Annotated in this window: 35 protein-coding genes and 12 pseudogenes; 23 read left to right on the forward strand and 24 right to left on the reverse strand. The window is 69.4% G+C overall.

Features of this window, described 5'->3' with window-relative positions; genetic code table 11:
• The first annotated feature begins 141 nt into the window (after positions 1-141).
• Positions 142-675 (forward strand): annotated as a pseudogene (locus tag ABZ079_RS34940) (VOC family protein).
• Here the strand turns inward: ABZ079_RS34940 and ABZ079_RS34945 are convergent.
• Together ABZ079_RS34945 and ABZ079_RS34950 are read right to left on the reverse strand one after the other, a co-directional pair.
• A complete protein-coding gene (locus tag ABZ079_RS34945; protein ID WP_356943516.1) occupies positions 659-814 on the reverse strand; it encodes a hypothetical protein in 156 nt (51 codons plus the stop codon). The pseudogene ABZ079_RS34940 and the gene ABZ079_RS34945 sit on opposite strands and share 17 nt — an antisense overlap.
• A 212-nt stretch (positions 815-1,026) precedes the next feature.
• Positions 1,027-2,235: a DUF2235 domain-containing protein gene (locus tag ABZ079_RS34950; RefSeq protein WP_356943482.1), complete on the reverse strand. Its 1,209-nt coding sequence runs from the start codon at positions 2,233-2,235 to the stop codon at positions 1,027-1,029.
• Positions 2,236-2,970: 735 nt separating this feature from the next.
• On the opposite strand from ABZ079_RS34950, the gene ABZ079_RS34955 reads away from it, so the two are divergent.
• The 3 genes from ABZ079_RS34955 to ABZ079_RS34965 all read left to right on the forward strand — a co-directional run bounded on the left by ABZ079_RS34955 (position 2,971) and on the right by ABZ079_RS34965 (position 7,578).
• On the forward strand, positions 2,971-5,040 hold the full coding sequence (locus ABZ079_RS34955) for an amino acid transporter (protein WP_356943483.1): 2,070 nt from the start codon (positions 2,971-2,973) through the stop codon (positions 5,038-5,040).
• 513 nt (positions 5,041-5,553) lie between these two features.
• Positions 5,554-7,026: a protein kinase gene (locus ABZ079_RS34960; protein ID WP_356943484.1), complete on the forward strand. Its 1,473-nt coding sequence runs from the start codon at positions 5,554-5,556 to the stop codon at positions 7,024-7,026.
• Positions 7,027-7,335: 309 nt separating this feature from the next.
• Positions 7,336-7,578: an acyl carrier protein gene (locus tag ABZ079_RS34965; RefSeq protein WP_356943485.1), complete on the forward strand. Its 243-nt coding sequence runs from the start codon at positions 7,336-7,338 to the stop codon at positions 7,576-7,578.
• A gap of 563 nt (positions 7,579-8,141) precedes the next feature.
• On the opposite strand, the gene ABZ079_RS34970 is transcribed toward ABZ079_RS34965, so the two are convergent.
• Entirely contained in the window at positions 8,142-9,062 is a 921-nt protein-coding gene (locus tag ABZ079_RS34970) for an SDR family oxidoreductase (protein ID WP_356943486.1), read from the reverse strand.
• 441 nt (positions 9,063-9,503) lie between these two features.
• Here ABZ079_RS34970 and ABZ079_RS34975 point away from each other — a divergent pair, with 441 nt between their 5' ends.
• Entirely contained in the window at positions 9,504-10,451 is a 948-nt protein-coding gene (locus ABZ079_RS34975) for a hypothetical protein (RefSeq protein WP_356943487.1), read from the forward strand.
• Between the two features lie 213 nt (positions 10,452-10,664).
• Here ABZ079_RS34975 and ABZ079_RS34980 read toward each other — a convergent pair whose 3' ends face one another.
• The 4 genes and pseudogenes from ABZ079_RS34980 to ABZ079_RS34995 all read right to left on the reverse strand — a co-directional run bounded on the left by ABZ079_RS34980 (position 10,665) and on the right by ABZ079_RS34995 (position 12,819).
• The gene (locus ABZ079_RS34980; protein ID WP_356943488.1) at positions 10,665-10,907 is read right to left on the reverse strand and encodes a hypothetical protein; all 243 of its coding nucleotides are present in this window, start codon (positions 10,905-10,907) and stop codon (positions 10,665-10,667) included.
• A 181-nt stretch (positions 10,908-11,088) separates the two neighbouring features.
• Positions 11,089-11,850, reverse strand: a complete 762-nt coding sequence (locus ABZ079_RS34985) for a ZIP family zinc transporter (RefSeq protein WP_356943489.1) — start codon at positions 11,848-11,850, stop codon at positions 11,089-11,091.
• Between the two features lie 163 nt (positions 11,851-12,013).
• Positions 12,014-12,409, reverse strand: a pseudogene (locus tag ABZ079_RS34990) (IS5/IS1182 family transposase); the annotation flags it as partial.
• Positions 12,376-12,819 carry a WhiB family transcriptional regulator gene (locus tag ABZ079_RS34995; RefSeq protein WP_356943490.1) on the reverse strand — a complete coding sequence of 148 codons (444 nt, stop codon included), beginning with the start codon at positions 12,817-12,819 and terminating at the stop codon, positions 12,376-12,378. The gene ABZ079_RS34995 and the pseudogene ABZ079_RS34990, both read right to left, overlap by 34 nt.
• Before the next feature lie 462 nt (positions 12,820-13,281).
• On the opposite strand from ABZ079_RS34995, the gene ABZ079_RS35000 reads away from it, so the two are divergent.
• From ABZ079_RS35000 to ABZ079_RS35010, 3 genes are all read left to right on the forward strand, one after another.
• Positions 13,282-13,698 carry a CBS domain-containing protein gene (locus tag ABZ079_RS35000; protein ID WP_356943491.1) on the forward strand — a complete coding sequence of 139 codons (417 nt, stop codon included), beginning with the start codon at positions 13,282-13,284 and terminating at the stop codon, positions 13,696-13,698.
• 243 nt (positions 13,699-13,941) lie between these two features.
• Complete coding sequence (locus tag ABZ079_RS35005) at positions 13,942-14,391, forward strand: DUF6098 family protein (protein WP_356943492.1); 450 nt, start codon at positions 13,942-13,944, stop codon at positions 14,389-14,391.
• Between the two features lie 546 nt (positions 14,392-14,937).
• Positions 14,938-16,128: a PP2C family protein-serine/threonine phosphatase gene (locus tag ABZ079_RS35010; RefSeq protein ID WP_356943493.1), complete on the forward strand. Its 1,191-nt coding sequence runs from the start codon at positions 14,938-14,940 to the stop codon at positions 16,126-16,128.
• Between the two features lie 846 nt (positions 16,129-16,974).
• Here the strand turns inward: ABZ079_RS35010 and ABZ079_RS35015 are convergent.
• The 3 genes and pseudogenes from ABZ079_RS35015 to ABZ079_RS35025 all read right to left on the reverse strand — a co-directional run bounded on the left by ABZ079_RS35015 (position 16,975) and on the right by ABZ079_RS35025 (position 18,866).
• Complete coding sequence (locus ABZ079_RS35015) at positions 16,975-17,952, reverse strand: XRE family transcriptional regulator (RefSeq protein ID WP_356943494.1); 978 nt, start codon at positions 17,950-17,952, stop codon at positions 16,975-16,977.
• A 236-nt stretch (positions 17,953-18,188) separates the two neighbouring features.
• Positions 18,189-18,332 (reverse strand): annotated as a pseudogene (locus ABZ079_RS35020) (IS481 family transposase); the annotation flags it as partial.
• A gap of 12 nt (positions 18,333-18,344) precedes the next feature.
• Complete coding sequence (locus ABZ079_RS35025) at positions 18,345-18,866, reverse strand: DUF6174 domain-containing protein (protein WP_356943495.1); 522 nt, start codon at positions 18,864-18,866, stop codon at positions 18,345-18,347.
• Positions 18,867-19,310: 444 nt separating this feature from the next.
• Here ABZ079_RS35025 and ABZ079_RS35030 point away from each other — a divergent pair, with 444 nt between their 5' ends.
• Together ABZ079_RS35030 and ABZ079_RS35035 are read left to right on the forward strand one after the other, a co-directional pair.
• Positions 19,311-21,620 (forward strand): helix-turn-helix transcriptional regulator, encoded by a 2,310-nt coding sequence (locus ABZ079_RS35030; RefSeq protein ID WP_356943496.1) that lies wholly within the window; start codon positions 19,311-19,313, stop codon positions 21,618-21,620.
• A 13-nt stretch (positions 21,621-21,633) separates the two neighbouring features.
• Positions 21,634-22,188, forward strand: a complete 555-nt coding sequence (locus tag ABZ079_RS35035; RefSeq protein ID WP_356943497.1) for an XRE family transcriptional regulator — start codon at positions 21,634-21,636, stop codon at positions 22,186-22,188.
• Positions 22,189-22,485: 297 nt separating this feature from the next.
• Here the strand turns inward: ABZ079_RS35035 and ABZ079_RS35040 are convergent, their stop codons facing one another.
• The gene (locus tag ABZ079_RS35040; RefSeq protein WP_356943498.1) at positions 22,486-23,427 is read right to left on the reverse strand and encodes a hypothetical protein; all 942 of its coding nucleotides are present in this window, start codon (positions 23,425-23,427) and stop codon (positions 22,486-22,488) included.
• Positions 23,428-24,225: 798 nt separating this feature from the next.
• A complete protein-coding gene (locus ABZ079_RS35045) occupies positions 24,226-24,435 on the reverse strand; it encodes a hypothetical protein (protein ID WP_356943499.1) in 210 nt (69 codons plus the stop codon).
• A 149-nt stretch (positions 24,436-24,584) separates the two neighbouring features.
• On the opposite strand from ABZ079_RS35045, the pseudogene ABZ079_RS35050 reads away from it, so the two are divergent.
• A pseudogene (locus tag ABZ079_RS35050) lies at positions 24,585-24,869 on the forward strand (acyl-CoA desaturase); the annotation flags it as partial.
• 469 nt (positions 24,870-25,338) lie between these two features.
• Here the strand turns inward: ABZ079_RS35050 and ABZ079_RS35055 are convergent.
• From ABZ079_RS35055 to ABZ079_RS35085, 7 genes and pseudogenes are all read right to left on the reverse strand, one after another.
• Positions 25,339-25,512 (reverse strand): hypothetical protein, encoded by a 174-nt coding sequence (locus ABZ079_RS35055; RefSeq protein ID WP_356943500.1) that lies wholly within the window; start codon positions 25,510-25,512, stop codon positions 25,339-25,341.
• Between the two features lie 101 nt (positions 25,513-25,613).
• Positions 25,614-26,081, reverse strand: coding sequence for a DUF3618 domain-containing protein (locus tag ABZ079_RS35060; RefSeq protein WP_356943501.1), 468 nt, complete (start codon positions 26,079-26,081; stop codon positions 25,614-25,616).
• A complete protein-coding gene (locus ABZ079_RS35065) occupies positions 26,078-26,515 on the reverse strand; it encodes a phage holin family protein (RefSeq protein WP_356943502.1) in 438 nt (145 codons plus the stop codon). The genes ABZ079_RS35060 and ABZ079_RS35065 overlap by 4 nt, the downstream gene beginning before the upstream one ends.
• Positions 26,516-26,541: 26 nt before the next feature.
• A pseudogene (locus tag ABZ079_RS35070) lies at positions 26,542-26,670 on the reverse strand (YegP family protein); the annotation flags it as partial.
• A gap of 191 nt (positions 26,671-26,861) precedes the next feature.
• Positions 26,862-27,905, reverse strand: a complete 1,044-nt coding sequence (locus ABZ079_RS35075; RefSeq protein WP_356943503.1) for a YihY/virulence factor BrkB family protein — start codon at positions 27,903-27,905, stop codon at positions 26,862-26,864.
• Positions 27,906-29,194: 1,289 nt separating this feature from the next.
• Positions 29,195-29,291: pseudogene (locus ABZ079_RS35080) on the reverse strand (IS5/IS1182 family transposase); the annotation flags it as partial.
• Between the two features lie 261 nt (positions 29,292-29,552).
• On the reverse strand, positions 29,553-30,170 hold the full coding sequence (locus tag ABZ079_RS35085; RefSeq protein WP_356943504.1) for a GNAT family protein: 618 nt from the start codon (positions 30,168-30,170) through the stop codon (positions 29,553-29,555).
• A 110-nt stretch (positions 30,171-30,280) separates the two neighbouring features.
• On the opposite strand from ABZ079_RS35085, the pseudogene ABZ079_RS35090 reads away from it, so the two are divergent.
• From ABZ079_RS35090 to ABZ079_RS35100, 3 genes and pseudogenes are all read left to right on the forward strand, one after another.
• Positions 30,281-30,659: pseudogene (locus ABZ079_RS35090) on the forward strand (CatB-related O-acetyltransferase); the annotation flags it as partial.
• Positions 30,660-30,672: 13 nt separating this feature from the next.
• Positions 30,673-30,923, forward strand: a pseudogene (locus ABZ079_RS35095) (glycosyl transferase); the annotation flags it as partial.
• A 104-nt stretch (positions 30,924-31,027) separates the two neighbouring features.
• Positions 31,028-31,615: a hypothetical protein gene (locus tag ABZ079_RS35100; RefSeq protein ID WP_356943505.1), complete on the forward strand. Its 588-nt coding sequence runs from the start codon at positions 31,028-31,030 to the stop codon at positions 31,613-31,615.
• Between the two features lie 597 nt (positions 31,616-32,212).
• Here the strand turns inward: ABZ079_RS35100 and ABZ079_RS35105 are convergent.
• Positions 32,213-32,776 (reverse strand): hypothetical protein, encoded by a 564-nt coding sequence (locus ABZ079_RS35105; RefSeq protein WP_356943506.1) that lies wholly within the window; start codon positions 32,774-32,776, stop codon positions 32,213-32,215.
• Between the two features lie 264 nt (positions 32,777-33,040).
• On the opposite strand from ABZ079_RS35105, the gene ABZ079_RS35110 reads away from it, so the two are divergent.
• Positions 33,041-36,898 (forward strand): DNA-binding protein, encoded by a 3,858-nt coding sequence (locus ABZ079_RS35110; protein WP_356943507.1) that lies wholly within the window; start codon positions 33,041-33,043, stop codon positions 36,896-36,898.
• Between the two features lie 394 nt (positions 36,899-37,292).
• Positions 37,293-38,378, forward strand: coding sequence for a pentapeptide repeat-containing protein (locus ABZ079_RS35115; RefSeq protein WP_356943508.1), 1,086 nt, complete (start codon positions 37,293-37,295; stop codon positions 38,376-38,378).
• Positions 38,379-38,433: 55 nt separating this feature from the next.
• On the opposite strand, the pseudogene ABZ079_RS35120 reads toward ABZ079_RS35115, so the two are convergent.
• Positions 38,434-38,937: pseudogene (locus ABZ079_RS35120) on the reverse strand (helix-turn-helix domain-containing protein); the annotation flags it as partial.
• Positions 38,938-39,367: 430 nt separating this feature from the next.
• On the opposite strand from ABZ079_RS35120, the gene ABZ079_RS35125 reads away from it, so the two are divergent.
• Positions 39,368-39,562: an antitoxin gene (locus ABZ079_RS35125; protein WP_356943509.1), complete on the forward strand. Its 195-nt coding sequence runs from the start codon at positions 39,368-39,370 to the stop codon at positions 39,560-39,562.
• 131 nt (positions 39,563-39,693) lie between these two features.
• Here the strand turns inward: ABZ079_RS35125 and ABZ079_RS35130 are convergent, their stop codons facing one another.
• Positions 39,694-40,116 carry a hypothetical protein gene (locus ABZ079_RS35130; RefSeq protein ID WP_356943510.1) on the reverse strand — a complete coding sequence of 141 codons (423 nt, stop codon included), beginning with the start codon at positions 40,114-40,116 and terminating at the stop codon, positions 39,694-39,696.
• 183 nt (positions 40,117-40,299) lie between these two features.
• Between ABZ079_RS35130 and ABZ079_RS35135 the strand changes: the two are divergent.
• Positions 40,300-40,687 (forward strand): annotated as a pseudogene (locus ABZ079_RS35135) (restriction endonuclease); the annotation flags it as partial.
• Between the two features lie 176 nt (positions 40,688-40,863).
• Positions 40,864-40,974 (forward strand): annotated as a pseudogene (locus ABZ079_RS35140) (phosphatase); the annotation flags it as partial.
• A 558-nt stretch (positions 40,975-41,532) separates the two neighbouring features.
• Here the strand turns inward: ABZ079_RS35140 and ABZ079_RS35145 are convergent.
• On the reverse strand, positions 41,533-42,258 hold the full coding sequence (locus tag ABZ079_RS35145) for a carbon-nitrogen hydrolase family protein (protein WP_356943511.1): 726 nt from the start codon (positions 42,256-42,258) through the stop codon (positions 41,533-41,535).
• A 100-nt stretch (positions 42,259-42,358) separates the two neighbouring features.
• On the opposite strand from ABZ079_RS35145, the gene ABZ079_RS35150 reads away from it, so the two are divergent.
• From ABZ079_RS35150 to ABZ079_RS35165, 4 genes and pseudogenes are all read left to right on the forward strand, one after another.
• On the forward strand, positions 42,359-43,525 hold the full coding sequence (locus tag ABZ079_RS35150; protein WP_356943512.1) for an IS630 family transposase: 1,167 nt from the start codon (positions 42,359-42,361) through the stop codon (positions 43,523-43,525).
• Positions 43,526-43,807: 282 nt separating this feature from the next.
• Positions 43,808-44,446 carry a flavin reductase family protein gene (locus ABZ079_RS35155; RefSeq protein WP_356943513.1) on the forward strand — a complete coding sequence of 213 codons (639 nt, stop codon included), beginning with the start codon at positions 43,808-43,810 and terminating at the stop codon, positions 44,444-44,446.
• Between the two features lie 656 nt (positions 44,447-45,102).
• Positions 45,103-45,483: pseudogene (locus tag ABZ079_RS35160) on the forward strand (maleylpyruvate isomerase N-terminal domain-containing protein); the annotation flags it as partial.
• A gap of 127 nt (positions 45,484-45,610) precedes the next feature.
• On the forward strand, positions 45,611-45,814 hold the full coding sequence (locus ABZ079_RS35165; protein ID WP_356943514.1) for a cold-shock protein: 204 nt from the start codon (positions 45,611-45,613) through the stop codon (positions 45,812-45,814).
• 190 nt (positions 45,815-46,004) lie between these two features.
• Here the strand turns inward: ABZ079_RS35165 and ABZ079_RS35170 are convergent, their stop codons facing one another.
• Positions 46,005-46,181, reverse strand: a complete 177-nt coding sequence (locus ABZ079_RS35170) for a hypothetical protein (RefSeq protein WP_356943515.1) — start codon at positions 46,179-46,181, stop codon at positions 46,005-46,007.
• Between the last annotated feature and the right edge of the window lie 212 nt (positions 46,182-46,393).

Here is a 46,393-nt window from a genome sequence, read left to right on the forward strand (position 1 = left end):
CTGGAGACAACGGGCGAAGGCTTGAAAGACACAACATCAGGCTCCCACCAGCTAGCCCGTCATACCCACTGAACTAACGAAAAGATCAGTAGTTGGCGCCTATCGTCGCCACTGGCGACCCACATCAGCGAAAGGACCGCGATGCCCGAGCAGACCAGTTCCGCGCCGGAGGGCTACACCACCGTTGCCCCCTGGGTCGTCACCGAGGACACGGGGGCTTGGCTCGACTTCGTCGCCCAGGCGTTCGGGGGCGAGGAGCTCGGGAGGGTGCCGACCGAGGACGGTTTGATCGGGCATGGTGAGATCCGGGTCGGCGACACCGTTGTGTTGGCCTTCGACCGACACGCGGACTGGCCCGCCATGCCGAGCCTGTTGCGCGTGTTCGTCGCCGACGTGGACCAGACGTTCTCGCAAGCTGTCGCGGCCGGCGGCCGGGTCGTCACTTCTCCGGCCGATGACGCCTTCGGGCAGCGCGGAGGGCGTATCAAGGATCCCTTCGGCAACATCTGGTGGGTGGTCAGCCGCGTTGAGGACGTCTCTGAAGGCGAGATGTGGAAGCGGCTGCAGGACCCGGTGTAAGCCGACGCCATGCGCGTGGCCCAGGAGACACTCGACGCCGAGCTCGGCGGTCGAGACCGCGGACGCAGCAGTGCACCCGTCAGGGCAACCAGCTGACCCGCGACCGCTCCATGGCGGCCGCGGGCACGGGCAGCCCCTCGGCACCATGGCCGGGGCCGGCCCGGCGCGCACTCGCCCGGGAGCACACCAGGGCGACACGGCGCTTCTGGTTCGCATGTTCGGGACCGGTAGCCATGAGCGTTTCCGGACCGTGTCGGAGGCTTGCCAGTGGGCCTGGCACAGGGGTGGGGCCGTTGGCGGACGGATGGCGGATACGCCGCGCTCCAGACCAGGGTCGGCCGGTCCCCTCCTCGTCGCCTTCGACGATCACCAGGGCCCGGGCGTCCAAGTCGTCGGGCGCCCGCACGTTGAGGAGGAACCCCGGCTTGGGCGGCCGAGGCCGCGGTGTCACGTGGCGCGGTCGAGTCCGTCCGGCGTACCGGGCGACGCCCCCGGGCCGGTTGCCGCGGGCGGCATGGGCGGCAGGCCCGCGGCGATGCCCGGCAGCAGGACGGGCTCCAGCCGGACCCGCTCCTGACCGCCCAGATACCGCTCCAGCTCCGGCGGCCGGTAGCCCGCGTGGCGGTCGTAGCGCTCCTTGGCGGGCACCGCCAGGAACTCGTTGCCGTTGGGCTCGCCGTCGTCGTTCACCGCCTTTCCGAGCGGCCGGTGCAGCGGCTTGGCCAGTCGGTACATTCCCGCCCGTGAGGAGTGCAGTTCGCCCGCGCCGTCCGGCCGCACACGGAAATCGATGCTCTCGTCCGGCTTCATCTCGCTCGGCCCGGCCTCACTGAGCGCATCGACATCGAACTGCAGCCCGAATCTGCTGGCCTGGCCGACCATCCACAGCAGGGTGATGTCGGACAGCCCCGTCTCCTTGTAGCCGCCACCGACATCGCAGTGCACGCCGGCGAACCACACCTGCTTCAGCTCCTGGCCCCGCTCGGCGGCGCCGGGCTGCTGGTGCCACAGAGCCGGCCGGAACGCCGAGCGCTGCTCGTCGATGGCCAGTGCGTGGAAGGCCCCCCTGACCCAGCGGCTCAGTTCGGTGTTGTGGAACGCCCAGCGGCGGTTGAACCGGTTCGCCGCCGGCTGGAACCAAGGGGCGTCCGGGGCAGGGATGCCCAGGGCGCCCACGGTGTCCCACACCCCGATGAAGTGGATCTCCGTCTCACGCGCGTACGAGCGGCGGAACAACGTGGCGGCCGAGCCGTTCGGTTGCTCGATCCGGTCGCGGTACAGAGCCCAGGCGTCCGGGATCCGGTCGGCGTGGTCCCGGCGCAGGATGCCGCAGTTGCGCAGCAGCCCCGCCAGGCTGCGCGCGGTGAACGCGCCCCGGCTGAAGCCGAAGAGGAACAACTCGTCGTCGGGCTCGTACGTCTCGACGAGGAAGCGGTAGGCGTCGACGACGTTCCGGGACAAACCCACGCCGAACGCGCCGCCGCGCAGGCGATCGAGCCGCTGGGTGCCGACGCCGCTGTGGTAGTAGACGCGCTGTTCCTTCCCGGCCGCGGACCCGGGGCGGACGGACAGGGCGACCTTGGCGACGTTGGTCTTGCTCGGTTGGTCGGCGAAATTCCACGTGCCGTCGCAGCAGACGACCAGACGCTTGGCCATGACGATCCCTCCTCGCGCGTGCGCGGAGCGGCGCCTAGCACCACCTCCATGCTTGCACCACTCGGCGGGCCGCGCCATGCGACTGCCACCAACGCCCATGGCAGTGCGTGACGTACGGGTCGCAGCTGTCATCACCGGTGTCCGGGCGGATGTGGCAAATGTCGACATCTGGCCAGGCTGGTGAGGTGCGGCACGCACACACAGGCGGACGAGACCGCGCCGCAGGGACCGCACCACGCGTTCGCCACAACCCGTCCTGGTCGATGTTCACCCCGCACAGCCCCGGCCTGGACCACCCGGCGGCCTCCGGGTTGTTGATCCTGCCCACCGAGCGAGGCCGGGCGGGACCGTCCGTCGAGTGTGACCCATGGAAACGTGGCCCTGACCACGACCAGGCCGTGCAACACGTGGGCCTGATGCAGCCGCAACGCGGGAGCAGGCTCAATTCACTGGACAGGGGACCGGCGGGCGCCTGGGAGGCGGGCACTCCGAAAGTGTCCCGCGCGCAACCCGCGGCCATGGTGCCGGCCGGCACTGCGGGGCGTCAGCTGCAGGGGGGTGCGTCGCCGGAGCTGTCGGTTCGTCATGGCTGGCCGGTTCCGCACAGGCGTCCAGCGCGTACAGGCGACCGCCGGCGCCCTGGCCCGCAGATGCCACACCCCCTGTCGAGGGAGATGGAGTGCAGGGATCGGGGAACAAGAGGGAGGCGCCCAGAAACGCCTGCGCGGGGCAGCGGTGGAGGGCCGCGTGCTCGGTGACCGTCGCTGCCGTCGCGTAGGTGACCCGGGCACGAGGCGGGCAAGAAGGTTGATGGGGGTTATGAAGGACACGAACGGACAATCAGCGGTGCCGGAAGTGGTGGACAGTCCTGCCCTGTCGCCGCAACCGAAGAGCACGTTGGCGCGGTGGTTGCTTCGCCACCGAGTGCAGCCGGTCGGGCGGGCGGCCGGTGAGAGGCACAGCGAGCAGCACGCCTGGTGGAAGGTGATGTGCCTGACCGGCGTCGACTACTTCTCCAGTCTGGCGTATGTGCCGGCGATCGCCGCGCTCGCGGCCGGGGCGGTCTCGCCCCTGGCGACGCTGTTGATCGTGGCGCTGACTCTGCTGGGGATGCTGCCGATGTACCGGCGGGTGGCCAAGGCGAGTCCGCGCGGCGCCGGGTCTGTGGCGATGCTGGAGGATCTGCTTCCGTTCTGGTGGGGCAAACTCTTCGTTCTGGTCCTGCTCGGCTTTGTGGCCACGTCGTGGCTCATCACGATCACTTTGTCCACCGCGGACGCGTCCGTGCACGTGGTGGAGGACCCCTTCTTCCCGGCCGCGCTGCATGGCCACGAAGTGGCCCTCACTGTGGTGTTGCTGCTGGTCCTGGGAGGTGTCTTCCTGCTCGGGTTCAGTGAGGCGGTCAGCGTGGCCATCCCGCTGGTGATGCTCTTCCTGGTACTCAACGCGGTGGTCATCGCCGTTGGCTTGGTGGATGTGTTCACCGCACCTGGGGCGTTCACGGACTGGACGGACAAGCTCGTCAAGGGCGGAGGCGGCTTCGGTGAGCTGGTGACTCCCGCGCTCTTGGCGTTCCCGTTGCTGGTCCTGGGCCTGTCGGGCTTCGAGACGGGAGTGAGCATGATGCCTCTCATCGCCGCCGGCGGCGCCGATGACGAGCAGCGGCTGCGCTCGCGGATCCGCAATACCCGCAGGCTGCTGACCACTGCAGCGCTCATCATGAGCGTCTACCTGCTGTCCTCGAGCTTCGTGACCACCGTGCTGATTCCGCACGAGGAGTTCGAACCCGGTGGTGGCGCCAACGGCCGGGCTCTGGCCTGGCTTGCCCACGAACGCGTCGGGGAAGCTTTCGGAACGGTGTACGACATCAGCACCATCCTGATTCTCTGGTTCGCCGGCGCGTCCGCGATGGCAGGGCTGGTCAACATCGTGCCCCGCTACCTGCCCGACTACGGCATGGCCCCCGAGTGGGGGCGTGCGGTACGGCCCGTCGTCCTGGTCTACACCGCCCTGTGCGTTGTCATCACCCTCGCGTTCGGTGCCGACGTCGATGCCCAGGCCGGCGCCTACGCCACCGGAATCCTGGCCATGATGGTCTCGGGGGCCTTCGCCGTCACCGTCTCCGTCACGCGCCATGGCCGCCGGCCAGTGGCAGTCGGGTTCGGCGTCCTGACCCTGGTCCTTCTCTACGCCCTCGCGTACAACATCTTCGACAAGCCCGACGGCATCGCCATCTCCGGGTTCTTCATCGCCGGGATCATCCTGGTGTCGCTGATTTCCCGCGTCGCGCGCACCACCGAACTGCGTGCGGACCGCATCGTCTTCGACGAATCCGCCCGGCAGTTCATCACCGACACCCTCGCCCACGACAACGCGATCAACATCATCGCCAACCGGCGCGAAGCGGGGGACGACGCCGAATACAGCGCCAAAGAGCGAGAACAGCGCGGGACCAACCCCGTGCCCGGTCCGGCCGACGTACTGTTCCTGGAGATCGACGTGGTCGACCCCTCCGACTTCAGTGACACCCTCACCGTGCACGGAGTCACAGTCGACAGCCACCGCATCCTGCGCGCCGAGGCTCCAGCCGCGCCGAACGCCATAGCCGCCATCCTGCTGGCCCTGCGGGAGGTGACCGGAGTGCGCCCGCACTGCTATTTCGCCTGGGCCGAGGGCAGCCCGCTGAGGCACATGTTCCGCTACTTCCTGCTCGGCCGCGGCGACACCGCACCGGTCACCCGCGAAATCATCCGCAGCAACGAATCCGACCCCGACCGGCGCCCCGGCATCCACGTCGGCGGCTGACTTTTGCGGCAGAGTAAGCGCGCCGAGCGGTTCGTCCGGGCGCCCTTCGCCAGAGCGTGGTCCCGGCCACAACCACCGGAACCGCCGACGTTCCCTACCGAGTGACCTGTTGTTGCCGGCATGGCGCGGCTGACTACGCGGACGAGGGAACTGCATCCGCGAACCCCCTTGGGGGAAAGCCGGACCCCCGTCCGTATGGCTCGGGATCCGGACGCCCCAGCCGGCCGTGCGCGCGCCGGCTCGGGGGACTTCCGTCACCAGCCTGCCCGGTCTCCGTCCCGATGCGTTGGGCGGCCGGTGGAGGCCACGTGCCACGCGAAGGGGCGACCTGCTGTGAGAATGGCCGGCGGGACGTTCCGCGTACCTTCGCTTGGCACCTCGCCTGGAGCACGCCCCCTGTCAGGACTGGTCCGGGGGTAGTCCGGCATCTCGCGGGTACCTGCATGCGGCACGCCCTTTCATTTCGGCAACGGGCGCCCGCAGGAATCGTCCTTCGAAGCATGGGGAGATGGAATGAGGCTCCGCGAGTCGGCTCAGGCGCTGGCCGCCCGGTGTTCCGCCGAGATACTGGCCGGCCGCTACCGTCTGGACGTTCTCATCGGTTCGGGCGGCGCCGCGGATGTCCACCGTGGCTTCGACCTGCGTTTGAGGCGACCGGTGGCAGTGAAGGTCTTCCGGCCCGGCATCGGCGTCGAAACGGAGAACGGCTCCGGGAGCGAGGCGGTGATCCTGGCGCGGCTGCACCATCCCGGGCTGGTCACCGCCTACGATGCCGGATGGCACGACGGCCGCGCCTATTTGGTCATGCAACTGATCGAAGGGCCCACGCTGAAAGGCCGCATCGCCGAAGGCCCCCTGCTCCCCGAAGACACCGCCGCACTCGGCGCCGCCCTCGCCCAGGCGCTGGCTCACGCGCACGAGTCGGGGATCGTCCACCGTGACGTCAAGCCGTCCAACATCCTCCTCGACGCGTCGGGCCACCCCTACCTGACCGACTTCGGTATCTCCCGGCTGGTCGACGCCACCACCCGCACCGCCACCGGCACACTCATCGGCACCGCCGCGTACCTGTCCCCCGAGCAGGTGCTCGGCCAGCCCGTCGGCCGGCCCGCCGACATCTACGCCCTCGGTCTCGTGCTCCTCGAATGCCTCACGGGCAGGCTCGAATACGACGGCGGCCCCCTCGAAGCGGCGATAGCGCGGCTCCACCGCCAACCCGTACTGCCAAGCTCCGTGCCGGAAGAGTTCGCCGTCCTGCTGCGGAACATGACCGCCCTTGACGAGAACATCCGCCCGTCGGCACTCGACTGCGCCCGGACACTGACCGCCCTGGCCGGCGCGGCGCTCTCCAGGCCCACCGTCCCCGTGGCCAACGCCACGGGCGTCGTTCGGAGTCGGGAACGGGCGCAGGACGACAACCCGACACACATGAACCCGCTGCCCGCCCCGGACCTGGCCGCTGCGAAGACCGCGCCCGCACGTAGCCGCGTTCTGGTGGCCGGCGGAACCGTCGCGCTGGCCACTGTCGTGGCCGCCACTCTCGCCGTCACCGACGTCCATCAAGGAAGCGACGGGAAAGCGACTCGGACTGTCAGCCGGACTGCTGAGAAAGCCGGCCCCGAAAGCCCCGCCGCAGGAAGGAACGACTCCGCCGCAGGAAGGAACGACTCCTCCGCGACACCTGTGGCTCCGCCGTCCTCCACCCACGACGTTTCCGCCGGGCTGCTCAGCGCTGCTGCCGCCCCCGGGCGGAGCGACCGTCCTGCTCATGACGGCCCGAGTCGACAACCAGTCGGTTCAACCGGCATCTCTCTCAACGGTACGCCCGACAGGGGAGGGCAGGCCGAGACGAAGCCGGAGGCGTCCAAGGAACCGCAGGTGTCCAAGGAACAGCCCGGCGAGGCTAAGGCAGTCGAAAAGGCCCGGAAGAAGGCGCACAAGAAGTCCGAGAAGCACGCGGCCAAAACCGGGGCCGGGCTCGAATAGGCCCTGACGCTCGACGGGCGCTGAAGTGCTGGGCGGCCGGGGTGTGGGCCGGTCCGGCTCTGCCGGACGACCGGACTCGGCGCCCTGCTGGCTCTCACGAGTTGCCGGACGGCATGGCGTCCTGCTGTGGGGGCTACGGGCGGGGGTGCCCAGGGGGAGTGCGCGCGGTGTCCCGGGTGGGCCCTGAGGGGCGTCGCCCGGTGCGCGTCGTACTCATGCAACGCAGCGCGGTGGTCGCCCCCGAGTTTGGGCCGACGAGGAAGTGATACTCGGCGTTTGCCCTACTTTCCGCACATCGTGGGAGAAACCATGGCGACAGGCGAAACCGGCTTCAGCGATATCGTGTACGACCTCATTTCCGTTCAGTACCACTCACTGAAGGCCGGACACGACTACGGCCAGTACGTGCGGGACGCCGAGAACGCGAACAAGAAGGAGATCGCTGACTTCTTCCGAGCGATCATGGAGCAGGACTCCGAGCGCGCAGCCCGCTGCCACCGATTCCTGGCAGAACTGTCCGGCACGGAGGAGGCAGGTCCGGCTGTCGACTGACGATTGCGAGGGTGGGTCCCCGGGCCCTCCTCCAGGCACTGGCGCAGCCCTCGGGCCCAGAGCGTGCCGACACGGCGACGGCGCTTGCCGGGGCCGAGCTTCCACGGGCCGGAGCACGTGCTCCGGTGACTGGCTCGTGCGCCCACGCCCCACCGCGTCGAACCCGTGGCGCCCTGGGGCCGCAGCCGCTGTCGATGACGGCGGGGAGACCGACTGGTCTGGGCGCCGACGACGAGCAGCTCTGCGCTGCCGGGGTCGTGACCGCGCCGGTGACACCCGGGGCCGCGCCGGGTCAGCGCTACCTGGAACGGCCGGCCGTTGGACGGGCGGCTGCGCGACATCACCGGATGGAGGAGGGACGACGTTGACGCCGACGTCGCCCTCCAGAGAGAACTGGGGCGCCTCGACTGGTCCCGTGACATCCGTGAACGCTGTCGGCCTGCGCTACTCGGACCGGTGAACCTTCGGATACCTGGTGAGCCGGACGGCAGCCTGCCGCTCATCCCGGAACGCGATCGACGTGGCGGCCGGCACCCCGGGAGCCGCCACCGAAGCAGGCGCTCCTACGGGCGTGCGGACCGGTAGGAGTTCCAGTCGGCGCGACCGCCGGCGCCCAGGACCTCGACATCGGCTGCCAGTTCGGCGCGTGAACGCTTCCGCAGTTCGCGGCGCGTGATCCGGGCGACGACCGCCGGGAAGAGCGGCCGCAGAGGCTGGCACCAGCGTAGCCACGGCGGTGCGTAGATGTGGTGGGTGCGCTCGGTGATGCCGGTGGCGAGCCAGTCGGCGACCTGGGCTGGGCTGTGGACTCGGCGCGCGAAACGTGGCTGGTGCCTTCGCAGGGCTTGCAGGACGGGGTGCTCGTCGATGCCGGCGATCATGTCGGTGCCGGTCCAGTGGAGGTAGGCGATGCCAACGGTGATCCCGTCGGGTTCGACCTCGCCACGCAACGCCTGGGCGAAGGACTCCGCGCCGGCCTTGGAGGCGCAGTAGGCGCTCATCATGGGGGCGGCGCCGAAGGCGGCCGTAGACGCGATCTGGAGGAAGTAGCCCCGGGTGTGGGCCAGCTGCGGGAGGAATGCTCTGGCGGTGTTGGCGGATCCTACGAGGTTGACGTCGACGACCCGCTGCCACAGGTCGGTCGCGGTGTGGATGAACGGACCGCCGGCGGCGATGCCGGCGTTGGCCACGACCACGCTCGCCGGGCCCAGTGCGTTCTCCACCTGCCGGGCGGCGCCCTCGAGGGCGGTGTGGTCGGTGACATCGGCCTCGACGCAGATGCTCGGGTTCGGCAAGGAGGCGGCCGCACGGCGAAGGGTTTCCTCCTCGCGCCCGAGGAGGGCGACGAGCATACCGGCGTCGGACAGGCGCCTGGCCAGGGCTTCACCGACTCCGCGTGCGGCGCCGGTCACGACCGCGACCCGCCCGCACAGAGGTGCGCCGGTAGCGGAGCGGCGTCCGCTTACATCGAAGATGTCGCGCATTTCCATCCTCATTCGTCGTCGGCCACCGACGGCGGCACCCCTGTCCCCGTACCCGGAAACAGTAGTCTTGTCCGCCTTGCCTGAAGTGGCTCGGTGACATCTGAAGCGCCCCCGGTGACGCCCGCGAGGCATGCGGGGGCCCGTAGGAGAGCGAGCCCCTGGAACGCCGCGACAGCCATCTACGCCGTCGTGGCGAACCCCCCGCCGGGGTCGGTGGCCGGCCTGGGCCGCGGGTCGGGAACGGCCGGGCCGCCATGCCGGTGCCCGGAGGACAGGCACTGGCAAGGCCTCTGTGCGCCGTCTTGATGTCTCAACTCCTGTGAGGAGCAAGGGATTCCAGTGGTTTGAGGTATGGGTTTGGGGAGAGTTCTCTGTCAGTCGTTACGACACTTGTTCGGGATCCTCGGAGAGGGCCCCGACCGACGGAGGGGGAATGCACCCGTGCGTACCCGCACAGGATGGCGGCGCGGCCTGCTCGGCGCGCTGACGGGCCTGACGGCGACGATCGGCCTGACGGCCGGGCTGGCCTCGCCCGCTGAGGCGGCCACTACGACGCCCGTCGCCGTGACGAAGTACAGCCACACCAGCCAGAGCGGGGACTGGGTCGGCCAGGGCGGCAGCGTGGCGTACACCTCGAAGACGGCGACGATCACCGTCGAAGGGGCGCTGGAGACGCTGACCGTGCGGATCGAGAACGACACCGACTGGTGGACCGTTCAACTCGAAGCCCCGGCGGGGGAGAAGCTCCACCCCGGCGTCTACCGGGACGCCGAACGGGCCGGCTTCGCCACCGGCCGCGCCCCCGGCCTGGATGTCGGTGGTCAGTCACGCGGCTGCAACAAGGTCTACGGCCAGTTCTCGGTCAACCAGATCGAGGCGGACGGCTCCGGCGCGATCACCACCCTGGACGCCACCTACACACAGCGCTGTGAGTCCGCCGGCGCGCCTGTGCTCAAGGGTGTGATCAAGTACCGGGCGTACCCGCTGTCCTTCTCCTACGCCAGCGAGCCGGGCGACTACGTCGGCCAGGGCCGCACCGGCACCCACACCGGTGCCACCAGCCTCTTCTCCCTCCGCTCCTGGGGAGCGGGAGGCCTGTCCTACGAGGCCTCCGGCAAGCGGGAGAAGTGGTCGGCTCTACTGGTCCCGCCCAGCGGCGAGACCTTCGAGGCGGGCCGTACCTACACGGCCGAACGCGGCAACGGCCCCGGCACGGCTGGTCTCGACGTCTCCGGCTTCGGCGGCTGCAATGCCAGTAACGGCTCGCTGACCATCACCAAGCTGGCCCGCGACACCGACGGCGAGGTCACGGCGCTGGCGGCCACGTTCGTCCAGCACTGCGAGGGGGCCGAGCCGGCCCTGCGCGGGACGATCCACTACTACGCCTAGGCGACGACGTTCCCCCACCGGATCGAACGCTTCCGCGCCCCATCTCCTCATGCCCCCACCAGCCGTGTCGCATCGGCCGGCCGTCGCGGGAACAAGTTCCGGCGACGGGTCGGCGGGCACGGCGGCATGCCGGGCGTCCACGTCACGCTCACCGACGGGGGCGCCGGTGACGTGCCGGCCATCTGGCTCGACCAGTGGTGGATCCTGCGCCGGCTACTCGACGGCCGGGTCCTCCTGGGCATGCTGCACGGCTTTCCTCACCGCCTGTTCCACCTCGTATCGGCTGGCGCCGGTAGCTTCGGCGTGCGCGGTGATGCCCGCCTCCACCGCCTCGGACGCCTCGCGCCAGCGGCGCCACTGCGCGTCGTACTCGTCACCGGTGAGCCCGGCGAGCTTCGCGCGCTCTTCCTCAGTGGATCGTTCCAGCTTGATCAACTCATCGGGAACCTTTGTCACGGTCATGGATCTTAGGCGGCCGGGTCCGTGCGTCGGCGACCGGACTTACCGTCCGGTCGGGTAGAGGTGCGGTCGATCGCCGGACGGGCCGCCTGCTGCCACCGGGGCCGCGCCGAGGTGCTGAAGCCGGGCGTGGGGCGTTCTTCACGGCCATTGGCTCGAGTCCTTGGGGGACGGGAGGTCAGGCGTGGGACAGCGCGAAGGAGACCAGGAAGCCGCTGACGGTGACCAGCCCGATGGCCAGGTGGGCCTCCTGGAAGGCTTCGGGGATCATTGTGTCGGCGATCATGGCCAGGATGGCGCCGGCGGCTACGGCCGTCACAGCGGCGATCACAGCTGTCGAAAGGCCGCCGACCACGGAATAGCCGAGCACCGCGGAGAGGGCGCTGGCCGCGGCGATCGCTCCCCACACACCGAAGATGTAGCTCTTGCTGCGCCCGGCTTCTTTCATCCCGGCGGAACTGGAGAGTCCCTCGGGAACGTTGCTGATGAACACCGCCGCCACCGTCACCAAGCTGACGGCACCGCCGTCGAGCAGGCTGACGCCGATCACCGCCGACTCCGGGATGCCGTCCAGTAGCGCACCCAGCGCCAGCGCCGTGCCCGAGCCGCTCTGCTGCTCCTCAGAGGGCTGCACCTGCTCCTTGTGGTGACCCGACCGTTTGCGATGGCGGGCGCCACGGCGGGCCAGCCACAGGTTGCCGACCGTGTATGCCGCTGCCCCGGCCAGTGTTCCGACGGCTGCCGGGCCCAGCCCACCCTTTTCGTAGGCTTCGCCGATCAGCTCAAAGGAGACGGCCGAGAGCAGCACCCCGGCACCGAAGGCCATCACCAGCGCGATGACTTTCTGCGGCACGCGCAGCGCGTAGCCGCATGCTGCACCCAGCAGCAGGGCGCACCCTGCCAGCAATCCCCAACCACCTGCTTGAAGCACCTCCGGCATGCGCCCCATGTACCCGTTCGTGCAGTGATCAACGCCCGAACTCCGCGCCCGCCTCGACGACGATCGCGACGCGACCGAGCCGCGGTGTCCGCGCTGGCTGCCTGCCGCAGGCGCCGGCGGCCAGGGAAGTCGGGCACCGGCACCACACACATCGGCGACGACTTCCGCGCCACCGCTCGAGGCGCTTGATGCACCGCTCCACGGTATTGCGCCGCTTACAAGTCCTGCGGTCGAAGGCGGGCGGCCTGCCGTCCGGCTGCCGCGCCGCAGCCGGTGGGCCTGCAGGTCGGCCGGGACGGGAATGACCGCACGGATACCGCGCCTGCGCGGGTGCTTGCGGATGGCGCGAGAGGAGTACACCTTGGCGGCCGGGATCACGTCCGGTGTGGTGCGAGGCCGACCACGCCACCGGGGGACCCGCAGGCGGGGAGATCCTCGAAAGCGGGTGCGTCACCGGCCTGGCCAGCGGTCAGTACGAAGGCCGGAGGTCGGCAGCGTCCGTCAGCCACCGGATGGATTTTCGGGTCACCCCGCCGCGGGACCGGCAGATGGCATGGTCGCCCAGCTCGCCTGCCGGGGCCCCTTTCTGCGGGCTCCGGCCACTTTCAAGGTGTCTCTCCGAGTGCCTGCCCCGCTCGGTAACTCCCCGTCCAGTTCGTCGCAGTGACGGTCACCTTCTGTTCCTGTCACGGGTCGGCCGTACGCATCTGTCGCTGCACGCCGGATGGCCCGTCGTTGAGCGGCGGTGGTGGCGCCCCAGATGCCATCGTCCTCACCGTGCCGAATCGCCCAGGTGCGGCACGGGAGGAGTACGGGGCATCGCCGGCATATGGCCCGGGCGAGGGAGGCTTCCGAGCCGGGAGCGGCAGAGTCGGACAGGGGGAAGAAGATCTCGGGATCTTCACCGGCGCATGCGGCCTGATCGCGCCAGTCGTATGCCGGTGGATGTTCGCGGGTTGGGCCGGTCATCGAAACACCTCTGCTAGCCCTTGTTGCACGTGTCTCGGAAGGCTGCAGCACACAGCGCCGCAGACCCGGCAGAGGCTGCGCATCATCTTAGACATGCGTGTCCGGTTTGGCTATGTTTCACGTGGTTCCAAGGGGCCGTGGCTGGTCGTGGTGCCCTGCGGGGGATGGCCGCGCCAAGGCCATCTCCCTTCGGGCCGCACATAACCCGTCCGATCGGCGCGGACCCTGTTGCACCTGCGCCGGACCACCGTGTGCACCGACTGCTGACTGTCGACTGCTGGGGCAAGGCAGGAACGCCTGGCGCGGTCACTCGTCGCCGGGCAGGCAGTGACATGCGCAGATCAGACGCCTTGGGCGTCGAGTACGAGCTGTTACCTCTCGTGACGTCTGGGAACACATGCCACATCCGCCGAGACCGCGGCCGTCGCCGATGGGGATGGGCCGCCCGACAGGAAGGGTTTGATGATGAAGGCGCGGGAGATCATGACCGGCGGGGCCGAGTGCATCGGCGCCGAGGAGACGGTGCTGGACGCGGCACGGAAGATGAAGGACCTCGGGGTGGGGGCCCTGCCGATCTGCGGCACCGACAACAGGCTCAAGGGCATGCTGACCGACCGGGACATCGTCGTGAAGGTCCTCGGTGCGGGCAAGGATCCCGCCACCTGTCCGGCCGGCGACCTGGCCCAGGGCGAGGTCGTCACTATCGGTGCCGACGACGACGTGGAGGAGATTCTGCGCACGATGACCGAGCACAAGGTGCGCCGCCTGCCGGTCATCGACGGGCACGACCTGGTCGGCATGGTCGCCCAGGCCGATGTCGCCCGTTCCCTGCCCGACCCCAAGGTGGGCGAGCTGCTTGAGGCTCTGTCCACCGACTGAGGCCCTGCCGCTGACAGGCCCTGGCGGTTGCCCGGAAATTTTTCCGACTCGCGGCCAGGGCTTGGGGCAGGGGCCGGTGTACGACGTATGCGAACAGCGTGCGACGGGGCACGCGCGGCCGGGCTGGTAAAACGCCGCGGCGATCCCGCCCCATGACGAGTCGGCCACACCGTGCCCCCCATCTGGGCGGGGAAGTGCCAACGCATGACTGGTCGAGTCGGCGGTGCCCCTACCGGGAGAACCATGACAAGTGAAACCATGCCACTGACCACCCTGCATACCCTCGACGAGGTCACCGACTGGGTGCGTCGGCAACAACACCTCTACGTCCGCTGGTCCCTCGGACCGGAAAAGGACCTGCACGAGACGTCCAGCCGTGACGAACTCACCGGTGTGCCCCTGCCCGGTCTGTCCGTCAGCTCACTGGATGTCGAACCTTGGTGGGAGGACCGGCCGATGCGGATCTGGGTCGCTCGCCGCCTCTACGACTACTGCCACCTGCCCCGCCACCGGGGCGACGGCGTGCGCCCCTGGCTGCTGCGCGGCCGAGAGAGCGGACGCGGACCCGACAACGAACCGCTGGTCGACGACATCGTGCCACTGGCCTGGATCGCCCCGGCGGTCATCGAGGAGGCGGTGAAGGAGGTCGACAACCAACCCGGCCCCTGGGGCCCGGTTGAGCGCGACAGCTGATCCGGCGGGAACCGGTCGACGGCGCGAAACGGCGTGGACCACCGGGCTGCCCCGGAAGTGCCCCCGAGGTACTGGAGGGCAGGACGGCGATCCTGATCGCGCCCCGGCTGTCCACGGTCGCACCGCGGACCCCGTCACGGTCGTCGAGGCAGGTCCGATCCTGAACGTGGCACAAGGAACTGCTCGCGGCCGACGGACGCTACGCCGACCCGCACCGGACCCAGTTCGAACAGTGGGCTGCCGAGGCGACCGGGATCACGGCGGCGTAGCGAAAGCGGCGGCGGTCCGGCAACCACCGCGCACCGCAGCGGCATCGGCCCGTTCCCGGACCGCTCGCCATACGTCGGCATGCTGCTTCCCTTGTGTGGCACGGTCGGCGCGCGGGCAGCCCGACACACTGGCCGCCCGGCCGCCCACGGACGCCGACTGACGGACTGGGACTACTGGCACCGATCTGGCATGCCGCCCTGACCAGCGAAGATGAGCACGTTGGGTGATGTGGCGGAGTCTCGGGGAAGAAGTTGCGGCAGCCGATGGGAGGGTGCCGTGAAGGGTGGAGATCTGGAACTGGGCGAGTTGCTGGCCGCTGCGGAGGCGGCTCCGCCCGGTGAGTCCGTCGACGTGATAGCACACGACCTGCAAAAGCGATTCGGTGCGGAGCATGTGTCCTTCCTGTTCGCCGACCTCATCGGCCAGCGGCTGGTACGGCTCGCCGCGGCCGGCGGTGATGCCGCGGATCATGCCGAGCCGATCGACCTGCACGGCAGCGTCTACGACAGCGTTCTGCAGAGCCAGCACCAGCATGTGGAACCGGACGGCCAGGGCGGACGGCGCGTCATCACGCCGGTCACCAACCGCGGCGACTGCATCGGCGTCCTGGAGGTGACCCTGCAGTCCGCCGACGACACCGTGCTCCGTCAGGTCCGCGACGCGGCACACGCTCTGGCCTACATCATCGTCACGGACCGCCGCTTCACCGATCTGTACCACCTGGGACGGCGCACCACCGAGACCAGTCTGGCCGCGGAGATCCAGCACCAACTGCTTCCCTCGGCCCCCTGCTGCGAGGCGGCCCAGTTCACCCTCGCCGCCGGGCTGATCCCGGCCGACGACATCGGAGGCGACACCTACGACTACACCCTCGACCGCGACACCCTGCACCTGTCCATCACCGACGCCATGGGCCACGACACGAACTCCGCTCTGCTGGCCACCTTGCTGGTCGGCGCACTGCGGCGGGCACGCCGCAGCGGCTGTGACGCCCTCAAGCAAGCCCACCACGCCCACCAGGCCCTGCTGAGCCACAGCCGCGGCCTGGCCACCGGACAGTTGCTGTGCGTCGACCTCGAAACAGGCCTCTGTGAACTGGTCAACGCCGGCCACCCCTGGCCACTGCGGCTGCGCGACGGAACCGTCGAAGAGGTCAAGCTCGCCGTCAACCTGCCGTTCGGTGTGGCGGCACCCACCTCCTACCGCGTACAGGAACTGCAACTGAATCCCGGGGACCGCCTGATCCTGATCACCGACGGAATGCAGGAGCGCGGTGCCGCAGCCGTCGACCTGGCCTCGGTCGTTCACGACACCCGCCTGCTGCATCCAAGAGAAGCCGTCCGAAGCCTGACCGCCGCGGTGCTCGATGCCTGCCATGGCAACCTCAAGGACGACGCCACGGTCCTGATACTGGACTGGCACGGCAATCGCCGCCGATCGGCCGCAACCAGACCGGGCCCGCAGTGATGATCCGCAGCGGCCCACTCCTGAGTCCTTACCGAGGGCGGCGCCCCGTGATGTCTTCACCACCCGGCGGATACTGCGACGAGCCTGCCGGCCAGCGTTGGGCCGGCCCCGGGACGGGTGGACGACGAAGCTCCATCTGGCGTAGGCGGGGGAGTGGCCGAGGCGGTCGACCACCGCGTACACCGTCGTGCTGTCCAGCGAGGCCAGCAGCATCCGCCGTACCGCCCGCGCCCACCAGCGGGCGCAGCCCGGGTGTCGCCACAGGTGCCGTACGCCAGCGGCGGTCTCCTCCCACCACCCGGTCCCGGACCGCGCGGGCCGCTCCTCGCGCACCCGCAGCGCCGCGCACAGTCCGGCCACGAGCACGAAGGTGACCGCGTCCAGGCAGGCCACGGCCGGGGCCGCCGCGGGCCGTGTGGAGTCCCGCGCCGGTCAGCGGCGCAATCAGCTCCATGCCCTCTGTGACGGTCATCCGCAGGTCGGCTGACACCCCAGACCGGTACGCCTCCCGCTCCCCCTGCGTGAGGGCCGCGAGGCCGCGCTGTTCGCGTCCCTGCTGGAGACCGATGATTGGCGCCGCCGGGGCGTGCTGGCGCCTCAAGCGCCAGCACGCCCAACGCAGGCCGTAGATGGAGACCGTCCCCGCAGGCGTGGGGCCGGCCAGCCCGCGGCGGCCTGTGCGCCGATGGCGTCCACGACCCCGACAGCAGCGACGACATAGGCCACCGCTCCCACGGGACCGCCAGCCCTTTGCCCGAGTAGCGAAAAACACCGCCCTCAAGATCGGTACCACAACAGCCATGGAGATTTGCGGAACCCCGTGGCCCCCGACCGTGGTGGGAGTGTTCAGCTCGTCCGGATGATGAATCGCTGATCGGCTGCGCCGGTGCATTGTTCTTCGATTGCTTCGGCCCCCGACTTGGTGTCGTTGTCACTGATGCCGACGCACTGGCTGCTGGTGGCCGGGCGGAGCCGGAAACCGTTGTTGCCGTCTGGGGTGGGTTCCAGGCGGAAGAGGGTGCCCTGGGTGCAGTCGATGCGGGGTTCGAGCATGCCTTTGACCGGGCCGGTGCTCATGATGGTCAGGCACCCCTTCCCCTCCTGGGGATGGTGCCACTGGATCCGGTACAGGCCCTCGCCGGCGGGTTCGAGATAGGTGCGCGGCACGGTGGCGTGGATGCAGGGGAGTTGGACGGCGACGGCGTTGGCGTAGGCGCCGTCGCGGTCGCGTCCGTCGGTCAGACAGAGATCGGGGGTTCGGGCGGGGCGGATGGTGACCCAGCCGTCGGCTGGAGCCCGGGACGCGGTGGCCGCAGCCCCCGGTGCGCCAGGATTGTCTGAGCCGTCGGAGAGTAGCCGCCAGGCGATCACGGCGAGCAGCGGGATGACGAGCGCCGCCGCGAGCGCGACCATGCGGCCCTTGAGCCGGCGCTGCCACGGCACCGCGGGTTCTTCGATCTCCGCTTGAGCGCCGGCTTCCACCTCGGCCGCACTCTCACCCCTGGCCCCGGGCGCCGTGTCGGCCGCGGCCACGGTTTGTGCGGCGATCCGGTCCCGGGCGTCCACCCAGTCGCCCACCCGCTGCCCGTCCCCGCAGGCGCGGACGAACGCGGCCAGTACGTCGGGCCGCGGCAGGCTGGTGCGCCTCAGCATGTCGGCCAGTGTGCTGCGCGCCAGCACGTCGCCGTTTCGGGCGGCCTGCTCCTCCAGTTCCCGGTACGTCAGCCCCGATTGCTCCTTGAGCCGCTTCATCGTCTCGACGAATCCGGCAGCCTCTCGCGCTGCGTACGGCGACAACTCCTCCAGTTCCCCCACGAACGTCATACTGCTGTGCCCCTTACACATCGGGCAACGATGGTTTCCGCCATGCCTCGCTGCGGTCCAGGGCCACCGCCGAAGTGGAGGCAGCGGACACAAACCTGTCCCGGACAGGTCCCTGATCACGGCCGCTGGCCGGCTTCGGCCGAATGCGTCTTGTCATTCTCAGAGGGCTGGACGACCGGCGCGGACGGCGAATGGACCGCGACCGAGTCACGCCGTTCGTTCGACCTCACTCCTGTGTGTTGCCCTGTGAGGGGGACGCGGCTGGCGGGGGGTGGTTTGCCTGCGAGTGCGGTGTGTCCGCGGTGGTGATTGTAGGTGTGCAGCCACTGCGGGAAGGCGTCGCGTCGTTCGGCTTCTGAGCGGTAGGGGCGGGCGTAGGCCCGCGTCCGGCCTCAGTTCTCCTTCTTTCCGTCATGAACCCGCCCGGCAGAGGCCGGTTGGTAGGCGCTGATGACGTAGAGAGACTCATCGTCGATGGCGTTCTCGTCCCAGTCCAGTGAGATCCGCACGGGGTGCCCGTCGGCCGCGTACGTCGCCTCCGCTGTTTCCGCGTTGTCCCTGCGGGCCTGTTCCAGCCTCTTCAACAGCTGGCCGAGCGTGGGTACTTCGACGTGCTCCCGTACCTGCCGCCGACTGTCCTCGTCGAGCCCGACCACGTTTGTCACCGTGCCGTTCCCGACCTCGACCCGGAAGGTTCCCGCCAGGACCTGTGTGGTCGACGTCAGCGTGTAGACGTAGGAGTCAGGCTCCTCCCAGGCGGCTGTGCCCTGGACCCCGGCACGCTCGGGCTCACTGCCCTCGGCGATTTTGGAGGACGCCGAACTCCCGGCGTCACATGCGGGGACTAGACACAGCAGCGTCCCGATCAGCGCGGCAGTAGACAGGAAACGGGCACGGGAGTGTCCGGCAATCATGGTGGCCCCTTTGAGTCGGCTACAGCTGTGACGCCGCTGGGTTCGAAATCGTTCAGGGCGTCGGCCTGCGGGCCGTCCCCACAGGGCAGCGACAGCCCCGGCGCTGGCCGGCCACCAGGCTTTGCCGCCGAGCACGAGGAGGGCGTCCACAACGGCCGGCGGTACCTCTGATCTGGCACTACTCAGGGCGCGTGCAGCAGTTCCTCTGGGCAACGCGGACACCGCAGGACGCATCGAGAACAGCCAGGCCGGCGTGTTCCTCGGCTGCGCGACCGGGCCGGGGCAGGCGCTGATCGAGCCCGGTCACCGGCATCCAAGCGTTTCGCACCCCCGGCACCGCCACCCCCATCAGCGGAGCCGAGCGAGCCAAAGATCACGTACTCGGTACGCGCTTAGTACGTGAAACGTACGTATCGCGGTACGGTTGAAGGACGGAGGTTCTTCATGTCGGAGTTGTTCGACGCGGTCGATGCGCTGGTCGCGTCCCGGTCCCCGCTGCCCCCGCCGACCGAGCGGAGGCGGCTGCGTCATGCGCACGGACTGACGCTGGACGAGGTGGCCAGTGCGCTGCAGGTGCGGCGCGCCACCGTCAGCGGTTGGGAGGCTGGCAAGACGGAGCCGCGGCCACCGGAGCGCGAGGCGTACGCACGGCTGCTGGCCAAGCTCGCGGAGCTCTACCCCGCCAGCTCCGTGGCACCGGCGGAGGACGCTGCGGTGCCCGAGACGTTCACCGGTCCTGCCGCGTCCGCGTCCGCGTCGGCGCCGTCGGCGGCCGAGCCGGCAGAAGAAGCCCGGCCCCTGACCGCAGGCCCGATCCAGGTGGCGGCGGCGACTGCTGCTGAGGGCGCCTCGCAGCGCCCCACCCCCTCCTCTGCCGCTGCCCCGGCCCCCGCGTCGCGTCCGGTGGCCACGGCCAAACCGTCGTCGACGTCGCGGCGCCCGGCCGCCCCGACGCAGGCCGCCCCGACGAAGGCCGCCCCGACGAAGGCCGCCCCGAGGAAGACCGCCGCGGCGGTCGTTGATCCGCGGTTCGCGAACGGCCCGCTCGCGGTCATCGACGCCGACACCGACCGGCAGGTCGTGGCGTACTGCGTCGGCGGCCTGGTCCTGGACGTGCCCGCCAAGTCACTGCCCGCGCTGGTCGAGTGGACGCTGAAGGAGGCGCAGCTCGGGGCTGCGAGGCTGCATAGCTCCGGGAAGGACGCCGACCCACTGCTGGTGCTCACCGCGGCCGCGTTGGAGCGGTACGGGCTCCCGGCACGGCTGTCTCAGTCCGAGCGGCTCGCCGGGCGGCTCCCGGACGGACACAAGGTCTGCCGGCAACTGGACCGCGCCGACTGGCATCTGACCAAGCGGGGGTTCGGGCCGTGGGCGCGGATCTACCGGCCCGCACAGGGCCGTCAGCGGCAGTGCGTGCAACTGTGCATCCCGTCGTGGAACGCGCTCGACACACGAACGTGGGGGCACGCCGCGCAGTTGCCGCCGGCGGAACTCGCCCGGGTGCTGGGCGCCTACGCCGCCCGGGTGATGACGCCGCGCGGCTCCACGGCCGTCACCGGCCTGGAACTGATGACCGCCCTCAACCCACCGACCCGGGCGAGCGAGCCGGACGAGACGGGAAAGCGGCACAAGGAGCACCGGCCCGGCTCGCTGGGCGAGCACCCGATCGAGTGCGCGCCGTGCGAGGCGCCCGACGGGCATCCGCTGCTCGCCGATCTGCCCCGCTTCCACCAGCGGGGACCCGCGGAGATGCTGTTCGAGGAGGCGTACGACTGGGCGCGGGAGCTGACCGACGCCGAGTGCATGCAGCGCTACCTGGTCGGCATCGACGTCAACCTCGCCTTCGGTGCGGCCGCGAACGGCGCGCTTGTCGGCTTGGCGACGCCGCCCGTGCATGTCACCAACCCCGAGTTCGATCCGACACTGCCCGGGGCGTGGCTGGTCGACCTCTCCCACGTCGACCTCTCCCGCGTCCTCCTCGCGAAACAGTGGCGGCAGTTCGACGGCGCGTTGCTGCCCAGCCCGTTCACGCCGAACGGCGAACGCCCGGCGGGCCCGGCCTGGTACGCGACTCCGACGGTGGCGTACGCGATAGAGCTCGGCTACGACGTCGCCCCCGTCGAGGCCTGGGTGAGGCAGGAGAGGGGCAGGTTCCTGGACGGCTGGTACAAGCGGCTGCGCGACGCCTACGTCGAGACCATGAACGACCTGGGCGTGGTCGAGAAGCTGCCCCCGGAGCAGTTCCTGCAGGCGATGGACGGCTACAAGCAGCGCGACCCGGAGATGGCGATCGTGCTGGATGCCATCAAGTCCACGGTGAAGGGCGGCATCGGCAAGCTCAGGGAGCGGGCGCGCGGCGGCGGCTGGAAGCCCGGCCAGGCGTGGCCGGCCCTCTCCAGGCCGACCTGGCGGCCCGACATCCGCGCCGCCGTAATCTCCCGGGCACGCATCAACCTGCACCGTAAGATGCTCCACTTGGCCGCGGTCACCGGCCGGTATCCCGTGGCGGTCCTGTCGGACTGCGTCGTGTACGCCGCCGACGGGCCGTCCCCGCTGGACGTCCTGCCGTACGACGCCGACGGCAAGACGGCCCCCGGATCCTTCCGGCTCGGGGTGTCGCCCGGGATGGTCAAGCATGAGGGCACCCAGACCACCCTGTGGGCCGAGGAAGTGCGCGAGACGCACGGCCAGGTCCTCAACCTTGCCCGCTACATCAAGACGGGCGAGGTCACCGCCAAGGATGACGCAGAGTAGGAGACGAGGGCCGATGGACACGGTCGGGGACGGTCTCGACGCCGCGCTGCACAAGGCGTTCACGCGCCCGATCCCCAAGAGCGCGGGCGCGCAGATGCGCTATCTGGTCAGGCAGCTCAAGGGCACCAGGTCGGTTGCCGGGCTGCTCGGCGTCACTCAGCGCACCGTCGAACGGTATGTGAAGGACCAGATCAGAAAGCCCCGGCCGGACCTCGCGCAGCGCATAGAGCGCGAGGTCAGAAAGCGCTGGCAGCCACAGATCCGGGCCAGGGCCAAGCGCACCGCGGCCACCACCGCGGGCATTGTCATCGACACGCGCGCCCGGTTCGGCTACACCGCCGCTCCCGGCACCACCGACGACGCCCGGCTGCGCCATCTCACGGTCGCCCTGCCCCCGCACTACGCCGCCCGCCTCTTCGAGGCCAAGGACGCCGGAGGCACCGAGCAACAGCTGCGGAACATCGCGGCCGAGGCGCTGGGCGAGGTGTACTTCCGCGACAGCGGCCGCCGCGCCCACGGCCTCGAAGTCGATTTCACCGACGTCGAACACCTCGAGTTCGATCTCTGACCCAGCCGGTTCTACGACCGCTCGGCGGCCGCCTGGGACCGCGCGCTTCATCCGGCACCTGCGCACGTGAGTCGGCCTTCAGCGTCGGAGACGGCGCGCGGGTCCTGGCGGCGCGCCGCCGATCAGGGGGTCCCTCCGATCTCGGCTTCTGCCGGAGTGCGAATCGGCCCGCGTCATCGCGAAGTCGCTCGGCTACCACGACGAGAACGCCCCGGCTGGTCACGGAAGCGGAAGGGACCTGGAGCCGATGACCTCTGGCGACCACGGCCGAACCTCATCCGGGCGCAGCTGCGTTGATCATTCCTCCCACCACGGCTCCACGCCCACCGCGGCGACGAACTCGTGGAAGTCCATGTTGCCGATCTCCAGGTTGCACGCCATCGATCCGACCTCACGGCACGGAAGGACGGCCGAGTTCCCCGGGGTGTCGTACAGGTCGACGACGGTCAGCGGTCGGCCGGCCTCGGTGAAGGTCCTGGCGTCGGCGAGCGCGACCAGCGTGGTGTGCTCCTCGGGCGGGACAAGCGCCGGGACCTGGCCCGGCAGGACGCCCTCGAAGGCTGGGTCGTCGACCACCAGCGCCGCCAACGGATAGTGCTCCGCGTCGATCTCGTCGGGGTCCAGGTCCGCGCCGACCCAGCCGTCGTCGTCGGCCCCGCCCAGCTCGTCGAGCAGGGCGCGCCAGCCTCCCTCGTCGTCGAAGGAGGTACGGACCAGCAGGGCGGCGGGCGTGGGGGGCAGCGCCGGGAAGGAACGGCGCGGCGGCACCGTCGGCGCGGGGAAGGCCGGTCGGCCACCGTCCCCCTGGTACATGCCGCACCTGTCCATGGTGCGCACCAGGTCGTCGAAAGCGAGCGCGCCACCAAGCACAGCGGCCAGAATCTCGCCGAGCCGGGCCGGCGGGACCCGGACGCCGCGCCCGGGTATCGCCACCAGGTCCACCAGCAACGGCCCATCCCCGCCGTACACCGCAGGGATGTCCGCCAGGACGACGACCGGCGGCACGAGGCCGCCTCCCGGGACGAGCGCCGGTACGTTACCGCCGTGCAGGTAGTCCCATCCGTGGCCTTCGACCAGGTGGAGTCTCACCCCGCTGTCCCCGAGGACCAGCGCGTCGCCTTGCCGGCGGCCCCCGATCCCGTCGAGCAACCCGCCCCACTGGGCCTTGCCGTCCTCGTAGCACGTGCAGACCAGCAGTACTTCACCAGGCGCAGGCTGGACAAGCTCGGGAAAGGACATGGCTCTCCTTCGAAGGACTGGCGCGGGGACCAGGACACCAGGCCACCGGTCCCGAGGTCCGAGCACTTCATTCGGCGGACAGCGCCCATCCCAGGGCTCGGTCGTACTGCCTTCCGGGCGATGTCGGATGCCGGGTGGTGCTGTCCCCGTGTCGCGCCCAGGAGCCGAGCCTATCGGTGTACTCCGCGCCGCCCGCGGCGGGGACGGTCAGCAGGCTCTTCCCACAGTGATCCAGACGCCGCCTGGCCCCCTGCCCGACCGGTCACGGATGCACTGCACGAAGGACGCGTCTTGTGCGACCTCCTGCTCCGGGTGAGGCTCCTGCAAGGCCTGGTGCTCCTGCTCATCCAGCCCGTCGGTCAACCCTGACGGCACATCAGGAGATACAGCCGGCCACGTGGCCCAGGTGGTTACTGTCCTCGCCGCAGGCGTGGGGGCTCCTCCTCGGAGCCACGTCGCAGTGGAACTGGGCCGGAAGCTCCAGGAGAAGCTCGGCCGGGCACTCGCCCCTCTCGAAGGAACCGCTAGCAGACGCGCCTCTCGCGCCCCCCCAGCCCGTCGTGCCGTATACCGGGGCGTGCCGGCTGCACAGCAACACCTTCTCTGCCGTGCGGTGGAACCGCGCCGCTGAGGTGATGCGCCTGCCGGGCTCCTCCGACGCCGCAGCGGACAGCGCCTGCGGCAGGTGATACCGCGGGGCGCCGCACAGCTGCGCCACCCGATCCTCCCGGTCCAGGAAGACCTCACCGTCCCGCCGCTCGGGTGGGTGGTGGGTGCGGCGTTCGTAGCGCCGGAGTGTCAGCCGGCAGCGGTGAGGGCGAGTGCGGTGAGGACGAGGACATAGGCGGCCACTGTCAGGGCGGTCCTGGCGAGATACGCGCCGCGCACACGCCGTTGCGGAGGTGGGGCGAAGCAGCAGCATGGCCTTTGGGTGTGCCAGTAGGAGGAGTCGAGCCAGTAGGAGCCCAGGAGGCGGGCGGTGCCGGCGGAGCTGGGTTCGTCATTCACGTGCAGGCCAACGCGCGGCGGGCTGAGGGGTTGCGGCGGTGGACTCGGTCGGCACCGGACCGTGATCTTGCATAGCCGCGGGGCATCTGACAAACGCCAGCCATCACCCTGCAAGACGGACGCATGCACGCCATCCACCGCGCCTGACCATGTGGGCGGCGGGCGGAACCACGGACCACGCATATCCCAACCCGTCGCCCGCCTCCCGCCCCGTGGGCGGCGGCGATTTCGCCCGCCTGTCCAAGAAGATCGCCGAGACCGGCCTGATGAACAGGCGTCCCGGCTACGAGACCGTCCGGTCCATCGCCGTGGCCGCCGCCTACGCCGGTGGCTGGTGCGCGTGCGTCCTCATCGGCGCCGGCTGGTGGACCCCGGCGGTCGCGCACCGTCAGGTGTTCCGCCGACGCCAGCCCGGCGAGACGTCCGGCCGTCTCACTGGTGGCGCACCTGCGGGGAGGACGAGGATCAACGCGGTCAGGCAGGCCGCGATGTGCCCGTAGAGCAGCTGGCCGTCCAAGGCACGGCTCTCGCACGGAACGTACGCGGCAGCTGGTTCAATGACCTCGCCCTGCCTGGCAGGGAACGCACGCTCAGTCGGCGGGCGGATCCGGGTACAGCGGAGCAAGTCGTTGCCAGCAGCGACGCAGGTGCTCTTCGGTCTGTCCCAGGATGCGCATGTCGGTTGCCTCGGCTGCCGCGTCCGGCGCGCTGACGTGCGGCTTCGGGGACGCGGGGCGTGTCCTGCGGCGCAGGAGAGTTCGTTTACCGAGTACGGCAGCGATCGTGACCGCTGCGGTGAGCGCAGGCAACGGGGGGCGAACTGAGACGCGCACGTGACATCCCCTATGAAAGGTTCGGTGCGGTGCTGACGCATGGGCGTCAACACCGCGCCGACTCAGCGCGTCAACCGGGCCAGGCGCCGGCGAAGCGACGCGTGGCGGCGGCACCGGCGCGGTCGAGGGCGGCCTTGACCGCGACGAAGATCGCCCCCTGGAGGGTGGCCGCGCGAGCAGGACGTCCTGCCAGGTGCGGTCCTCCCAGGATGGCATCGGGGGCGTCCTCGTCGCGGCCCGGCATTTCTCACGCCTGTTTCCAAGCGGCGCCGGCGATCACGCCGCCGGGGGCGCCAAGGGCGGAACCGGCCGACTTGCAGGCCGATCTTCGAGGCCTTCGCAAGATCACTTCTTTCCCCGGCCGCGGCGCAGCAACAGCACTGCCGCGAGGATCACGCCTCCGGCCGCGAACAGGGCGGTTCGGTTCTCCCGCGCGACCGGCGCGATCTGTCCGGCCTTCTCCCGCACCGGTTCCGGGGTCTTGTCCTGCAGGACCTGGCCGGCCTGGCCAGCCTTGACCTTCACCTGCTGCGCCGCCTGGGCGGCCTTCTCCTTCACCGGGTCGGGCAGCTTGTCCCGTACCAGCTGAGTGGCGTCGGCCGCCTTGGCCTTGACCTGCCCGGTCAGCTCGGCGGCCTTCTGCCCTGCCTGTTCCTTCACGGCGGCTGCCTTCTCCTGAGCGCGGGCCTTGACGTCTGTCTTGGCGGCCAGCTCCTCGACGGTCTGGCCAAGCTCCTGACGGGTGTGTTCGACCTGCTCACGCAGCTCTTCGGGGCTTGAAGCGGTCTGTTCGTCGTGCGGGGGCTGGGTCATCGGTGTGCGCTCTCCTTGATCTGTGCCACGTCGGCCTTGACGTTGTCCATGGCCTGCTCGGGAGCAGGTGCGCCGGCTTCGGCGATCTGCTTCTTGCCCACCAGGGCCATCACCGCGGTGATCACGCCGAGTAGGGCGGTGACGATCAGGGCCGCCGCCCATACCGGCAGTGCCAGGGCGATGGCGGCGATGACGGTGGCCACCAGGGCCTGCAGGGTCAGCATGCCGACAATGCCCGCGCCGCCGAACAGCCCGCCACCTTTGCCGTACCGCTTGCCCTTTTCCTTCATTTCGGCCTGCGCCAGCCGCATCTCCCCGCGCACCAGCTCGGTGAGCTGCTGCGAAGCACGCTGTACCAGCTCGCCGACGGGCTCATGGCCCGATGAGGGTTCGGGGGAGGGGTGTTCGGCGCCGTAGGGGTTGGCGTGCGCCATGCTGATCAGCTCCTGTGCGTGCCTGTTCAGTGGTCCTGAGTGGGGTTGTCCTGGATGGGGGCGTCGGCGTTGCGCTTGACCGAGTCAATGCCGCCCAGGCAGGCCCGGTGGGTTTCGTGGTGCTCGCTGATGGCGATCACCTGCCCGTTCGTTGCGAACGGAACGAAGTGACACCCCTTGCCCGAGGTGTGCCGGACCTCAAGCGCGCAGCCATCGTTTCCTCCTCCTTTGAGCGTGGGCCGGACACGTCAACCTCTCGGGTGTCCCCTGATGAGGCGGCCAATCCGGTCACGCATGACGAATATCGACGCGCTCAGGGCGAGACCGACGCTCGTCGGGGCCCGCCTCAGGCGAGACGGCGTCGGTCCTCCTCCGTCCACTTACGGGTGTCCCGCGGCGGGAGGTACGGCTCCTGAGTCTCCGGCAGACCACCGGCGACCGCACGCTGGCGGGCCATCTCGGCGTCGAACTCCAGGCCGAGCAGGATCGCGACGTTGCTGATCCACAACCAGACCAGGAAGACGATCACTCCCGCCAACGCTCCGTAGGTCTTGTTGTACGAGGCGAAGTTGGAGACGTAGAACGCGAAGCCGGCAGAGGCGACCATCCACACCAGCAAGGCGAGGAAACTGCCCGGTGTGACCCACTTGAAGCCGCGCCCCTTCACGTTGGGCGTGGCCCAGAACAGAATCGCCACCATGATCGTGACCAGGACCACCAGCACGGGCCATTTGGCGATCGACCACACCGTCAGCGTCACGTTCCCCACGCCCAGCGCGGCGCCCGCCTGACGCGCCAGGCCGCCGGTGAACACGACGATCAGCGAACTGATCACCGCCAGGACCAGCAGCACCACCGTCACACCCAGACGGACCGGGAGCACCTTCCACACCGGACGCCCCTCCGGCATGTCATACACGGCGTTGGCGGTACGGATGAAGGCGGCGACATAGCCCGAGGCCGACCACACGGCGAGCACCAGACCCACGATCGCCATGACGGAACCCACACCGCCGTGCCCCTGCAACTGCTTTACGGCGTTGCTGATGATGGTGCGCGCAGAACCCGGCGCCAGCGTGTTGATGTTGTCCATCACCTGCTGCGTCGCCGACTGCCCCGCGACACCCAGCAGCGACACCAGTACCAGCAGCGCCGGGAACAGGGACAGCACCCCGTAGTACGTCAGGGCCGCGGCCCGGTCTGCGAGCTCGTCGTCCCTGAACTCCTTCAGTGTTCCCTTCAGCACCGCAGACCACGATCGCCTCGGAAGCTCGGTGGGCGCGTCCGGAGCACGCTCCTCCACCTCCTCGTCCGGTCCCACGGTAGCGTCGCGGCCCCCTGCCTCCGGCTCGCGTCCTGTGTTCCTGCCTGCTTTCACTGTCCGTGCCATGACACTCGGGTATCCGCAGGGCGCGGCTCTAGGCAGCGAGCTGGTGGCAGAAGGCGCACACTGGGCGCACACGCCTACTGCTCGACCCACATGGCCTTCCCGGCGGGCCGTAACGGACACCCGACCGCCTTCGGGCCGCATGGGCGGCGAGGAAGAATCCGCGGACGCCTCATCGCTGCCAGCGGCCCGACCCAGCCTCCGCCCCACGGCTGTGCGCCCGAGTCACCGACCCCGGTGCCGACGCTCCTGCAACTTCTTCATCTGCGACTCTATGACGCTGCCGCGATGACTCCCGGCTTTGTGCCGCCCCTTGCTGCTCTGTTCAGCCGTGCGCTTCTGCCGTAGTTTGTCGGCCATCTCCCTGGCCCGTTGTTTCATCCTCTCGGCGTCCATGGCCGCTCCTCCCTACACCACCCGTTCGGACCCCTTTGGTCAGATTTGCACACCGAATGGCTCGCCGCATCCTGCCGGTTCAACACGTTGCACGAAGCAGCAGCGTCCCCCGGAGTAGGCCCGCGGATGGATGTGGCCGCGGGCACGACCCCGCGGCGCCGCGCATGCCGTCCAGGTCGGCCTGGCGCGGGTTGATGATGCGCCGACGCCACTCGGCTGGTGGTGCGATGCCGACGCCAAGGCCGCAGTGTTGACCTGGCGACGGGCCCATTGCGCGTGTTCCACAGCAACCGCATCGCTGCTCTCGTACGGTCCCTGGCATGGATGATGCACAACCACCCGGTGACAGCGGCGAGCCCGCCGCGGGATCCGGTTTCGCGACGTTTTCCCTTCAGGACGTTCTACGGGAGCTGAACAGCAATCTGCAGTCGCTCTCGGCACACGGCGCCGGCAGGGGCATCCTCCCCTCACCCCCATGGCGCGGTCGGCAGCCACGGCCGCGGAGTGCCCGCCAGTAGTGCCCGCACCGCGGTTTCCCATCGTCGGTGGCAGGCCCGATTCCGAGGATGTGCTCGCACACCTTGCTGGACAGCCCCCCGGGGCGCACCGACTTGATCCACCGCCCGAGGTCCTCGCTTTGGCGTACGACGCCGCCCGATGACGTGGGTAGCGCACCGTGTCCTCCTCCAGGTGGAGCGGGGTGAGGCGGAAGGCGCGCTGCCTCTCCGTCCGCCAGGTGGGTCACCAGGACGGATCGAGCCCCTCGAGTCGCTCGCGCCGGTCCGTCGACAGCGCGCCGGTCACGACTCCGCGGGCAGCCCCCGGCCCGCAGCTGCTCGATCTCCCAGGGGTGCTCCCGTAAACGGTCTCGGACGCATGTGCTGATCTCGGTCATCCGACAGGGTGAGGTTGTGGAGGCGGGCGATACCGAGCAGGGCATGGTGGACGCCCTCGCCTTTCCGGACGGCAGTCGAGGAGGACCTCCCAGGCCTTCGGACCTTGCGGGAGGCGTTGTGTTCCTCCTCCGCTTGTGCACGGTGTGCCGCGGGCCGAAGCGTTCGGGCAACTCGCGCCCTACCCCCCGGTGCCGAGCCGGTGAAACGATCCCCGTGATCACCTGACGGTGGTGCCGCCACCGTCCGCACCGGTCTTGCTCACCGGCACCAGCGGCTCCGGCACAGTCCACTCCTCGTCGGTCAAATCCCCCTGCTGAGCTTGACCAGGACAACGAGCAGCCCGGTGGAAGGGGCACGGCTAGGACGGCGCCCGGCCCGCCCGCTCAGGCCGCCCGTAGTGCTCGAACCACTCCGGCGCGAGGATCGACATCACGACGGCGTCCACCCGCTCGCCCTCCCACAGCAGCGCGTCCCGCAGCACGCCCTCAGGGACGAAGCCGACCTTCTCGTAGACACGCCGGGCCCGCGGGTTGAACGCGTACACCTCCAGCGAGATGCGGTGCAGACCCAACTTCTCGAAGCCGTAACCGACGATCAGCCGGGTCGCCTCGGTCCCCAGACCACGACCATGGGCGCCGGGCACGAAGGCGATACGGAAACTGCAGCTCTCGTTGCCCGCGTCCCACTCGTTGAGCACCGCTTCCCCCACGACGTCACCCGTCGCCTTCTCCACCACAGCGAGGTCCAGACGGTCGCCCTGGTCAGCACGCGTGCCGTACCACGCCCTTAGCCGCGCTTCGTCGGGCTCGTTTTCGCCATGGCTGCCGGTCAGCCGCGCCACCTGCGCGTCCCGCGCCATGGGCATCAGCGCGGCCGCGTCGTTCACCGTGACCGGCCGCAGCAGGACCAGGGCTCCGTCCAGCGTGGGCTTGAAGCGGAACCCGGGGACCGGAACGCCTTGATCATGATCAGCCATCCCCGCAGTGTGTCATGTCGACAGACCCGTCCTCCTCCGGTTATTCACCCCGCGGACGGCTTTGGTACGGCCCCACCGCCGCACTCACCATCCGGCTGCGCACGTGATCTCCCTTCCCCAGCATGGGCGGTTCGTGGGCCGATCACTTCGATCTGCTCACCGGCCTGCCGAACCGAGGGGACACCGTCGTCGGCAACGACGTCTGGTTCGGTCACGGCACGACGGTGATGCCTGGTGCGGATCGGGCATGGCGCGATCACCGGCTCCGGCGCCGTGGTCACCAGCGACGTACCCGACTACGGCATCGTCGGCGGTAACCCGGCACGGCTCATCCGTACCCGGTACAACCAACAGGACGTCGCCCGGCTGCTGGCGGTGGCCTGGTGGGACTGGCCTGCCGAACTTATTACCGAACACGTGCGGACGATCATGACGGGGAGCATCACCGATCTGGAGGCCGCCGCCGCCCCGGAAAACCCGCGTTCATGAACGCCGACCCGCTCTCGTGGTACTGGGCCCGGCCCGTCGCATCGACACCAGGACGCCACCGCGGAGCCCCTACGTGCGGTCCTGAACAACCTGGTCACCGACGCGGAGACCGCCCGCAGCTCGGCACGGTTGCGCGCCGGCGCGCGGGTTGCGGGCGGCACCCCACGCGCCGCCGACCTCATCGGGGAACGCAGTCATGGGCCGAACGTACGGGACCTCCCAACGGACGCGACGCCCAGAGCCGTTGGGCCTCGCGGACCGTAGCGCGTCACCGCACCGGCCGCCTACGCTGCCCCCAGGCGTGATCGCAGAAGTCGTTGTCTTACCGACCGGGGGGTGGCCTCCCGGTCCGTGGAGCAGGGGGGCGTATGGCGGCGAGTCCGAGGAAGCTGCAAAAGATCGCGGACCGCGAGAGCGAGGCCGCGATCCGGAACCTGCAGCGCGGCTACCCCGAGCGCGCCTTGGTGAGCAGCAGTAAGGCGCTGGAGGCGGTGCGGCAGTTACGGGAAGCCGAGCCGGAGGATGTCGACCACACGCTGGCTCTGGCATCGGTGCTCTACAACCATGCGGCCTTCCTTGCGGCGTCCGGTACTCCGGCTGAAGGGGTCCGGGCGGCACGGACCTCATTGGCCTTGTATGAGTCGCTGCTGCCGGACAGCTCTGCGGAGGGGGTTGCGGCGCTGGTCCACCACTCCTCCCGGCAGGCGGTGCTGCGCCCGCAGTGGCCGACAGCTCTGGAGGTGGCCATGTGGGCGGCGGATGTGAAGGCGCGGCTGTGTCCCTTGCTGGCTGAGGCCGAGGGCCCGAGCGCGTCGGGGGAGATCCACCGGCTGGGCAGGGAGGCCGTGGCCCTCTACGCGCAGGTCGTCCGTGTTCTTCCGGAGCAGGAGGAGGGGCTGGGGCGGGTGGAGGAGCAGTATCGCCGGGCGCTGGACCTCCTTGGGGAGCCCGCCTGACCGGGTGGGGCCTGCTGTGGTGCTTCACCCCGGCCACTACGCCGTTGCCGTGAACCGGACCAGGTCATCCCTTCGGAACCGCGGCCGGCTCATCACCACTGCGGACAGCGCGCCGCGGCGAGCCGGGTCATCAGGCCCGAGCACCGCCAGGAACCGCGGACCTGAAGGCCGTTGGTGCCTGCCGGCGACACGCGGTGTCCCATGGGCCGACGCCGGAGCGCCAGGCGTTGGCGAGCGGCACGACGTGGTCGATGTCCACCTCCGTCGACGGTCTCGTGGCCGCCTTGCCGCGAAAGTGTCGGACAGCCGGGAGTCCCTGAGCACCGCATCGACTGTCGAGTGCTTCGGCAGCTCCAGCCGCTCGGTGACGTCTACGCCCGGGGCCGTGCCCACCTGCGACCGCGGTGGCCACGACTGCGGCGGTGTCCGCCGCTGACCGCTGGACGGTCCCTGGTGATCGCTGAGAAGGGAGACCGGCTGTCATGTCCCGGCGGCACGCTAGCCCCTGGGGGGCGGCGTGCCGCCGTCTGCTGTGCCAGCCGCCATGGCGTTCCGTGTGTGGACGGCGGGCTCAGCGTGGGAGTTCGGGATGACGTGTCAGCTGGCGTACCACTTGGAGCAGGCACTCTTCGCGACGTACGGAACGCCGTTGGAGTACATGCGCCAATAGGCGCCGCAGATCCTCACCCAGCGTCCCCGGACCCAGTTGACCGCCTTCGTGTGCGCCTGGAAGGTGGGGCCGTTCTCGCGCTGGACAACGCCGGCGTCCAGCATCACCTTGTGGTACGGGCTGCCACAGGCGTGGAAGGTGCGGCCGTGGTCGTCTGACCAGTCGAACCAGACCTGGGTGCCGGGCCCGGTCGCGGCGTCGATGCCGGCGTTCACCCGTGCCCAGGCGAACCAGGTGCCGTGCGACTTGGCGTTCCGCAACTCGACCAGCGTCGGTCCCACGGTGAGCTTGTGGTCCGTGGTGGCATGCGGAAGATGACGGGGCTCCAGCCCCTTGCCGTGGTTGTAGCCGCACGACCAGTTCTGGGATCCGGACGCGACCTGAGCCGCCGGGCGGTGCCCATCGGTCGCCTGCGCCGGCGCGATTCCCATCAGGCCGGCGCCCAGCGCTGCGGTTGCTGCCGCGAGCGTGAGCCGCTTGTGCACGTTCATACTGCGCTTCCCTTCTGCTCGGAGCGGCCGGGCAAGCCCGCAATGGCCGACCCGTACCGGTGACCTCGACTTTTCCCGTCAGGGGATTGAATGGGCAGCCGGTGCCACAACCCTGATCAATGGCAGCGGTGCGTTCACGGGCGCGGCGCGGGGCGCTGGCCAAAGCAGACGCCTCTGGCTTGCCCTTCTGCCATGGGCGCGCGTACCTTCTGCGGCCTCAGCGCCGCGTCCACGGGGGAAGCGGGACGGGGAGGGGAGGCGTTGATGGCGGGGCGTCCGGAAAGCCCGCTGGATCCGAGTGCCGGGCCGGTGGCGCGGTTCGCTGCCGGGTTACGCGGGTTACGGGCGCAGGCCGGCAGCCCGACGTACCGGGTGCTGGCGCAGCGAACCGACCACGGGGCGAGCACTCTGTCGCAGGCGGCTGCGGGGGAGCGGCTGCCGACGCTGCCGGTCGTGCTGGCGTATGTCCGCGCTTGCGGTGGGGATGAGACGGAGTGGGAGACGCGGTGGCGTGAGGCGGCCGCGGAGGTGGCTGCCGAGCCGCGCGCCGAGGATGAGGACGTCGATCCGCCCTACCGGGGGCTGTCCCGTTTCGAACCTGCCGACGCCCCTCTGTTCTTCGGTCGTGACGAGCTCACTGAGCGCCTGTTCCAGCAGGCAGGCTCCCGGCGCTTCACCGCGGTGTTCGGTCCGTCGGGCAGCGGTAAGTCCTCCCTGCTGCGCGCGGGCCTCATTCCCCGCCTCCGCGTCCCGGACCAAGCCATCCCTCAGCCGGCCGCGCTGCGCGTTCTCACACCTGGCGAGCACCCCCTGCGCACCCACGAGCAGCACCTGGTGCCGAAGGACGCCGACGGTGAGACGTGGCTGATGGTCGATCAGTTCGAGGAGCTCTACACCCTCTGCACCGACCCGGTCGAACGCAAGCAGTTCATCGACCGACTGCTGGCCGCCACCGATGTGGCGAGCCGGCTGCGTGTCGTCATCGCGGTACGGGCGGACTTTCTCGGCCGATGCGCCGAACACCCTGAACTGACGGCGACGTTGCAGGAGGGGACTGTACTGGCCGGTCCGATGAGCCGGGACGAGCTTCGTGAAGCGATCGTCAAACCCGCCCAGGCCGCAGGGCTGATCGTCGAACGCGCCCTGACCGCTCGCCTTCTGGACGAGGTCGAGGGCGAGCCGGGCGCTCTGCCGCTGATGTCGCATGCCCTGTTCGAGACCTGGCAGCGCCGCAAGGGCCGCGCGCTCACCGAGGCCGCTTATGAGGCGGCCGGCGGCCTGCGGGGTGCGATCGCCCGTACCGCCGAGGACGTCTATACCAGCATGAGCTCCGCCCAGGCCGGACTCACCCGTGCCGTGCTGCTACGCCTGATCACACCTGGCGACGGGACACCGGACACCCGCCGCCCCGTCCGACGCGAGGAACTGGACTTCGCCAACGCGGCAGACACGGGCACGGTACTCGACAGCCTCACCCGCGCGCGCCTGCTGACCCTTGACGACGACAGCGTCAACCTCGCGCACGAAGCGCTCATCACGGCCTGGCCGAGACTGCACGAGTGGATCGACACAGAACGGTCCACGCTACGCCTGCACCGCCGCCTGACCGAAGACGCACAAGCATGGGACGACCTGGGCCGCGACCCGGGAGCGCTGTACCGGGGTACGCGACTGGCCGCGGCCGAGGACACCCTCGCCGCGCCTGGACGGTGTGCCGATCTGACACCCCTGGAGTGGTCCTTTCTGGCCGCCGGGCTCGAAGCACGCGAACACGAGCAGCGCGCCACGGTCCGCTCGGCCCGGCGGCTGCGTCGGCTCCTGGTCTCCGTCTCGGTCCTGGCCGTCCTGGCCGTGCTGGCCGGGCTGCTCGGTTGGCAGCAAAGCAGGGCGGCCGACACCGAACGTGTACGGGCCGAGGCCCGCCGGCTGGCCGCGGTCGCCGACACTTTGCGGCTGTCGGACCCCGCCACGGCGATAAAGCTCAGCCTGGCCGCCTGGAAGGTCGCGGACCTCCCCGAGACACGCTCGGCCCTGCTGGCGGCCCTGGTCCAGATACCACGGGACGCCTTCCGCGTGCCGGACTCCGCCTCGGCGGAAGCCGACCTCACCAGGGACGGACGCACGCTGGTGACTTTGCGGGGCGGTCGGGTTGAGCGGTGGGACGTGCGAACCCACCACCGGCTGAGCCGCTTCGCGGTCCCGACCGATGACAATCCGGCGTTCGCCCTGTCCCCGGACGGAAGCAGGCTGGCTGTATCGACCACGTCAGGTATCCAGCTGCGGAACACCGTGACGGGACGGCCGGACGGCCCGGTGCTGCGCACACCCGGAAAGGTGACCGGGGCCGCCTTCAGCCCGAGTGGCGGGACGCTCCTGGTGACCGGAGCAGAGTGCAAGACGACCGGGCAGGCGCTCACATGGGATCATGTACCGCCGCACGCAGCCCAGTTGTGGGACGTGCGACGGCGCACGATGCTCTTCGACGCGTGCCCGGGCGCCCCATGGACCGATGACGGGTCCCTCGCCGACGTCTACGTGGGGACGGGTGATCCGCGGACCTTCGTCGGTATCACCGTCAGCGGCATCCTCGCGGTCAGCCCCGATGACCGCTCGGTGGCCGTCTGCCGCCCCACTGGGGGAGTCCAGGTGTGGGAGGTCGCCGAGCGGCCCCGGCGGCTGCCCGGACGATGGGAGAAAGTGCACTGGGACCATGGATGTCCCACGGCCGCCGCCTTCGCCCCGCACGGCCGTGCCCTGGTACTCAGCACCGGTGCCGGGCCGGCCATGTGGAGCACGGCCACCGGCCGGAAGCTGGCCACCTTTCCGCACAAGGGCGTGCGGGAAATCGAGTTCAGCCCCGACGGACGGCTCTTCGCCACATCCGACGACCGCGATGTCCTGCTGTGGCGGCCGGATCACCCGACGGCGCCGGTACTGGGCTCCACGCTGCCGCACCAGTCGTCACCGGGCATGGTGCGGTTCGACCAGGCCGACGGAGTCATCCGCTACACCAGCGGTGCCTTCGACACCACCGTCTGGTCGGCGTCCCTGGGGCACGCCGACGACAACGGCTGGCACACCGACGCCACAACGGCCGCCACCTTCAGCCCTGACGGCACACGGCTGGTCACAGCGCGACAGGCCGGCGGCACACAGCGCCTGGCTCTGCTGGACGTGCGGACCGGCCACAGCACGGCCATTCCGCTGGCGACCGTACCCTGTCCCCTGGACGGCGACTTCAGCCCGAGTTGCGAGGACGTTCTCGCCTTCGGACCGGACAACCGGACTGTTGTGTACTCGGATGGCGGTGGAGAAGAGGACGTCGCGACGACGCTAACCGTACTGGACAGCCACGATATGGCCCGCCGTCAGGTGCTCCGTCTGCCTGGTGCCGGCGAAGAGGCGGACACGGTCGACGACCTCGCGGTGACCCCTGACGGGCATTCAGTGCTGCTCTCCCTGTCCCAGGATCACACGGAACTGTGGGACCTGCGCCGTGCGACCAAGATCGCCGGGCTGCCCGACGTGACCGGCAGTCTGGCCCTGCGTCCCGACGGCCGGATACTGGCCACTTCCGAAGGGGACGTGGTGCGGCTGCCGTCCAGACGGCGTACCAACCACACGCTTACCTCGGATCAGACCACCGTGGTGGCCGTCGATCCCACCGGCGGCCACCTCGCGGCCGGCGAGGCGGGCGGGGTCACGCTGTGGGACGGAATCGCGACTCACCGCCTGGGTGATCTCACAGCCGCCCCCGATCCGACCGAGCCCGCCGACGCGACCGGAAACGAACTGGCAGCACGGGTGTCCGCGCTCCTCTTCTCGCGTGATGGTACGACCCTGGCCGTTGGTGCCGAGGACGGAACCGTCCGCCTGTGGGACGTCACCTCCCGTAAACTCCTGGGGGGAACTCTGCACGTGCCCGCCGGGGCCGTCGAGGCACTCACCTTCTCCACGGACGACCGGACCCTGTACGCCTCGGGTGAACACATGCCCTTGGTGGCCTACGACCTGGCACCCACCCGGGTGGCCACCGACCTGTGCGGACAGGTGGGAGCCGGACTGACCCGAGCCCAGTGGGAGACCTACGTCAACGGCGTGGGGTACCGGCGGAGCTGCTGAGCTGGTGGAGGGAACACGGATGCACTGCGTTGTGGCCTGCCGGCAGTCACGTACCCGCTGGCGGAGCGCGTCGCGGGCCTCGTTGCGTGTCGCGGGGCGGATCCGGCACCGTCCCGCTCCTGTCCTCGCGGGGTGCTGCTGGGCCTCCACTACAACTCGACTCACATTCGTGGAATGCCTCCGCAAGGCAATCTCACGGGCACCTCCATGCCTCACCCAGCCGGTGACCGGCACGCGATGCCGTGCCCGTGATCCTAAGTGCTCTGACCGGAGAGGTACACCGGCTTCGGCGCCGCCCTGCGATCATGTGCGCATGGATACGGGGGAATCTACTCATGGCCGTCGCATGCCGGTCGTCTCTCGGCGGCGTCGATTCAGTTCTGCTCTTTCCTGGGTGGCGGCGGTGCTGGCCGTGCTGGCGGCGCTGGCCGTCGTGGTCGTGGTGCTGCCGGGCCTTGTGGTCGAGCGCGATCTCGGTGGGGATCGGATCTCGGCCGCTGAACGACTCGGAGCTGTGAACAACGTACGCACGACGCTCATACAGGCGGTCGGTGGTGCTGTAGTCTTCTTCGGCGCGTACGCCACCTGGCGGCAGTTGAGGGTCAACCAGGAGGGGTTGAACGCCACCCGGGAGGGGCACATCACCGACCGCTTCAGCCGGGCGGTCGACCAGCTTGGCAGCGAGAAGACGGATGTGCGGATCGGCGGCCTCTACGCGCTGTGGCGGATTGCGGACCATTCGGCTCATGACCGGGAGTCGGTCATCTCGATCAAGGCCGCGTTCCTCCGAACCCACCTGCCATGGCCTGCGCAAGGGCAGGACTCCCCGGCGGCGGAAATGTCCATCAACTCCGTGCCTCCGCTGGAAACCCGTGCCCCGGATGCCCAAGTGGCGCTTACCGGCCTCGGAGTCCTGTGCCAGGAACGCCAGCCCGGCTGGCTCAACGTCAGCTACACCGACCTGCGGCGGGCCGACTGCGACGGACTGTGGCTGCATCACATCAACTTCGACGGCGCCTGCATGGAAGCGGCGAGCATCTACCAGGTCAACCTGACCAAGGCGTCCCTGATCGCGGCCAACATGCGGCACGTGGAGCTTGGGACGTCGGTTCTCCACCAGAGCCGCTGTATCGGAGCCGACCTGCGCGGTGCTCGTATGGTCAGGGCCGACCTCCGCGAGGCTGACTTCTCCGGGGCCGATCTGCGGGAGGCGAATCTGCGCAAGGCGCGGGGCCATGGAACCAAGTTCAGCGGCGCGGATCTGAGACTGGCTGACCTCCGAGGAACCGACCTCACCAGTGCCGACCTGACAGAGGCGAAGCTGGAGGGGGCGCTGGCAAGCGATGTCACCGTCTGGCCGACAGGCTTCGACATCCAGGCGGCCGGCGTCGTCGTGGAGGAGGACCCCGGCGACGAGCCGAGCATCCTGCTGCACGCCGCTGCCATCGTGAGGAATGTCCCGCCTCTGCACTCGGCCTGATGCTTCAACCGGGGTGGGCCGTCAGGCGGCTGCACTGAGAGGTCGTCCACCCCAGCGGACGCCTCTGTTCAGCCCAGCAGGAGCGGGCGGTGGGCGGATGCCCAGCGGCCCGAACTCGTCGAAGGCGAAGGTGCGGTCCGGACGCTCATTGATCGCGTAATCGATCCGCTCCAGCTGACGTCGAAGGCCGGATCCGGGGATTCTTTCCAGGTCTTCGTCCGCTGGAAGGTGATCCCGCAACGGGCCAGTAAGCACGGCAGGGCCTCCCGGCCGATCCTGACGAGCCTGGCGATATTGCGCCGCAGGTGATCGACTGGTTTGCGGATCGACCAGCGGGTGAAGGGCTTGCCCAGCGCGGTGGGGGTGTGGCCGTCTGGACGACGAAGTCCTCGTCGTCACGGTTCAACAGGCGGGGACGGCCTCCCGCCCACCGAGGGTTCAGGCATGCGAGCCCGATCTCGTTGAAGCGGTGGATCACGTCACGGATGGTGTCTTCGTCCGCCTGGACCAGACGCGCGATCACCGGGACCGTGCTGCCGCCGGCCGAGGCCAGCAGCATCGCCCGTCGAAACCGTACCGAGCTCGTGCTGCCCCGCCGAGCGATCTGCCGGAGCCTTCTGTCCCTCCTGCTCCTCAGCCTCCGGACCCTGACCGGTGTGCCACCCCGCCTCCCCTGCTGGTTGGAAGTCGTCACTTCCAACCAGCACAACGAGTAACCCGGTGAACCTGTGCGGTCACAGCACTGAGCAGCACCGCTAACGGCGTCGAGAGCCGGACCCGAGAAGCCGCCAACGAAGCGGCCACACCAACGTGCTCAGTCGTAATTCCAGCGGCTGGACAGCTTCTACGAGCCGTCGGTGCACGGGTGGCGACCGGCTGAGTGCGGTTGTCCCCGACTTGTGCTGTCTGTGAGAGATCGGGGGTGAGGGGCGGGCCCTGGAGGGTACCTGGGGCTGGGTACGACGCACGCACTATCGCGGGAGGTGCCCATGGGCAAGCTGGGAGATATGGCCAACAAGGCCAAGGAGATGGCGAAGGGCCACCCGGACCAGGCCGACAAGGGTGTTGCGAGCGCCGAGCGGGTGGTCGATGAGCGTACGGGCGACAAGTACGACACCCAGACCGACAAGGCTGCCGACGCGCTGCGCCGTTCCTATGGAAGCAGCGACACGACGGAGCGCTGACTACGCCGAGCCACTGGCCCCCGGCGGCACGCGCCGGGGGCCAGTGGCGTCATCAAGACCGCGACGAGCTACCGGGTCCTCGCGCCTGAAGCGTGCCTCCAGGGTGCGATGTTCACGCCCTGGAGGCACCCTCACACGTCGCGGTGCCTCATGACGAGTTCAGCGAGTGCGACCGTGATCAGCGGCCAGAGCGCGTACACGATCCAGGAGCCGGCGACCGTGGCGGTGTAGCCCAGGGATCCGGGATCCGGCTCCCAGTTCTGGACCAGGCGATTCCAGGCGGCCGACACCAGCGCGTGTTTGATCTCCACCGACCAGCGGTTGCTCTCCGAGAACATGGTGGGCCACCCCAGCAGGGTGAAGACGTTGGTGACCATGGTCCCGGCGCCATGCCGGAGCAGAACGCCGAGGCCCAGACCGACCAGCGCGCAGACCGGAGCCAGCAACGCGGAGGCCACCAGCGCCCGGAACACCCCGGGGTGGGTGATCGGAACGCCGGCATGGTGCCCGTCCAGGATGGCCTGGGAGACGCGGTCCGGTGAAGCCGGCCCCATAGGAGGAGGTGCCTTCCACCCCGATCGCGGTCACGCGTTGTGTGCGGTCAGGAAACCCAGGGGCCGCCGTGTGTCCAGCGGAGGTGGTGGCGAACTCGGCGTCTGCGAGATGGCCGCCGTTGTCGTTGATGCCAGCGACGCGGATCGTGTCGGCGTGTGAGTCGACCCCGCTGAACACGTCCCCGGGAGTTGATGCGCCGCGACGGCTGCACGGATGCGATCCGGGTGGGCGGCGGCGGAGACCTTGGCGCGGATGTGAAGGCGACAGATCCGTATGGGCGGCGGTGGGTGATCCAATGCAAGCACCGCCGCAACGGCACACGCGGCTCCGCTGTGGGCACGCCGGACCTGCAGGTCCTCAACGGCACGGCCCGCCCGGTGCACGGGGCGGACGTCGCGGTGATCGTCACGAACGGACGGGTGACCGCGCCGGCCGTGGCCTTCGCCAAGCAGCAGCGGCTGCACGTGGTGGACCGCCAGACACTCGGGATCTGGGCCTCGGGCTCCACGCCTCTTTTGGGAACTTCTGCGGGCGGTGCCACCTCCGCGCAGACCGACCGCCCTTTCTTGAGCCTCAATGCCCGCGAAGCGCGGAGCCATGCAAGCCGAGCCGAGTAGTTGACTTGACCAGCCCACGACGACAGCAAGTCTGACCATTTGGCAGACCCTGACGCTGGACCGGAAAGCCGAGCAGCAAGTTGAGCAGGCACTGAAGCTTCTTCTCCATCTACGGGCTCAGCAGCCCAGTTCGTCCAGGTCGCCGCGGACCCAGATCCGCGCGGGCGTCTGGAGGCGCTGCACGAATTGGAGGACGAGGACGTCCGGTCCGGCGTCTATGCGACTTTCGACGGCGCGGCGGCCAGTTGCTACCGGTTGCCGACCGTCACCTGTTCGCAGTGCGGGTACACCAGGCCATGCCTGAGCTCATCGACGGACGCACCGATCTGCGGACCGTGTCTGCCGCGTCCGTCCCAACCATGCGCCCTACGCCGACGCGTTCTCCCCGTTTGGGCACAATGGCCCTCAGCCACGTCTGCAACGCCCGCTATGGCCAGGTCCGCCACACGCCGGATTCCCGCCACACGACTGCGGGTTGACACGGCGGCGCATCGGTCCTCGCCCGAACGGCGCGAGAACCCGCGGGCCGTGCGCCGGCGATGAACGCTCATACACCTGCCTGGGATGCGGCATCAGCGGTGAGTTCCCTCAGAGGGGCTACTGCACCCGCTGCGTTCTTGACCAGCGGCTGAGCAAGCTGATCAGAACGTCCCAGAACACAACTGCCCTTACAGGCCTGGCCGTTCGCACAGCGCTTAGTGGTCGGCTCCGGAAGTCCTTCGGGGGTTGACCCCCGGCGTCAGCGGGTGCGTTCGCGGGTCGGGGTCGAAGACGGTGAGATAGTTTCCGAATCGCTCGTCAGCTGAGCTGAGTCGCCGTGATCTCGCCCGCGTTACGACCGGCCTGGGTGACTAGTTCTCCGCTCCGTCCCCAGATGCCCGAACCGCCGGAGGTCTGCGCGAAGGAGCCGCTGGGGCCGGCCGCGGTGGAAAGAACGACCCAAACGCCATGGGCAGCGGCGCGCTCTCGCATATGGGCATCTCGGCGAGCCGCGGAGTCGGAGCCAGGGCCGTAGAGGGTACTGGCCACGTAGGCATCGATGTCGAGTGCTGCCGAGTCGGCGGCGTGCTGGGTTACGGCAGCGTCATAGCAGATGGCCAATCCGAGTCTCCATCCGTCGACGGTGACCACCACCGGCTTCTCGCCGGGGCTAAACCGGTCGAACTCGGCCCCGTGCAGCCACATCTTCCGGTATACCGCGGTCACGCTGTCACCGGTCACGGCCAAAGTAGCGATGTACTCGCGGCCGTCTTCGTCGCCGATCGGCGCGCCGACCAGCGCCACCGAGCCAGCGACACGGCAAGCGTCCACCAAGGGCCTGAGACGACGGTCGTCCACAGCCAGCGAGGGCGCGCCGAGGTCGTATCCGGTGAGGGAGAGCTCGGGGAAGACCACCAATCTCGCGTGTGCCTGCCCGATGGCCTGTGCATGTTCCCTGACGTTCGCCATGACGTCCGCTCCGGCCCACACGGGCTGGACGGTGGCCACCGTCAGCGGCTTCCTCTTCGTTCTACTCGTCTCCATGGCCTGGATTATTCAGGATCCAGCCACGTCGTCCGGAGTCGGACCGGTTGCGGCAGGCTGTGGCGGCCCTGATCCACTTCTGCTGATCGGCCTGCCTGCCTTGCCTGTTGTCACTGCGCGCCTGATAGTCCTGACCGCCGCCGAGCGGCACCGGTTGAAGAAGGCCGCCTACGGTCACAGGACCGAGCACAGGGCCCGGGTGCGGGCGTGGATCGTTCTCCTGGTGGCGCGGGGCAGGTCCAATGCGCGTATCGCCGTCGAGGTGGGAGTGCACGTGGACACCGTGCGCACATGGCGGGGCCGGTTCGCCGCCCTGGGTCTTTCCGGGCTCTCTGACCGCAAGCGCCCAGGACGGCCCCCAGTCTTCACGCCCATCCAGGTCGCGCAGATCAAGGCGCTGGCCTGTCAGCTTCCCGTCGAGACCGGCACCCCGCTGTCGCGCTGGTCGTGCCCGGAGCTGGCCCGCGAGGCCATGTCGCGGGGCATCACCGCGTTCGTGTCGACCTCCACCGTGCGTCGCTGGATCGACCAGGACGCGATCAAGCCCTGGCAGTACCGTTCCTGGATCTTCATCACCGCCCCCGGCTTCCACCCCAAGGCGGCCCGCGTCCTGGACTTGTACGCCCGCACCTGGGACCGCGAGCCGCTCGGCGCGGACGAGTACGTGGTCAGCGCGGACGAGAAGACCTCCATCCAGGCTCGCTGCCGCTGCCACCCCACGCTCGCCCCCGGCCAGGCCCGGGCGATGCGCGTCAACCACACCTACGGACGCGGCGGCGCGCTGGCCTACCTGGCCGCCTACGACGTCCACGCCGCCAAGGTGTTCGGCCGCACCGAACCGCGCACTCGCATCGACCCGTTCATGAACCTGGTCGCCCAGGTAATGACCCAAGAGCCGTACGCCAGCGCGAAGCGGGTGTTCTGGGTCGTGGACAACGGCTCCTCCCACCGCGGCAAGAAGGCCTCCGACCGGCTGGCTGCCGCTTTCCCTAACGCGGTGCTGGTGCACACCCCCGTGCATGCCTCCTGGTTGAACCAGGTGGAGATCTTCTTCTCCGTCGTGCAACGCAAAGTCGTCTCGCCGAACGACTTCACCGACCTCGCCCAGGTCGGGGACCGGCTCCGAGCCTTCGAAGACCGCTACAACGCCACGGCACAGCCGTTCCAGTGGAAGTTCACCACCTCCGACCTGGACGATCTGCTGGCCAGGCTCGACCGGCACGCCGCCGATCACCAGGAAGAATCCTCCGCCAGCCTGGCAGCATGATCAACCCCCGAAGGACTTCCGGAGCCGACCACTTAGTGGCGCCGACCGCCTCATCAGGATCCTGCACTGGCTCAACCACCAAGAAGCCAACGAACTTCTGGCCCGGCTCACCCAATCCAGCACCACACGGCGTTGAGGGCGCGGACGATGACGTCCCAATCGTGCGGAACGCAATGTCGTACTTCCGCCAGCACTGGTGGCCCTGCCCACGAGAGGGTCGACGACGGCTCGTGTTCCTGATCCCGGGCCCGCCTATCTGACACTCTGCGAAAGGCACAGCACATGCATGTCGTCCCCGGGCTCAAGGTCCTGTACTTCGGAACTCCGGTGGTGCTGATCAGCTCGCTCAACGAAGACGGAACAGCCAACCTTGCGCCCATGTCCTCCGCGTGGTGGCTGAACCAGTCCTGCATGCTCGGTCTCGGCAACAGCGCACAGACCACGGCGAATCTGCTACGGGAAGGCGAATGCGTACTCAACTTGCCCTCATCGGCGATGGTTGAAGCTGTTGACCGGATCGCGCTCACCACAGGAAGACCGGACGTGCCGGACCACAAGGCGAAGCAGGGCTACCGATACGAGCCGGACAAGTTCTCGGCCGCATCCCTGACCAGGCAGGCATCCGATCTGGTCCTAGCTCCCCGGGTCGCGGAGTGTCCGGTTCAGCTGGAGTGCCGGGTCGTCTCGTCCCACCCTTTCGGCAGTCCCGAGGCGTTCGCCACCGCCTTCCAGGTCGAGGTCCTTCGTGCACATGTCGAGGAGGAACTCGTGATCCCGGGGACGCACTACGTGGACCCGCTCGGCTGGGATCCGCTGATCATGAAATTCTGCGAGTTCTTCGGCGGCGGACACAACCTCCACCCGTCGAGACTCGCCGATGGCTGGGACATGCCGCACCAGCACCGGTCAACAGCCATCTAAGCCCGTACCCGGGCAGCGCCTGTCGGCCGGGAGGAGTCGCCTGTGGCCGCGGACACCGCGCGCCGGCGGCACCACCGGGAGTCGCAGTCGTCGCCGGTGAGGCCGGCGAACTTCGCGGTTATTCCTCGACGGATGGTTCCACCCTGGTCAGCCCATCGGGGACCTCTGCCACGGTCACGGGGCCTGAGCGGCCCCGCCCGTGCGCTGGCGAACGGACTTCCCGCCGGATCGGGTAGAGCCGCTGCCGGTCCCCGGCCGGGTCGCCCTGGGGAGCCGCTACGAAGATCACGGAATGTCCGAGATCCTCGAAAGGCTTCTCCATGTGCGCTTCGCCGTACCGCTGCGACCGCCCTGCTCGCCGCCCTTCCAGCCCCTATTACGACGTCTCTGGTGGCGTCGGCGCAGACCGCCCCCTTGGCCAGACCGACGGATACAAGCCGGCGTCCCTCATCGGCGTACTGAGCGTTCTGTACGACGCTGCGCAGGCAGCAGCATTCGGCTGCCGAGCAGCACTGCGCAGGACCCGACGGTCAGCAGTCCGCCGGCGAGGAAGGTTTCCCGCACGCCGGCGAGTGGCAGGACCAGTCCCCCGGGTCAACAGCCGCGTCAAGAGAAGCAGCCAGCGCGGCCCGTGCCGCGCGCCCGCCGCGTCGGCTATGAAACCGCTATCCGGTTGGAGCACGGTGCGTAGACAGCCGGAGTGGAAAAAAACCCTGGAGTTCCCCGATCTACTGCGACTGATCGACGAACGATCGACCGCCTTCCGCGCCGCGGTCGCCTCCGCGTCCAGCCTCGACGTGCAGGTGCCGACCTGCCCCGAGTGGACGCTGTTCGATCTGGTGCAGCACCTGGGCGACGGGCGCCGCCGCTGGGCCGCCACCATCACCGCAGGGCCTGCCGCCACTCCCTCGGCCAACTCCGCATCGGAGGGCGCCCCGGCCGCGCCTCGGGAGCGCGAGGCCCTGCTGGCCTGGTCGGCCGCATCGACGCGGCAGCTACTGGACGCACTGCGCGAGGCCGGCCCGGATCGCGGTTGCTGAACGTGGTGGGGTGACTCGCAGTCGCCGCAGACCTGGATCGCGGCGAGGTCGAGCTTGTGCCATTCACGGTTTAGGTCGTTCCGGGGCGGTACGGTGTCGCCGACCGACTCTGGAGGAGAGCAGCATGGCAACTGGCAAGGTCAAGTGGTTCAACGCGGACAAGGGCTTCGGTTTCATCGCGCAGGACGATGGCGGCCCGGACGTGTTCGTCCACTTCTCCGCCATTCAGTCCACCGGCTTCAAGGAGTTGTACGAGGACGACCTGGTGGAGTACGACGTGACCCAAGGGCCCAAGGGCCCCCAGGCGGAAAACGTCACGAAACTCTAGCCGGCGCGGGGACCGGGCCTCTGCGCTGCGGCCCTGGCCACGTTGCCTGCTTGGGCCGGGCCGCAGCGCAGGGTTCGACTGGAGTACGCCCGCGTGATCTTGAGTGCAGGTCAGTGATACGGCCGGCGTCCGTGCGGTGCGTTTCCATGGTCGGCATCTCGACGTGTGGGCGGCACTCCGGGATCTCGCCCTAGTGGCGGCCGGAGAGGCAAGTCCGGTCGGCGGCCGTATCGCCGGAGACGATCACTTCCTCGGCCACGTATGCGTCGGCTTCGAAGAGGCTGTGCGGCATGTGCGGCGTCTGCTGCTGTCTTTGTGCAGTCTGCCCACCCCCGCCGGCGCGCATCAGGTCGGCGCACAGCACCACGTCAGCGTGTTCTTCAGCGGGAGAGAGGGCTTCGTGTCGTCGGCCGGCTGGTCAGGTCACGCGCCCCGGAGGGGCGTGACCATGCTGTAGCCGTTGAGGCCCGTAGGCGCGCGGAGCAGACACCTCAGGGTTCTAACTCGTCAAGCGACGGCAGCGAGTTGGACAGGGAAGGCGGTTTGTTCGTCGCATAGTTTGCGGTGCTGAAGACAGTG

Origin of the sequence: Streptomyces sp. NPDC006314, from assembly GCF_040613075.1 — a bacterium.
In the GTDB taxonomy this organism is placed as follows: Bacteria; Actinomycetota; Actinomycetes; order Streptomycetales; family Streptomycetaceae; genus Streptomyces.

Bases quoted from the DNA above. Each gene is read 5' to 3' on its own strand.
- ABZ079_RS34945 (WP_356943516.1), bottom strand. From the start codon at position 814: ATGGCTACCGGTCCCGAACATGCGAACCAGAAGCGCCGTGTCGCCCTG.
- ABZ079_RS34950 (WP_356943482.1), bottom strand. From the start codon at position 2,235: ATGGCCAAGCGTCTGGTCGTCTGCTGCGACGGCACGTGGAATTTCGCC.
- ABZ079_RS34960 (WP_356943484.1), top strand. From the start codon at position 5,554: ATGAGGCTCCGCGAGTCGGCTCAGGCGCTGGCCGCCCGGTGTTCCGCC.
- ABZ079_RS34965 (WP_356943485.1), top strand. From the start codon at position 7,336: ATGGCGACAGGCGAAACCGGCTTCAGCGATATCGTGTACGACCTCATT.
- ABZ079_RS34970 (WP_356943486.1), bottom strand. From the start codon at position 9,062: ATGCGCGACATCTTCGATGTAAGCGGACGCCGCTCCGCTACCGGCGCA.
- ABZ079_RS34985 (WP_356943489.1), bottom strand. From the start codon at position 11,850: ATGCCGGAGGTGCTTCAAGCAGGTGGTTGGGGATTGCTGGCAGGGTGC.
- ABZ079_RS34995 (WP_356943490.1), bottom strand. From the start codon at position 12,819: ATGACCGGCCCAACCCGCGAACATCCACCGGCATACGACTGGCGCGAT.
- ABZ079_RS35000 (WP_356943491.1), top strand. From the start codon at position 13,282: ATGATGAAGGCGCGGGAGATCATGACCGGCGGGGCCGAGTGCATCGGC.
- ABZ079_RS35005 (WP_356943492.1), top strand. From the start codon at position 13,942: ATGACAAGTGAAACCATGCCACTGACCACCCTGCATACCCTCGACGAG.
- ABZ079_RS35015 (WP_356943494.1), bottom strand. From the start codon at position 17,952: ATGACGTTCGTGGGGGAACTGGAGGAGTTGTCGCCGTACGCAGCGCGA.
- ABZ079_RS35025 (WP_356943495.1), bottom strand. From the start codon at position 18,866: ATGATTGCCGGACACTCCCGTGCCCGTTTCCTGTCTACTGCCGCGCTG.
- ABZ079_RS35030 (WP_356943496.1), top strand. From the start codon at position 19,311: ATGTCGGAGTTGTTCGACGCGGTCGATGCGCTGGTCGCGTCCCGGTCC.
- ABZ079_RS35035 (WP_356943497.1), top strand. From the start codon at position 21,634: ATGGACACGGTCGGGGACGGTCTCGACGCCGCGCTGCACAAGGCGTTC.
- ABZ079_RS35040 (WP_356943498.1), bottom strand. From the start codon at position 23,427: ATGTCCTTTCCCGAGCTTGTCCAGCCTGCGCCTGGTGAAGTACTGCTG.
- ABZ079_RS35055 (WP_356943500.1), bottom strand. From the start codon at position 25,512: ATGCCGGGCCGCGACGAGGACGCCCCCGATGCCATCCTGGGAGGACCG.
- ABZ079_RS35060 (WP_356943501.1), bottom strand. From the start codon at position 26,081: ATGACCCAGCCCCCGCACGACGAACAGACCGCTTCAAGCCCCGAAGAG.
- ABZ079_RS35065 (WP_356943502.1), bottom strand. From the start codon at position 26,515: ATGGCGCACGCCAACCCCTACGGCGCCGAACACCCCTCCCCCGAACCC.
- ABZ079_RS35075 (WP_356943503.1), bottom strand. From the start codon at position 27,905: ATGGCACGGACAGTGAAAGCAGGCAGGAACACAGGACGCGAGCCGGAG.
- ABZ079_RS35085 (WP_356943504.1), bottom strand. From the start codon at position 30,170: ATGGCTGATCATGATCAAGGCGTTCCGGTCCCCGGGTTCCGCTTCAAG.
- ABZ079_RS35100 (WP_356943505.1), top strand. From the start codon at position 31,028: ATGGCGGCGAGTCCGAGGAAGCTGCAAAAGATCGCGGACCGCGAGAGC.
- ABZ079_RS35105 (WP_356943506.1), bottom strand. From the start codon at position 32,776: ATGAACGTGCACAAGCGGCTCACGCTCGCGGCAGCAACCGCAGCGCTG.
- ABZ079_RS35110 (WP_356943507.1), top strand. From the start codon at position 33,041: ATGGCGGGGCGTCCGGAAAGCCCGCTGGATCCGAGTGCCGGGCCGGTG.
- ABZ079_RS35125 (WP_356943509.1), top strand. From the start codon at position 39,368: ATGGGCAAGCTGGGAGATATGGCCAACAAGGCCAAGGAGATGGCGAAG.
- ABZ079_RS35130 (WP_356943510.1), bottom strand. From the start codon at position 40,116: ATGGGGCCGGCTTCACCGGACCGCGTCTCCCAGGCCATCCTGGACGGG.
- ABZ079_RS35145 (WP_356943511.1), bottom strand. From the start codon at position 42,258: ATGGAGACGAGTAGAACGAAGAGGAAGCCGCTGACGGTGGCCACCGTC.
- ABZ079_RS35155 (WP_356943513.1), top strand. From the start codon at position 43,808: ATGCATGTCGTCCCCGGGCTCAAGGTCCTGTACTTCGGAACTCCGGTG.
- ABZ079_RS35165 (WP_356943514.1), top strand. From the start codon at position 45,611: ATGGCAACTGGCAAGGTCAAGTGGTTCAACGCGGACAAGGGCTTCGGT.